The organism is Oribacterium sp. KHPX15 (assembly GCF_900107835.1).
Lineage (GTDB): Bacteria > Bacillota > Clostridia > Lachnospirales > Lachnospiraceae > Oribacterium.
Genome location: NZ_FNRG01000019.1, coordinates 1 through 57,671, shown reverse-complemented (window position 1 = coordinate 57,671; position 57,671 = coordinate 1). Strand labels below are relative to the sequence as shown.

The window sequence follows — 57,671 nt, the reverse complement described above, 5'->3', positions numbered from 1 at the left end:
GGCGGAGGAGAACTTCAGAAGCCGAGACTTCAGTACTTCGGCGTTGATGAGAAGGGTCGCCTTTTCGATACAAAGCTTGAGTGTGCTATCGGCGATGTTACAGGTATGCAGGAGCTTGCGCTCAATCCTGAGATGGAGAAGTTCAATGACAACCAGCTTCACTGGTATTCATACCTTCGCGGAGAGCTTACCGATGAAACAAGAATCGACTCACCTTATATCGCAATGCAGACAGCATTCCTTTCAGAAGGTGTTGTTCTTTCAAACGAGCTTGGCCGTTCTGTTACTGCCGATGAGATCAGGGCAATGTCTAAATCCATCGCTATCCGTGAGCAGGAGACACCTTTCGGAACAATCAAATATGATTTTGATGATTACAAGGCTTAATCAGGGTTACATCACACAGGCGGGGACGAAATTTCGTCCCCGCTTTTTGCGTGCTTAGGTTTAATATGTTATCATTTGATATACATTGATGATTACTTAGCCCAAGGAGAGCTTTCTTAAATATATGGAAACCAAAAATTTAAGCTATACCGTAAAAAGAGCTGTTAAGAACGAAACCTCAAGACAGGTGGAGATGACGATTCTTTTTCTGTTGGAAGGAAAAATGACCGTGCGCTACCGGGACGAAGATTTCAGAATGGCAGAAGGAGACATCATACTTATTAATCCCGGAACGGAATATGAGATTGTTGAGTGTTTTGATGCCCTTTACGGAATCGCCATTTATCCAATGCAGCTTATGACGGATATCCTGAAAAACAGCAGAATGATGTTTTATTGCAATTCTGTTGTTGATATGAGTCATTCGTACCGGGATCTAAGGGATATTTTCTACGAACTGACGGCAGAATATACCGAGGATGCTCATAAGAGTTCTGCTTATAATGCGAGTCTTCTTTTGAAGATGCTTGACTGTCTTGTTGAGAATTATCAGCTCCATGCTAATGATTTAAAGGATGAGGAAACTGAGGCTGATGCCCGCATGAGGGAGATGATGCAGTACATCCTCTCAAATCTTGACAGAGATATAAACTTAAATGAACTTGCGGACAGCATGTTTGTTTCGGCATCTACCCTTTCGAGAATTTTCAAGAAACATACGGGGGTATATTTTGCTGATTATGTTATGCAGCTCAGGGTACAGTCGTCGCTTCAGCTTCTAAGGTCAACTAAACAGACTGTTACCCAGATTGCACTTACCTGCGGTTTTGCAAATTCAGCCTCCTTTAACCGATCCTTCCGAAAAGTTATGGGAATCGCGCCTACCGACTACAGAAAGAAGTTCCAGGAAGACAGCCTTCCGGAGGAGGCGCCGGAGGAGAATACAGAAGAAGATATCCGAGAGGAACTTAAGGAGAAGGGATATAAGAAGGTAAGAGGAGAAAAGAGTTTTACCGCACTGACAGATCTTAAGGCCAAGCCCGGAGTAAAGTACGAAAAGACCTGGAACAAGGTAATGAATGTTGGCGCCATGAGCGACCTTACCAAGGCGAATATGCAGTACCATACTCTGTTTATAAACGAGCATCTTCACTTCAGGTATTTCCGTATCTGGAACGTATTCAGCAGAAAGATGATGCTTTTCGATGGAAAAAGTATCGGTGTTTATAATTATGACATGGTGGATCAGGTGCTGGACTTCTTTGTACAGCATCATCTGCAGCCCTTCCTGGAATTTGGCAGAAGACCTGAAGCGGCTCTGAGTTCCGAAACCAGGCCGGTTTACTATAATGAAGAATATATTGATTTTGTTTCAAGAGAAGCATGGGAGAGTCTTCTGGAGGATTTCCTGACACACATAGTTTCGAGATATGGGCTTGGGGTTGTTTCCACATGGATTTTTGAGCTCACCAGGGACAACTGGCATGAGTCCCGTCATCCTGAACAGGGGATTTACAAGGGAGAGTACGATTTCTTTAATGCCTTTAAGTTTTTCTATGAGACTATCCGTTCAAAGATTCCGGGCGCGGAGGTTGGAGGTATAGGAAGTGTCATCACCTATGATGAGTCATTTCTGAGGGACTTTTATGAAAAATGCCTGCAAAATAACATAAAGGCAGATTTTACTTCATTTCTTCTGTTTCCCTATGAGACCTCTTCGGAAAGCCTTTTGCCCCGGGACTCCGTAAAAAAGAGTCAGAATAACGTGGTAAATGAGGAAATCAGGAAGGAAAGATCCAGAGTTATTTCCGGAAACAGTAATTATGAGGAGGAGCAGGTCGATAAGATAAGAGCTCTCATGAAGGCTTTCGGCATGGAAGATGCAAAAATATATATAACAGAATGGAACAATTCCATATCCAACAGAAATGCACTGAATGACAGCTGTTTCAGAGCGGCTTACATGGTGCGTAAGCTCATCAATATTTATGACAAGGTAGATATCATCAGCGTGATGTGCGCCTCCGACTGGATAAGCAGCTATATGGATACTGTCGGTATCGCTAACGGAGGTATAGGACTTCTTACTAAGGATACTATACGTAAGCCTGCTTATTACGCAATAGACTTCATGAATCAGCTTGGTGAATATATCATGGACAAGACTGATAAATTCATAGTCAGCAGAAAGGAAAACGGAGACATTTACATCGTGTGTCATAACTTTTCCTGGTTCAGGGAGAATTATCTCATGCAGGATGAGGATGTGAACATACTCGAAAATCGTCCTATGATATTTGAGGATGAGAAGGAGCTGAACCTCCATATAAAGCTTAGAAATATTGGAGAGCCCGGAGATTATTGTATAAAGAGAAGGGTCCTTAATAACAGTAATGGAAGTATCCTGGGAGAATGGAGCAAATTCCAGTTCAATACCAGACTTACCAGACAGGATATCAAATATCTTGAGGCCATTTGTCTGCCTAACCTGAGCCAAAATGTTTCTTCGATTTCAGGGTATGGTGATGAGATTGAACTCGATTTAAGACTCGAACCTCACGAAATAAGCATTATACATATTTTCAGGACATAAAACTGATTTCAGGATGCAAAAAATCAATGACATCCGGGTGTATTTATACAAATTGATCATAGGTCAAAGCCGGAAAATAAAGGGCGATGCAACAGATGATATAATTCTGTTGCATCGCCCTTTAAATATGTGTGATTTTGTGCAAATCATAATATGTGATTGTAAATATATGAAAAGAATCGTTGTTAAAATCCTCCTAAAATACACTTATCTTAAGTAACTTTTTTGGTAATAAGTTTCTTACCGGACTAAAAAAAATCAGATAGGGGTATCAGTTATGGAGAAGAAAAGAAAAGCTTCACGCTTAGGCACGATTTGCTATGGTCTCGGAGACCTGGCATCACAATTTGTATGGACTTATGTAGGTTCATACCTGACAATCTACTACACGGATGTAGTTGGTCTCGCACCACTGGCGGTAACAGTGATCATGATGCTCGCCAGAATATGGGATGCGGTTAATGATCCTATGATGGGTGCCATCGCAGAAAGAACACGTTCAAAGTTCGGAAGGTTCAGACCGTACATCGCATTCGGCGCTCCTTTCCTTGCATTATTCAGCGTATTGACATTCGTTAATCCTTTCGGAGGAAAGAGTACAGCAGGTGTTATATGGGCAGCGGTAACCTACATTATCGCAGGTATGATCTACACACTTGTAAATATTCCTTACGGTGCACTTGCAGGTGTAATGACCGAGGATGCAGATCAGAGAAATGTTATCAACACATTCAGAAATATCGGTATGAACCTCGGTATGGTGATTGTAAACGGTTTGTCAGCAGGTCTTGCTCTTAAGTTCTCTGCAGCAGGCGCACAGGTTGCAGACGGACATGGTTACATGATGGTTGCAATCATTTACGGAATCATCTCTATTCCGATGTTTTTGATCGTTGCACTTACAGGTAAGGAAGTTGTACAGCCTGTAAATGAGGAAGTGAGAGGATTTTCCTTCAAGGAAACAATCGCAAATCTTGTAAATAACAAGTACCTTATGATCATCACACTTATCATGGTACTTCAGATGACTGCATTCATGGGCCGTATCGCAGTGACTGCTTATTATGTAATCTACTGCCTCGGTTCATTCACGATGATCGGTCTGATAATGACTATCCCTTCCATCGGAGGAATCATTGGTTCATTATTTGTTCCATTCTTTGCTAAGAGATTTGGAAAGAGAAATGTCCTTATGGGTGCCATGGCAATCCAGGCTGTCGGACTTTTCATTATGTATCTTGCACCATTTGACAATATGAACATGGTGCTTGCAGGAGACATTATCTTCGGTCTCTTCAATGTAGGTTTCCCTATGAGTCTTTCAATGGTTTCAGACTCTGTTGATTATATGGAGCTTAAGAGCGGAGTTCGTACAGACGGAACAGCTTATGCAACTTACGGTCTTGCAACAAAGGTTGGTAATGCCATCGGTGGTGCCTTCGGTATCATGATAATGAGTGCCTTCGGATATGTTGCAAATGCTGAGCAGACGGTGGAAGCCCTCAAGGGAATCAACGTTACAGTCAACCTTATTCCTGCAATTCTGTTTGTGGTTTCAGCTGCGGCATGTCTGCTCTGGGATATGACAGACGCACAGGCTGATGAGATCAGAAGAAAGCTTGCCGAGAGACACACCGGAATCAGCTACGAAGAAGAAATAAATGCAGATCTTGTTGGAGCAGCAAAGGCTGTCTGAATTTAAAAAAAAAGGAGAAAAACGATGTATAAGTATGATAGAAAAGGTCCAAAGAGAGGAGTCGCTTTATACAGCTACTCAGCAGAGTTCGGACTTTCAAAGACACTGGAAGACTGTTTTGAAGATTTACGTGATATGGGTGCACACGGAATAGAGATTCTTGCAAACACCCATATAGAGAACTATCCGTATCCCACAGACGAATGGGTAGAGAACTGGCACAGACTTTGCGATAAGTATGAGATTGTTCCTGTGGAGTACGGTAACTGGATTGACTCACATGTTCTCGGTGACAGAGATCTCACAACCGAAGAGGCTGTTGAGATGCTTAAGAGAGATATCCGTCTTGCCCACAGACTTGGTTTCACAGTTATGAGAACCAAGATGCCGGTTATCAACGATCTTCTTGAGCCGGTTCTTAACTGGAGAGAGATCATAAAAGGCGCTCTTCCTCTGGCAGAGGAGCTTGGCATACAGATGTGCCCTGAGATACACACACCATCTAACCTTAAGGGCAAGCTTGTTTCTGATTTCGTTGACTTCATTAAGGAGACAGGCACAAAGAATTTCGGCCTCAACATTGACTTCTCTGTATTCCGTACAGAATTCAAGGAAGGCGAGTGGGTTGACCCCAATTACACACCAAACAAGCCTGAAGACATTATTCCGCTGCTTCCATATATTTATTGCTGCCATGCAAAATTCATCAACATGAGCGATGATTTCCAGGAGACAACAATCCCATATCCTGAGATCATCAAGGTTATGCAGGATAACGGATATGAGGGCTATCTGTTAAGCGAGTATGAAGGTGCTGATAAGTATGATGACGGCTACGAAGTAGGACAGACTCTTCGTAAGCATCACATTCTTCTTAAGAATCTGCTTGGAGATTAAAAGATTTTTTAAAGGAGGTTAGATAATAAATGGAAAAACAGGTTATCCAGTCAGTTGGATTTAGAAATATTAAAGATGAAAAGGGTAATGTTACAGGCTTTCAGCTTAAAGTGAAGCTCCCGTATTACAGAGGGATTTTCCTTTCACAGCTTCGCCCGGGTACACTTTTCGTAGACGGTGAGAGATTTGATAAGGATCTCATCACATGGAATATCAACGGTGAAGATTTCACAAATGATGAAATGAAATCAGATTTTCAGACTCACTGGTCAACAACAAAGCCTGCAGTGCTTAAGGTAAAGAAGGAAGGCGGTCTTTCCCAGGGCTATCATGATCTGAAGTACGGCTTCTGCTGGACCTCATCATATATGCCGCCAATCATTCAGGACGGTCTCGATCCGGATAAGGAGCCCATGGTATACATGCCAGAGTTCGGACATCATGTAAATGAGAGAAGATTATTGATTGTATAAGTTATAAGGTCGGAAAACGATGAATGTTTTCCGACTTTTTTGTTGCATCCGTCCCCAGTGGATTACGGAGTGCAACAAATGAACAACATATATTGCAGAAGACATTAGCTAAATAAATCAAAAGCAAAATATGATGTTTATTTGGTTTTCGATGAAAAGAGGAAAAAAGTGCATTGAGATATCATTAGCATACAAACAAAACAGAACTTTCTAACACAGGAGGAAATATAGTTATGAAGAAAAGAATAATTTCAGGATTATTAACAGGAGTTATGGCTCTTTCACTTGCAGCCTGCGGCAGCAGCACAGACAATGCCGGAGCTGCAGTACCGGAAGCATCAGGCGCAGCAGATCAGAAAGCGGAGGCTACAGCCGCTGCAGGAGAGTCAGCTTCAACACACATTTATGTTCTGACAGCACCTGAGGATCATGGCTGGACCGGTTCGGTTGCAACATTTGCAAAAGAAAAGGTTGAGGAAGTCAACAGCGAAGGCAAGTACAGCGCAGAAGTTATCACCTGTGATGATGCATCATATCAGATCAATCAGATTGAGGACATCATCGCCAAGGGAGAGAAGGACATCGCAGTAGTTATCCAGCCTATCGATGATACAGTACAGTCTGCTATCCAGGAACTGGTAGACGCAGGTGTCCCATATGTTGCATTTGACAGAATCATCGACGGAGTTCAGGACAGTGCAGTTGCCAATGTTAAGGGCGATAATGAAGGCATCGGTGCAGGTTCTGCAGCATATTTCGTATCACTTGGTCTTAAGCCTGGCGATAAGGTTTACGTTTACGAAGGAGATACTTCATCAGTTACAACACTTCGTAATCAGGGCTTTACAGAGTACCTTACAGGTGAGCTTGAATTTGACGGTCAGAAGATTGCTGATGATGCAAAGTGGACAGAGGATCAGGTAAACAGCAGCATTACATATTCAGGTGCCATGAACTGGAGCCGTTCTGATACAAAGGCTTCTTTTGAAACACTTATGGGAGACAACTCAAATACTTCAATTAAGTGGATCTATGCAGAGGATGATGAGCTCGGAATGGGTATCCTTGAAGCATTAAACGGAGGCGGAATCGAGGATTCTGCGAAGGAAGCATTCCTTGGAAACAAGCCTGTTATCACCGGCTGCGGCGGACTTGACGAGTTTTACGGTGTATTAAGAGGTGAGTCTTACGGTGATATCTACGGTCAGCTCGGCGGATTAATGTCAGTAACCTACAGCCCAAGCATGATTCAGACTGCGATCGCAGATATGGTTGATTATCTTGACGGCAAGGAAGTTACCCAGGACCACGTTATCGAGTGTAAGAATGTAACTGCAGATAATGTTTCTGAATTCAAGGGATTCAACTAAAATTGTGAATCGAACTGATTGATATCTGTATGTCAGAAATAAATGAAAAGCCGATTGGAATGACATCTGTATGTCAAATATTACTGCTGATACAACAGTGTTAATAAATTTTTGGGGGAAAAGGCATGTCGCTTCTGGAAATGAAAAATATTAAAAAGTCCTTCAGCGGCGTACCGGTTTTGAAAGGCGTGGATCTTACTGTGGAAAAGGGCGAAATCCACGCCCTTCTCGGTGAAAACGGAGCCGGTAAGTCAACGCTGATGAATATCCTGACCGGAACTATAGATTCGGACGGGGGTTCGATTACTTTCGATGGTCAGGAATTAAAGAATATAACCATTAAAAAGAGTGAGGAAACCGGTATAGCATTTGTACACCAGGAACTCAATCTTTTTAATGATCTGAGAGTATTTGAAAATATATATATAAATAAAGAGCTTACCAATGCGTTCGGAAAACTGAGAAAAAAAGAAATGATCAGGAATTCCGAAAAGCTCTTTAAAGAGTTAGGGGTAAGCATTGACCCTGAGGAGCTTGTGGATAATCTGAAGATGGGTGAGAAACAGCTGCTGGAGATAAGCAAAGCGCTTTTCTTTGACGCGAAACTTCTGATCCTTGATGAACCCACAACTTCTCTCACCAATGAAGAAGTAGAGCATCTTTTCGGGATAGTAAAAGAGTTAAAAAAGAAGGGGATATCTTTTATATTTATTTCCCATAAGATGCCCGAAATCTTCGAGTACTGTGATTCATACACGGTTTTCAGAAACGGTGAATATGTTGGCAGCGGGAAGATTGCTGATACCACACCTCAGGAAGTAACAAAACTGATGGTGGGGCATGCTTCGGATAACGGAGACATTTACCGTAAAAGAGAGACCGGGGAGGAAGTGCTGAAGCTTGATAAGGTAAGCGGAAAAGGTTTCAGTAACATCTCCATGTCCGTGAAGAAGGGTGAGATCCTGGGACTTACGGGACTTCAGGGTTCAGGCAGCAGTGAACTTTTACAGAGTCTTTTCGGAGCCAACCCAATAAGTTCCGGAGAGGTTGAAGTATTTGGAAAGAAGTTTTCTGAAATAGATACACATAAAGCAATGAGAGCGGGAATCGGACTCCTCCCGGCAAATCGTAAGGAAAATTCCGTAATTCCTGACATGACGATCGCGGAAAACATGTATCTTGCCGAGCAGGTGCTTTCGGCAGTGCATTTCAACATAGATAAGAAAAAAGAGAAAGATAACTATCAAAATTATAAACAGCAGCTCAATATCAAGGCCGAGTCGGCGGATGACGGAATTCTTTCCCTGAGCGGAGGAAATCAGCAGAAGGTATTTATAGCAAGATGGCTGAATACCGGTGCCGACATTCTTCTTTTCGATAATCCTACACAGGGGATCGATGTGGGTGCGAAGGAAGAAATATATAAACTGATATTGAAGCTCTCAGAATCGGGGAAGACGATACTTGTAAACACCCTGGAAATTCCCGAGCTGCAAAAAGTGGCGGACAGAGTTTTGATCTTCTATAACGGTGAGATAATCAAGAGTCTTTCACATGATGAAATAGAAGAGCACACAGTCATGATGTATTCTACCAATTCTGTGGAGGCGTGAAAGAGATGGATATAGCAATGAACATAGCGATGGAAAAGAGCAAAAAAAAGAAAAATGTGCTGGGCAGTATATGGCACAATTACAGTTTCATATTTGTATTTTTTATTATCTTCATAGTATATGCGGTGAGCAGCAGTGTGATGACCTGGAGCGCCACCATGAATATCCTGAGGCATTCAGCGGTCATCGGTATAGTTTCACTGGGAATGGGAATGGTATGCCTCACCGGTGAGATAGACCTTTCGGCAGGTTCTACACTGGCACTTGTAAGCGGATTCTCGGTGGTAATCTTCAATGCCACATCAGGAAATCTGTTTTTAACGGCAATTTTCTCGGTTGCTTTCGGTGCGGCTCTCGGATTTATAAACGGTCTTCTTGTGGGAGTGGTTAAGATGCCATCCTTCATTGTGACTCTGGCTACAATGCTTATCTACAGATCATTCTCACAGTACTTCTGTCAGCACATTCCAAAAGCGCTTATAGGAGGAGGCTCTTCCGTTTACAGAATGTCCAATAAATTCAGCGGCTATGACATCATGTATGCCATCGGAAACAACAAGCTCGCTACCATACCTATCGTAGGAATTCTCCTTATAATCTTCACTGTTATCTTTGTATATATTCTTGAAGATACAAAATACGGCAAGAAGATTTATGCTACCGGTTCAAGTGAAAAGGGAGCTTTCATGACAGGTATCAACGTTAAGGCAGTCAAGATGTCTGTTTTCGTGATCATGGGTGCAATGGTAGGTATAGCAGCTTATCTCTGGATCTGCATGAATGCATCTTCAGATCCTGCAACAACAGGTTCAAGCTATGAGATGTACGCAATTGCAGCAGTAGTCCTCGGCGGTATAGCAATGAGCGGCGGACGCGGCAGAATGCTGGGAGTACTTTTCGGATCACTTTCCTATACTGTTATCGATAAGATAATCATTGCGTTAAAGATGGATTCACTTATCAACAATGCAATAAAGGGAATTATCCTTATAGTTGTAATTCTTATTCAGATTGCAGCACCTCAGATAAAAGAAAAACTGAAAAAATGAGTTGATTCTGGAGGGGATTGATAATGAAAAAAATCAGAGTTGGAATCATAGGCTGCGGGGCTATTTCTGTGAGGAGACATTTGCCTGAGTATGCAGCCCGTGAGGATGTTGAAATAGCCGCAATTTATAACAGGACCAGAAGTAAGGCAGAGGAAATTCAGAAGCAGTACGGCGGTGTGGTTTGTGACAGCGTTGAGCAGCTTGTGGCTATGGATCTGGATGCAGTCAGCGTATGTACTTCAAATGCACGCCATGCCCACGATGCAATACTTGCCCTTCAGGCAGGTAAGCATGTACTTTGTGAAAAGCCGATGGACGTTACGATCTATAAATGTATCGCCATGGTGGAAGAGGCAGAGAAAGCAGGAAAACTTCTTATGATCGCACAGAATCAGCGTTTTTCATCCGCTCATGTTAAGGCAAAAGAACTGATACAGGCAGGTGAGATAGGAAGAATAGTATCCTTCGAGACTAAATTCGGTCATTCGGGACCTGAGAGATGGACAGGCTCCGATGATACCTGGTTCTTTAAGAAGACAGATGCCGGAATGGGTGCTCTGGCAGACCTTGGTATCCATAAGACGGATCTTGTGCATTACCTTACAGGGGAGAATATTACAGAGGTTTATGCTCATACGGCAACGCTTGACAAGAAATACCCTAATGGATCTCTTATCGACGTTGAGGATAATGCCTGGTGTATCTACAAACTGGCAAACGGTGCAACAGGAACGATGCACGCAAGCTGGACAGATTACGGTCAGGAATATAATTCTATCGTCATTCATGGAACAGAAGGTTCAATAAGATGCTACGATGACAGAGAATACAGCCTTATCGTGGAGAAAAAGGATGGAAGACAGAATTTCCTTTCGACTGAAAAAATGATGACCAATGCCGATCAGACCATCGGAACCGGTGAAAGTTTGAATTCGGGTGTAATAGACGAATTTATAGAGTCAATTAAAGGTGAAAGGAAATGCAGATGTACCGGAGCAGATGCTCTCAAATCAATGAGAGTTATCTTTGCAGCCATGGCATCTTCCGACATCGGAAGAATGATCACTATTCCGGAAAACAGATAAATATAAAAAAGCCACCGGGGATGACGGTTCTCATGGTAGAGAGCTGTACCCGGTGGTACTGGATTCTCGCGGCTAATTTCTTCAAATGATTAGAAGCTTCCGTTCAAATTCTCAAATGTATCAATAACAACTACACAGTCCTCAGTTACTCTCTGCATCACAAGCTTCATGATATTTTCAGGAAGAGCAACACATCCGCCTGTATAAGGCTTCAAAGGTCCAAAACAGTGAAGGAATATAGCGGAGCCTCTTCCGGGAGTACCTTCTTCGTTGAAGCTGATATTAAGGCAGTACTGGTACTGATACTCATAATCTGTAATGTGCTCGCTGTTATCCTTAACAAGGTCAGGATAGTCCTTTATATCAACCATTTCATTATAATGCATACCCTCGCGGTCATCACCTGACCACCAGGTATCATCGGTTACCTTAACATATGGAATCTGGCATCCAGGGTCATCTGCAATACCGAAGGCCTTGTTGAAGTGATAGGTACCAATAGGAGTCTGTGCGCAGCCCTCCTTGTGATCTTCATCAGGGCAGAGACCGTTAAGGCCTACAAAACCCGGAGTTGAAAGAATCTGTACCCAGTTTCCATCCTTATCTCTCTCATGCATTGAAACAGTGGCTGTTGTCTTATCCATGCCCATTCCGGCAACAACAAAAAGCTGTTTTGTATTCTCGTCTTTTGCAGCAGGCAGGTTCGTTACCCATTCAGGAGAAGCCTGTTCTTTCTGGATGGATGCGTGGATTTCAACAGAGGTCTTTGCATCCAGAGCAACCGAAGCAGAGCTTCCATCTTCTACAGCAGTGGTCTTTTCATTGGTTTCTGCAGCAGTGGTTTCTGAAGTGCCTGCAGTCGGAATTTCACTGGCTCCGCAGCCCGCAAGAATCAGACACAGAGCAGATGCTAAAAGAATAGATTTTTTCATCATGATAATCCCCCTTATAAAACTAATGATTTTGTATTTCGTCATTCTTTCCGTGATGTGAACTCACACTGCCTCAGCACAAGCATAAATCATGATTTAATCACAGGATGAGATGCCCGATGTAAGTATTTTACCACATTTGATGCAGATACTATTGATTTATGTAATAAAACTATTTAAAAATCTTTCAATACTAAACGGAAACTTTAAGGTTTACGTACATATGTTATATATAGAGGCCATTAATCGATATAATCATTATCAACAGTTTGGAAGCTGTAATTATCAGCTATTTTGCCATCTGTGGGGTTCGTAAGCTGAGGGAGATTCATTGCCGGCCCTATAGTAACTGATGATTGACTAAGGAATAGTAAAAATGAATGACAATATAGTATTTATAGAATTAAATGTGCTGTGTGTAACCATATTGGCTCTTGTCCTTATGAAGGTCGTTTCCGGTCTCAGTAAGAGCAACAGGGTTAATGTTTCTTTCGCGAGGGTTATCATAGCGCATATTTTTATGACGATTTTTTACTGTGTAACGGGGCTCCTGAGTGATATGGGAGCCCATACTCTTAATGGGATCAATCTGATCCTTATTTCCAGGACCTTATGTGATATAGGGGTATATCTGTCTGTTTACAGTTGGATCTCATTTATAATGAAAACAGAGAAGCCATTCTTTGAGAAAGACAAGAAGGGAGTGCTTATCTGGGCAATGCCTTTTGCCGGGCTGACAGCATTATCCCTCTACTCGCCATTCACAAGGATGTTTTTTTACATCGATGGCAGCGGCATGCTTCATAACGGGGATCTGGCTTTGTTCCAAAAAGTAGTAGTATATATGACGGCTTTGCTGGCGTCATCTACATGTTTTACCAGTTCCAGAAAGTATGATGACAGCGATAAAAGAAAGCTGGTTGCAAGTATAGCGCTGTATCCGGTTCTTCCTTTTATAGCGGCTGTTGCTGAGCTTTATACGTCCGGATGTTTCGTACCTGCAGCGACAATGCTTATGCTCCTGATGATCTTTTTCAACAAGCAGGAAATGATGATCTATAAGGATCATCTTACCGGTCTTAACAACAGATCAAGGCTGCTCAGATACCTGGAAGATCGAATGAAAAACGGAAGAAACGGGCTTTATGCCATTATGATGGATGTAAACCATTTTAAGGAGATAAACGATCATTACGGTCATGTTGAAGGCGACAAGGTACTGGCTTATGTTGCAGATTCCTTAAAGGCTGTTCTGGACAAGGTTCCGAGGAAGACATTCCTGGCAAGATATGGTGGGGATGAGTTCATACTGATCATCAATATGGACTCGGAAGGAGACATTAAAAACCTGGTCAAGGCAATAAAGAGGAAGGTGGGAAATTTTGGACCCGGATTGAAGAAGATTCCCATATCCATTGCCTGCGGTTATGTAAAATACGATAAGAAATATTGCGATATAGACAGCTTTATAGAGGCTGCCGATGAGGCAATGTACAGGGATAAATATAAGAACAGAAATGACAATGCAAATATGATGCCGGAGCAGGCAATGTCGGGCTGAATGATTAATGAAGAGAGTTGTGGGGATCCATAACTCTCTTTTTTTGCATTGCAGGGCCGCTGATAGTAATGTGTCTGTTTCATAGACAGGGTGTCCTGCGTGCGGGCAGGAAAAACTTCGCTGCCTGATTCCTGAAAAGCAGAAAAAGAAACACCTGAGTCCAATAGGGGTGGACTCAGGTGTTCTTTTGATGGGACACTATTTAAATAGATGATCTAATAGTTTGCAGCACGTTTCATGGACTTCTGAACTCTGCGGTTCTTTTTTGAGCCTTTTACCATCGTGAAAGACTTTGAAGCCAGTCTTTTACGACGTACTCTTTCAACAGGGTCGGACTCGGGAACAAAAAGAGAAAGAACTGCATCAAGAATGTAATACCCTATTGATGCAATTGCAAAAAACAGAATAAGATTCATAAATAAATATTCCATATTGCCCTCCCTGCAAAAATATAATTTTCATATTATCTTCATCGCCAACTATAAAAAGAATATAAGTCATTTATGAAATATGTATAAATCTTGTATGAAAAAAGAAAGAATTGGAGCTTATAACACAATAGATAGTGGGGAGGCATTTTTTTGGGGAAATCAATGAATTAACCAACAGAATATTGTATACATAAAGCTGATTGTGAATGTTGCACAATTAATAATTCGAAAATTGTGCAAATTTAAAAACACGATTGACAGCAGATAATCGTGATGTTAGTATACGACACCGTTACAGGTCGTTCGAGACGACAGACAGTTAGTTATCAGAAAGGATTTGTTATGAAGACATTATTCCGTTTTTTAAATGATCTTTCAGATTGTGTACGTTTTGTTAATGAGTACAGATGGGAGAGATAATCCCCATCAGACAATAAAGATTTATTGCCGATCACAGACAATTTGTTTGACATCGCATAGGGAGTATGTGAATTATCGGATGATGATGAAAACGTACTTCGGCGGTGAGCAGGATGTGATTTAAGAGCTCATTTGTCATGCATACCGTATTGCCAGTATACGTTCCGAAATAAATAAATTCACCACTGCAGAAATGAGTACATGATCATATCTCCTCTGCCAGGGAGATAAAAACCTCCAAAGTATTACGTTTCTTTTCTACCCTTTCAATTATACTCTTTCCGTTTATACGTTTACCGGAAAGTTTTATTGCTTAAATCTATAGAGGTGAAAAAAGGAAATAGTTATGAATCCATATAACTATTGTATGTATGATGAGCTGTTAAAGCACTTCTGACAATTACTGTTTTTATAAAAAGAGGAGCTTATGTATCGAGGGATTTCAGTATCCTTTGATGCATAAGCTCCTCTTTGATTAAAATAATTATTTCGGGATATCACTTTTAAGGGTTCTTATCATGGTATAATTCAGTTGTTTGTTCAGTTTCTGTAGGAATGTTCTGAAGGTAAATAAAACTGAATTAAAACAAATGTGATTTAGGGAGGTATCGGAGTGTTGGAACGTAAAGCCTTAGATATAGGTACACTTATAAAATTTAATTCAGGTCGCATATACAAAGTGACCGGTGCCCCGATTGGTTATGGCGGAGGAGGAATCATATATCCGGTCATAGAAATGATTGAACAAGACGATGAATATGTAAGCAGAGAGTTTCAGTATGCTTTAAAAGAATGTTTTCCATATTCACCTCAGATTATACGTTCAGAAAGCGGTGAGATAACCTGTAATACAGAAGATGCTAAATCTAAAGAGTATCTTGAAACAGCGAAAAAGAATCTGCTTTCTGAAAATTCAAAATCTGCAGCAATTTATAAAACCTCCTCAAGAATTGTTCCGTCGATTGACGCATCTATGAGGGTTGATATATGTTTTTCCGACGGTGAATGGCACAGGATCAATAACTGCATGACGGTTATGGAATCATTGGATAACAAGGGCTATTCATTGGCAACATATCTGGAAGAATATAGGCGTATTGATCTTTTTAAGGCGCTTCATATTACTCAGCAGATATTATTTGCAATTAGAGAAATACATGATGCAGCGTACCTGCATCTCGACATACAGGCAGGAAATATTATTATACAGGGATCCATTGATGATGGATCTGATCTCATCAATATAATTGATTTTGGATCATCCTTAAAACTTGATGAGAATGAAAAAACAGTTTCTGTTGACAAAAAACACATCTTTTCAACTCCGGGGTTCCGGGCTCCGGAACTGTTTTTAACAGAAGGCGATAATTTAAAATTAACTACAGCAACCGATCTTTATTCTGTCGGTTGCTTATTGCTGTATATGTTGACCGGAAATATATATGACCAAACAGAATTGTTAAGTGTTAATGACGGCAAATATCTTACCAGCAGAAAATTAAGGCTTATAAAATGTCCCAAACACCTGCAGGATCAGCTGCAGTATATTATTGCGCGTTTTCTTGAAAAAGAACCAGATAAGAGATATCAAACAGCAGATGAAGCTCTTAAAGATATTACGGCTCTTAAGGAAGCGGTGGTTCCCAGAAATGCTGGTTTAAAAGCCGTATATTATGATGCATTTATCTGTTATAAACATAATGAAATAGACAGTGCTGCTGCAAAAAAGCTGCAGGAACAACTGGAGCATTTCGTTGCTTCTAAAGATGTATCAAAGGATAGAAGACCCTTTAAACGAGTCTTTATTGATGATGGCGAATTGTCAGCGGGTTCTTTGGAAGAAAACATTGATTATGCTCTGAAAAATTCCAAATATCTTATTGTTGTCTGCAGTAAAGAAACACCTAAAAGCATATGGGTGAACAAAGAAATAGATACATTCCTGGAAACCCATGACCGGGAACATATATTACCTGTTTTAATAGATGGAGAACCTGAGGAAGCTTTTCCTGTAAAGATACAGAAATATCATGATAAAAATACCGGAATAGAATATGATGAGCTTTATGCCCCGAATGCTAAAGGTGAAAGTCTCAATTCGATTCTAAAAATAATAAAAAAGGATACAGTCTATAGAATTGCTGCCCCTATGTTAAATACAACATATGATACATTAAAAAACAGACAGCAGCGATATATACAGAAACTGGTTATTAAAGCAAGTCTATTGGTTATTTGTGCACTTGCTCTATTTCTGTTTTATGCGTTTAAACAAAATACGGAAATAAAAAACGAAAGAATACAATCAGCTGTACATAATGATCAATATCTTTCTAAGCTTGCACAGGAACAGTATGAAGCGGGAGAGATAGATAAAGCAATTGAGACAGCACTGGAGGCACTTGATAAAGATGGTATAGAAAAACCTGATAATGCTTTAGCATTGAATATTTTGAGTAAATCATTGAATTTATATCAACAAAATGATTTGAATTATCAAGTGACAAAAACATATTCAGAAGAAGACCATATCTATGATTTTATAATTGATAATAAAAACGAATACTTATTTATAAATACGAATAGCGGAATAAACATTTGGAATTCCGAAAGTGGAGAAAAAGTAAATTCAGTTCCGTCAAGCGCGAATTCAAATATTATTCAATATGATGATGAACATATTATCTTTAATGAAATCAATAAGATATGTTTTTATAATTTTAAAACTTCCAAATATGATTGGACATACGAGGCATTTTCCTTATCGGATTTAAGTAATAAAAGTCTTTCGGCTGGCTTCTTAAAATATGCAATCAATTTGAATCATAATAGTGTTGTTTGTTTTACTGCCAATGAAGTTGTGGAGTTGGATATCGAAACAGGAAAAAAGGTTAATTCAATCCCGTATAAAATCGAAGAGGTATACATTTATGGAAATGATATTTCTATAAGTCCCGATGGTTCAGAAGCAGCTGTTAATCTTATTTTCCAAAACCAAGTCCCTGATTACGCTGCCTTTTCCAATGATGCAGATTACAATAAATATTTTTCTGAAACTGTAAATACAAGTATATTGTTAATTGATTTAAATGATGCAAATTACGATATAATAAATCCACAAATAGGAGTGTTATCATTTATTGGATTAGTTGATCAGAATAATGTGATATTATCTAAAACTAACGGTTCAGGTACTACGGCTGTTTCTAAGAATTATGTTGTCAATGAAAGTTCTGCGTATAGTAGTTATGAAGTATATGCATTTAATGTTGACTCAAATCAGATAATGTGGACCTGTTCTTTTTCAGATGCACAAATATCAGATGATCAACAACTTTTTAGTATTCTTTGTGATAATAATCTGTTACTGCTGTCTTCTGGAAATGAAATCAAGTTAATAAACTATAGCACAGGAGAAATCATTAATCAGTGGATGCTGACAGATAAGGTTATTTCTATGGTTCCAACCAATACCACAAACCAGTTCAGCGTTGTTACAGCTGATGGAAAAAGACATATGATGACATTATTTGAAACGGTGTCATATAATGTCGGGATTCTGCCGGATGGGATTAAAAAAATACGATATATTAACAATGTTTTTTATATTCTGGAAAATGATAATGATAAGAAGATAAAGAAGATTGAAAATTGCCATGACGAAATGTTTACTCCGATAAAAATGGAGGGCGTTGATAATACATATTCCCCGGAGCTTTGTAATGGATTGATCATTCAAAAAAGCTTTGAAAATAACGAAAGTATATATGTATATGATTTACATGATGAAAAACAATACTCTGTTGAAGCCACCAATGAATATATAGAATATCCCTATATAGGACATTCTGATGAAAATGATTTTCTATATAGCTTTGATGGATCTAAAGGAGCTGTATTTAAATATAATTTAAATAATGGAGAAAAAAATAGTATCGAAATAGATTCTGGAAGCACAAATCCCGTGAAACAGGTAGTTAATGTAAAGGGTAAGTATATATTTTCGATTGCGCATTACAAAAGCAATAAATATATTTATGATTTTTATATGTGGGATCCTGATATAGAAAAAATAATAATAATTAGTAGTTTAGAAACAGAAATAGACTGGGAAAACTATAAGGATGTATCATTTACTGTTGATAATAAGGGTGAAAATATGCTTATTATCAGTCGAGATGTAGAAAAAGGCCAGGAACAAAATAGTTATGACTTGTATCTTCTAAACCTTAATACATCAAAAATGAATCATATCTTAAATCTTGATGATGAAATTAATTTTTATAATAGTTTCAAGTGGAATGAAAAAGGAACTATGTTTTCTGTATTAAAAGATGGTACTATTGATATTTACTTAAATGACGGCCAAAAAAAGCAGTCGATAGATTTAAAGGATATTTATGATAAAATCATAGATTTTGATGTTAGTAATGATGATCGTTTTCTGATGGTTTTAACAACGGACAAAAACCTTTATAGATTTGATATAGAAACGGGATCGTATTCCGGAGCTCAGGATTTAAACGAATACCTAAATGGTAGTCTTAATGAGCTTAGTGAATGTAAGTGGACTCACCTAGATGATAATAATACCGTTTTGCAAATAGACCGGGATGCATTAATTTTTAATGTTCACGATTCTGATTGCGGAGTTATAGGTAAGATTGATTCATGTGTTGGGTATGATAAAACGAATGATGTATTTATTGTGAAAACCATTAATAATGAGTTAGGTGAATTTAAAAGATATTCTATTGACGATATAATAGAAAAAGCCAAAGAACGTATTAACAAATAAACCGGGTGTTGATTGGAAAGCAAAAGTTGATATGAGCTGTTTTTATGGAAAATCAATACCCGTGAGGCATACAGACTTGATCACTGAACACTGAAAGCAGCGAGTTTTAAATGAAATTGTCCCCCGGACTGTTTGTGTTAAACAGTCCGGGGGACATGTTGTTGGAAAAGTTATGAGCTCCTTTCTTAATTGTCTTTAAGACTATTACATATTACAGAATATGAAAAGCCTGGAGACTGAGTTCCATCTACATGAGCGCTGATAATAGATCTCATCATTACCTGCTCCATTGGATGAGGTGGATAAAAACCGGTTAAATATGATTTTTCCAGAACTACATTTGCGGTTTCCATTAAGGCGGCGATCGTTTCACAAATGTCTTCAGGATCTTTTAAAGACCATTCATTATCCCAGCATAAACAGAATCCGTTCCATAATAGAATAAGGATATCCTGTTTGTTGACGTGGGTTTTTCCCATTAGCAAAGATTCCAGTAGGGAACCTGTTCCTTTTCCATCAAGATGTACATCTTTCAGCTGAGCTCTGCCGGTAAAAGAAGCACCAACCCAGCGCCATGCCTGTTGCCTGTCGTCTGTATCTGTGAATATTTCTTTTATTGTTGTCATTGCTGCACCGGAAATATTTGCACATTTGTCCGGAGATATCTGACTTCCATCATACAATAAATCCCGCTGATCTTCTGATGGTTTGTAAGTACGGTTTGCAATTTTTATCATGTTATCAGCAAATTCATCTGAGGACGGAATATTATGTGTTGTAGTGCAAATGTTATAAATATATACAAAAATGTCTCTGTATATGGCTGTGGCTGTTCCGGAAGGCTTGTCTAAATATGCTGAATTGTCAACTAACCATTCGATAAAACAATCATCTATCTTCTCAGGTGAGTTTTTCTTCCAATAATCGATTTTCTCCTTTAAATCTGGTTCGATATGTTCAGTGAATCCATCAGGTTTATCGTCAGGAGTTGAATCAGTAATTGTATTTTTCTTAGATTGTTTATATCGCTCTTTTAATTCTATGGCCTTGCGGCAACTGTCATTATTGATGAAAACATAGGCATCTATAATATCATCAGACAATTTGAAATTAAAACTTTCATCTAAAACAAAAACTCTGTTTAAGAACCAGGACATTTCCAAAAGATCGAATCCGAGATAATGTCCCAGTCTCAAAGCCTCTTCTTTTGTGATCAATGTCAGGGAACGAGTCCTTTTTAATGCTATATCAATTAGTTTTGAACATGTTTCTTTATCTGATGAATCTAAAATACGATCAGATGCCACTTCGTTTAGATACTCGGCGAAATGACTCAGATTGAATCTGGTAAATGCTTCTGCCTGCTTCACTGTGGGCGCACATAATTCGTAGGTTTTACCTCCTGCTTTATAATTTACAACCTCACCGAGTTCTTCATTGCCAAGTAATCTGGCATAAAAAATACGCATTAAGGCAAATTTCGATGATATTGCATACTCGCTGGAAAAATCTTCGAGAAGTTTTTTCCAGGCTTCTGCACCGGCGTCAGGAGACATGTTTTCTATATCACGAGTGGTATCAATCATTTCTTCTACTTTTTTTGGAAATAAATAGGAATAAGTGATTCCTTCTGTATATAATCCCATGGTTATGATCTCCCCTTATTTTTATTGTAGTTTTATACGGTTTTTAAGACTTATATGGCTTTATTATACACTTCTTTTGAAACCGATACTATAGAGAATACAGATCATTGAGGAATGATTAAAAGGAAAGTACAGATTCCCGGAAAACCAGAAAAATGATGCATGCTACTATATGAACATAACAATTGTTATAGAACCGGTTTCCAAAATATATAAATATCATGATGCTTTAATGAATACGAATAGGAGGTGGTAAAAATCTTTAAAAGAAAATATATGGATCCTTCAAGCATTAATCTTACAAGTGAACAGCTGGAATGTACTGATGGCTATATAAAAAAGGCAATCGATATTTACGAGAAAACAGACCATCTCAAAACTGCGACTACAAAAGATTTCAATAACATTTACATTAATTTATCCAATGCTGTTTGCACAATACTAAAATCAAACCTGAAATTCGACTTAAAGGTAAGCGCAATTGAAAACATAAACAAAGTCAAGCAGTACTATTGATTAAAACTCACATTTAAGAATGGTTGTTTATCACTTTATGTTAATGCAACGTATAAAAACAGATTTCGCGAAAACTGTTACATAAATAATGAATATGCTGTTTTACAGTTATTTAAAACTATCAGTAAACAATAATATCAAGAAGAAATGGAGAAAAATGATATGAAAAAAGTTATAGCAAGAATTTTTTTGGTCCTTTCGATTGTGCTTAGCTGTTTCATCGGACCTGAAATGGTTGCGATGGCCGGGCAGAGTGGATGGGTGAAAAATGCAGATGGAGCCTGGACGTACATGAATAAGAACGGAAAACTTGCCAAGGGCTATTGTAGAAATGTTGAAGGAGATAATAAGTATTATTTCTTCTGGTGCCCGGGTTATCATGATGAAGACGGAAATACACATGAAACATATACGCTTGCATGGAATAAACTGATCATTAAGGATAGTACCGGAGAACCAATGTATTATGCTTCAGAAGAAGGTCCGTTACTCGAAAATTATGAAATAACATATAATGGCTATATATATAAGTCAAACAAGAAAGGTGTGCTTAAGAAGAAAGGCAAGGCATCTGACGGGAATGATTATGCAGAAGACAGATCCGGAAGTTCATCATCAAGTGTGCAGACAAACAGTAGTGGTACCGGAGACATTTCATCAATCTATCTTCATCAGGAAACCAATAATGACTGTACAGCGACTGCCGTTGCAATGATGCTGAGATCAAGAGCAATCCGCAGGGGTGAAGATCCTAATGGCATCACCCTTTCAGGACTTAAGAATAACTATTGGAGTTCGTACGGGATGGCATGGAGTGGAACGTATGGTAATATTTCATTCACTTCTGATGACGCTTCAATTAAGAACAATAGCGTAGGAAGTGGTGTCGGAAATATGCGTTATAATAATCTGGCAAGTACTCTTTCAGCGCATCCTGAAGGTGTAGTTTTATACCTTTATGACAGTTCAAATGGTAATAAATCTCACGCTGTATTTGTTACAAGAATCTCTAACGGAACAATATATTGCCTCGACCCCGCCGGACCCGGCTATGAAATTCCTATATCAGATTGCTCGACATACAATTACAACTTTGGTCTCAGCTCTCAGGATAGTATCCTTCGTTTAGACAATACTGGAGATGGAAGAAGTTTTCTCTGGTACTGCACAAGCTAAGCAATATACATGCAATCGGATGGAGATCTGATCTTCAAAATAGAATAATAACCATAATAGTGACAATTGTTCGGGCTGCGATCGAAGCAGCCCGAATATTTGATTGTAGGAATTTAATTAATAAAAAAAGATCTGACAGGATCAACAGGTAAAATAATATATATTTAGTGTTTTTTTGAATTAAAACGTTGGTGGACAGAAACTACAGATTCCAGTAAAACCGAAATGAAATAAAGGTGTATAATAAACATATCAAGTAAAAAACATTATTAATTCTACTCGGAGTTGATTATTAGGTCTATAATATAGATCATGTGGGTAGTAAAACTAAGGAGGGTAATTATGTTTAGAAAAACGGTTAAATCAATTGCAGCAGCAGTACTTATGGCAACAGCATTATCAACAACTTCATTTGCAGGCCAGTGGTTACAGTATGGTCAGAATTGGTGCTATCAGAAAAGCGATGGTTCATTTGCCAGAAATCAGTGGGTAGGGAATTATTACCTTGGCAGTGATGGAATAATGTACACCAATTCATGGACTCCCGACGGATATTATGTTGATGCTACAGGAAAATGGGATGGAAGATCGGCTTATGGCACAAGTACAACATATGAGCCGGTCAATGCTATAGGACAGCTGCTTTATAATAGTCCAAGGGTTAATGATATGATCAACTACGGTGAAACGACATTTAGTTATTATGGTGCTCCAGTAGAGATTATATCAAGTGCTGATAAAGTGATTTACGACAGGGGTACTTACTATGAAATCCCGAATGGTAGGTTGTATGGAGCATATTTTAATGAGTACGATGATCATGAATACTATGTTTTACAATCAAGTCCTTTATATGTCAGAAAGAATGCGGTTGCTCGCATAATTGACAATACCATGACAGCTGAACAGTTAGTACAGAATTATGGTTCACTCCATGTAGGGGGATATTTGGCCTTGGATACTGTAGCCAGTGGCACATCATTTGATTCAAATGGATATATAACAAGGTTTACCGCTCATTGCTTTGAATGATTTACGGGTGAAATACTTGACAGAATCTAAAAAAATTTAAGAACATACAATTAATGATTTGAATTTAAACGTCAAGAATGAGAAAGTGCATATTTCCCGAAAACTACAATTATACAAAAGTGTATATTAGGCTCATCAGGTAAATCAATTGATTTCAAACATAATATAAGTCATGTAATAGGTGAAACTAAGGAGGTTAGTTATGTTCGGAAAAACATTTAAAATAATTGCAGCTGCAGTACTTATAGCAACGGCATTATCAACAGTTTCATTTGCAGGCCAGTGGTTACAGTATGGCCAAAATTGGTGCTATCAGAAAAGTGATGGCTCATTTGCCAGAAATCAGTGGGTGGGAAACTATTACCTTGGCAGTGACGGAATAATGTACACAAATTCCTGGACTCCCGACGGATATTATGTTGATGCTACAGGTAAATGGGATGGAAGATCGGCTTATGGCACAAGTACAACATATGAGCCGGTCAATGCTATAGGACAGATTCATTATAACAGTCCGAGACTATACGGCACGATTTGGGGTGAAAATAAATTAAGTTATGCAGGAACCCCGGTAGAGATCATTAGATCTAATGATAATGTAATTATCGATAGAGGTACTTACTATGAATTGCCTAATTGCGTATGGGAAGCACCATGTTTTGATGAGTATGGAGATTTCTCCACATATGATTTTCTGACAGGTCCAATATATATCAGAAAGAATGCTTTAGCTGACACAAATAGTGGTACCATGACAGCAGAACAGTTAATACAGTATTATGGTTCACTTCATCAGGATAGTTATTACAACGGAGTATTTAGAACCGTCGGTGAAAAAACATACTTTGATTCAAATGGATATATAACAAGGTTTACTTCTTTTCCTTTTGGTTGATGAATAATATTTGAATATAAACGACTAGACCCAGAAAGTACAATTTTTGTGAAAACTGAAATGTAACAAAAGTGTATAGTAAACATATCAAGTAAAAAGAGTATATATTCTACTCTGAGTTGATTTATCAGATCTATATTCTGAATCATGTGGGTAGTAAAATCTAAGGAGGAAGTTATGAAGAAACACTTATTAATCGCTACATTGGCAATTTCTGTTCTGGCATCATTTGCTGCAAATGCAGGAACATGGAAAAAGAACAACACCGGGTGGTGGTATGATTACGGAAATGGAACTTATCCTGCTTCAACCTGGGACTGGATTGATGGAAACAACGACGGTGTGGCGGAATGTTATTATTTTAATAAAAAGGGTTATCTGCTTGTTGATACAGTATCACCTGATGGCTATGAAGTTAACAGTGACGGCGCCTGGGTTGATAATGGAAAAGTTCAAACAAAGAATGTTGCCCAAAAAACTAATACATATTCAAACACAACCAGAAGATTAACTGATGAGCAGGCAGAAAAAGCATTTTTGAATTATTTGTATGAATATATGCCTCAATTAAAAGAAGAATATTATCAAGATACAACTTGGTACTGGGATTTAGTAAAAAGTGATGAAAATGAGATCCTTATCAAGTTCAGATCTTATACAGCTGCTCAATCTTATTATTATATTGATCGTTATTCAGGATATACTTATGTGACAAGATTAGATGTTGTAGAAGGAACAGAAACACTAACAGATAGAAGTTTTAATCTTTGGGATTATTTATACTGATAATTAAGCAGGAGAAGCGTATGAAAAAATTATTATTCACAACATTTGTAATCTCTGTTTTGACAGCGTTTATGGCTAGTGCAGGAGTATGGAAGAAGGACAGCATAGGATGGTGGTATGATTACGGAAACGGAACCTATCCTGCTTCCTGCTGGCAGTGGATAGATTCTGATTCGGATTATATAGCAGAATGCTATTACTTTAATGATAAAGGATATCTGGTTACTAGCTCAGTAACTCCGGATGGATCTCTTGTTGATAGAAACGGTGCATGGATATCTGTTGTTAATACAAGTGTTCCAAATGACGGATATGTTCAGACTAAAGTTGTTGCTCCAAATGGCTTATACGGGAATTTACAGACAGGTACATACTATTTTGCTTCAGGTACAGAATACGTTGCTCTTTTGGGTCAACCATCTTATAAAGAAAGAATTATATATGGTTTTGATTTAATAAGAATTTCATATTATGGAGGTGGCTTGTTCTATGAACTATTCATGGACGGACATAAAGTCACTTGTGGTAATCTGATACAAGAATCATATGGAAAATACGGAATGTATTCAACATTCGTTGAGGATAGTTATTATCCTGATGGTCCGTGTCCAGTTGAAATAAATGCTATTTCTGATGGTAAAATAATTATTCATACATGTAACGATCCGGATGGTGTATGTGATGGTTACTATGTAATGGTAAAAAGGTAGCTAAAAATATCTCGTTATACAACATAGAGGAAGATTATTTCAGGTTAATGTAGTTTAAATCAGGCTGTCGTCAATCGGCAGCCTGATTTTTTTGTAGTTCGAGACATGGTATAATTCAGTTATTTGTTTACTTTCTTTTGGATGATTTGAGGGTATAATCTTCTATTTATCATTATTAAACCACTGTAAAGGAAAATAAATACATCCTCCGAAATATCTTGAATATAAGCGTCAGTAACCAGAAAGTACAGATTCCCGGAAAACTGTAGTGAAATAAAAGTGTATATTAAACTCATCAAGCAAATCAATTTATTTCATGCCGTAAAAATTAGCATTTGTTCTACTCTGACTGGATTATAAGGTCTATAATATGGATCATGTGGGTAGTAAAACTAAGGAGGAAGTTATGAAAAAACACTTATTAATCGCTACATTAGTTATTTCTGCGCTGGCATCATTTGCTGCAAATGCAGGAACATGGAAAAAGAACAACACCGGGTGGTGGTATGATTACGGAAACGGAACATATCCTGCTTCAACCTGGGATTGGATTGATGGAAATAACGACGGTGTGGCGGAATGTTACTATTTTAATAAAAAGGGTTATCTGCTTGTTGATACAGTATCACCGGATGGTTATGAAGTTAATAGTAACGGCGCCTGGGTTGATAATGGAAGAGTTCAAACTAAGAATGTTGCCCGTACAACAAATACAAATTCAACCACAACCAGAAGATTAACTGATTCTCAGGCACTTGATGCATTCGAGAACTATTTGGACGAAGAATGGCCTACGATAAAAGATTTAAGAGAAAACGGTAATTGCGCTTGTTGGGCATTAGCGTCAAGTGATGATAACCAGATTGTGATTGCATTCAGATCCTATACAGGTGCATCTGCTAGTTACTATATCGATCGTTATACTGGCGAAACCTTATATAGATTCGAACGACTTTTGGATGGAACTCCTGTTGAAAACCCATTCGAAAAGATGAATATTTGGGATTATGTTTACTGACAATTGAAAAAATAGTTGGAAATTATTCTTTGAAGTATAATGAGGGCGGTTCTCTACGGAGAACCGCCCTCAACAGCGTAATAATAAACTGAGTTTCCGCATAGACATATTCTTTTTGAATTTATCTCTCTATAAAAATAATACCGAAATATCAACTTTTAGCGCCTCTATCATGCTATAATTCAGTTATCGATTTCAATACAGCAAATCAACAATTCAAGTTCGCTGATCATCAGGGGGTTAACATTGGAACGAGAAAACAGTACATCTATAGTATGGAAATATATAGCCATAGTGCTCATCGCGGTAACGATAGCTCTGACAGTTGCCATGGTCACACTTATAAACAGCAAGCTTAAGTCCCGTACGGTGGCCGAAGAAACACCGGCAAATACAATAGAAGAAACAATGGCAGAAGTGGTGGAGACCATTGGTGAAACAGTTCCCGAAACAGAAGCACCGGTTGAGCTCTCTGCAGCAGAAATGGCGGTTGAAACCGGCAATAACATGCTTACTTACTGGACAGATTCAGCTCTGACAAAGCAGCAGCTTATATCCTATATGTCTGACATTACAGAAGAGAGCAGTCCGAATTTCATACCGGTAGATCGACGTATAGCGGTTTTTGACTTTGACGGAACATTATTCTGCGAGACAGATCCGAACTACTTTTGGTACAACCTGCTGGTTTATCGTGTTTTTGAGGACGACTGTTACAGGGCGAAAAAGTTTGAAAAAGCTACCGCCCAGAAGATAGTTGATCTTAACGAAAAAGGTAAAAAAGCAAATAACCTTCCTATGGACATTGCCAAGAGTATAGCTTCTTCATTTGCCGGCATGACCTTGGAAGAGTTTGATACTTATATTCAGAATTACAAGCAGCTCCCCATGCCGAGTTACAACGGGCTTCTCCGTGGAGACGCCTGGTATCTCCCCATGCTTCAGATAGTTGAGTATCTTCAGGCCAATGATTTCACCGTTTATGTTGTGAGCGGATCCGACAGATTTATAGTTCGAAGTATTGTGAAGAATTCTCCTCTTAATGTTCCCATGCGTCAGATAATCGGTACTGACGAAAGCGTTGTTGCCACCGGACAGGAGGATGAGGATGGTTTGAGCTATACATTTACCGGTAAGGACAAAATTGTTCTTGGAGGTCAATTCCTGAGAGGGAATGTTAACATGAACAAAACAACTGCCATCATTCAGGAGATAGGAGTGCAGCCGGTACTTTCTTTTGGCAATACCATGAGCGATGCCAGCATGGCTATGTACACCATTACCGAAAATCCGTACAAGAGCCTTGCCTTTATGCTTTGCTGTGATGATCTGGATCGCGAAAACGGTAACCTTGATAAGGCCAATGCCATGTACCAGAGCTGTGCCGAAAATAACTGGATTCCGGTTTCCATGAAGAATGACTGGACAACCATTTACGGCGACAGTGTTACAAAGAAAGTCGGGGTAGATGAAGCCCTGGCTCCTGCGGCATAAAAACGAGAGAGCGGGGATGAAACCGTCAAAAAGTTTCATCCTCGCTCTTTTTATATTGTTCATTTGGTAATCCGCTTCGTTCCCGGTGGATTACGAGTTATTCAAAGGCATGAACCGACAGCTTTGTGATATAGCCATTGGCATCGAAAGAAGTAGCACAACCAATGGTGCACAGTGAAATGTATCCACCTTCATAGAGTGAACCGTACTGCTGTACAACCTGCTCGGCGGTTATAGTGATTGTAGCGCCGGTATTATAGTCATATTTATTAACCGTAGCGTTCTTTCTTACGTAAATTGGGCCTGTAACCAGAGTGTAATAGCCATGCTCACCATACTCATCATAGTAAGCTCCCAATACATCACAGTTAGGTATCTCATAGTAGGTACCCCTGTCGTAAAAGGCCGTATCGTTGCTTTGGATGATCTGTACCGGGGTTCCGCCATAACTCCAGGTCATTTCGTCAGTGTTGATCATATCAGCTACCAGGGGACTGTTGTAAATATACTGTCCTATGGTATTCACGGGCTCTTGTGTGGTTCCGGTGTTTACAGAGGGTCTTCCGTCCCATTTACCACTGGCGTCAACATAGTATCCGTCGGGAGTCCAGGAACTCGTGTACATGATTCCGTCGCTTCCTAAATAGTAGTTCCCTACCCACTGGTTTTTTGCATTGGACCCGTCATCCTGCTGATAGTACCAGTCTGAGCCATACTGCAGCCATTGTCCGGCAAAAGAAGTTGCTGATAATGCAGCTGCCACAAGCGCAGTCGCGGCAATTGTTTTCATTATTTTTCTGAACATTAGATACCTCCCATCATATTCAAATATTTAGTTACTTCCCATTATAGTCAATCGGCAAAATACTGACAAATATTAAGGCAGATGCCTGAAATGTCCCTAAGAGAGAAAGATCTTGGATAGAAATCCTCTGCGGTGAACAGGACACGGATAAATGTATATATAATAAGATGTGAGATATGTGTTAAATACTGAGATTATGGTAGAATATTTCTTATAGATAACCGGTGTTTCATGTTTAAGGAAGGAACAATGTGGGATGAAACGAGTATGGATTATTTTAGTGGGGTTAATGATGTTATTTGGATTATTCGGATGCAGATCGGAGGCCATGGGTGGTGAAAAGACCAAGGGGGAAACAGGCACCTGTGGTGAGAATATAACCTGGACTTACGATAAATCAACCAAAACTCTGACTTTCTCGGGTACCGGAGAGATGGAAGCGGAGAAATTCATGTGGTCGGATTACAAGATCCAGAAGCTGGTTATCGGCGAGGGAATCACGTCCATTGTGAGAAATGCATTTTATTCGAACCAGAACCTTACCGGTGAACTTGTGCTACCAAGCACTCTGAAAACCATAGGCGAATTTGCATTTTATGGTTGTGAGGGATTGACCGGTGAGCTTATTCTTCCGGATTCGGTTGAGAAAGTGGGCGACTATGCATTTACGCGTTGCAAGGGCTTTACAGGTATCAAGCTGTCCAAGTCTTTGAAGGAGATCGGAGATGAAGCATTTGCAGACTTTGAAAATGCGGAAGGCACTCTGGAACTGCCGGACGGTCTCGAAAAGATCGGAAGATGTGCTTTTATCAGGGCTCGAAAACTGAGAGGAGATCTGATCATTCCGGATTCTGTGACTTCCATGGGAGACTGGGTTTTCAGCGAGTGCGGCTTTGACGGGAAACTGAAGCTGCCTGCAAATCTTGAAAAGATTGAGTACTCCTGCTTTAACCATTGTGAGAACTTCACAGGTGATCTTGTGATTCCGGACAGTGTTAAAGATATCGATTTCCACGCGTTCTGCGGATGCGGCTTTGATGGAACATTAACTCTGCCTAAGGGACTTGAGCATATAGGAAACGGTGGATTATCCTATATGAAAAGACTTAAAGGTTCGGTGGTGCTTCCAGACAGCCTGAAGCTTATGGAGAACAATGCCTTTGAAGGAGATGAGTGCATCACTTCGCTTAAGCTTCCGAAAAATCTGGAATACATCTGTTCCGGCTGCTTCAGGGGTTGCAATAGTCTTACCGGTGAGCTTGAGCTGCCCGAATCGCTGCTGGTTATCGGTGACCATGCTTTTGGTGGAACTGCTTTTACCGGTACTTTGAAGCTTCCTTCAGGACTTATTTCCATAGGTCAGGCTGCATTTTCAGGCTGCAATGGCTTTACTTCCATAGCAGGATTCCCTGAAACACTCACACATATCAAGGATAGCGCATTTTCCGTTTGTGAAGGATTAACGGGAGAACTGGTATTCCCGGACGGCCTTGCTTATGTTGGTAAGTATGCATTTACAGGATGTGCGGGCATCACAAAGGTTACCTTCGGAAACGGTATTAGCAGTGTAGGACCTGATGCCTTTGGAAAGTGCGAAGGGCTCAAGTCTGCTGAATTTACCGGTGCCATAGCTGATTACTACGGACAGGATGAGAAGCATCCGAGCTTCCCTGAGGGATGTGTGGTTAATGCTCCGGCATCTGCAGTGAAGCGTATGGACACCTGGAAGGAAAACGCGTCGAAGGCAGAGCCGGGTAAAGAGAGCAGCACCTCAGCCTCATCTGATTTTGGAGAGGAAAGAGAAGTGCCGTATTACTGGACTTCAGCGCTTACAGGCGATGAGTATGTCGGCGAAGGACGTCTTGCCGACGTTGTACTGCTTTTCGATGATAATATTTTAAGTGTAAAGATCAACGGACGCGAACTGCTTACCGTAAATTACGAAGCTGATATGAATGCGGATCCGGAGGACCGCATCGTGACCACGAAGGGTTTCTTCTGTCGTGATGGTTGGATAGAGAAGCTTTCATACGATACCGGATTTTACAGTGATGACATCCTGACCGGAACATTAACGAAGGCAGACGGTTCAACGGAGGAAGTTCATTTCCACACCGGATCGGAGGAGAGTCTGTATATCAGACTTGAAGCATAAGTTTACCAAGACTGAAAGCTCTTGAGTTTGAAGGGAGTTGAATTGATGATAAAAAAAAGAAAAGGCTCTGCGTACTATACAAAGATGAAAGGGGGCTGGATCAATGTAAGTGTGGTGCTTCTTTTATCTCTTGCATTTCTTTCAATCAATGTCAGTAGTATGGCTGCATCCTCTTCAGGTTCCAGGGTAGTGGGGCATGGATGGGAGCCGGAAACAAATGACTCGGGAACCGGTATGGAGTCTGCTGGGACTCCGGGTGGTTCCGGTGCGACAGTGTCGGGATCTGCCGGTACAGAGACAGCCAAGTCAGAAGGAAAACTGACACTGATCGCCGCAGGAGATAACCTGATCCACAAAACCATCGTGGACAAGGCCTGGCATCCTGAGCTTGGGATCCATGATTTTCATTCCCTGTACACACCGATTCTCGATACCATACAGTCCCGGGATCTGGCTGTGATCAACCAGGAGACCATATTCATCTCCGACAATTCACTGATCAGTGATTACCCCACCTTCGGAACCCCGCAGATCATGGGGGAGGCACTGGTGGATACCGGATTTGACATTGTTCTTTCTGCCACAAACCACACCTGGGATAAGGGTGTTCGCGGAGTGAATGATACGTTGAATTACTGGAAGACATTCCATCCGGAAATCAAGCTTTTGGGAATTCATGACTCGCCTGAGGCTTTCAATACTATTGATTACGTGGAGAAGAATGGCATACGTCTTGCGATGTTCAATTACACCTATGGGCTGAATGGCTTTAGCGTACCCAATTCCATGTACTATATGGTGAACCTGTTGGGACAGAAGGAAAAGTTCCTGAATGATGTAAGGATTGCAGAGAATGAAGCGGACATGACAGTTTGTTTCCTGCATATCGGGGAAGAATACGTACACCAGCCAACGGCCTTCCAGCAGTCTTATGTGCACTCCCTCATTGATGCCGGCGCGGACCTTGTCATCTGTGCGCATCCTCATGTAGTGGAACCGGCAGGGTACGTTACCACTGCTGCAGGAAACACGGGCCTGGTTTTCTGGTCCTGCGGAAATCTGATTTCGGCGCAGTCCAAAGTTCCGAGAATCCTCGGCGGTCTTGCTGATGTGACCATCGAAAAAGATGATAACGGTACCAGGATAAGTTCCTGGGATTTCATCCCTACAGTCACACATTTTTCCGGAATGGACGTGAGGGTATTTCTTCTGAAGGACTATAACGACTGGCTCGCAGCAAAGAATCACGCGAACTATAATGACGGACCTCTTACTACCGCGAGGCTGTGGAACCTGTGGACCGGTGTTACCGGACTGCCAAGAGTAGAAGAGCAGGAATCGGAGGCAAATTCTTGATATATAAAAATCTGAGAGTTTTTACGGAGAATGGTGTATTCCGTCCGGGTGCCATAGAAGTCCGCGATGATATCATTGCCAATGTTTATTTCGGAGATGATGTGTCGCCAACCGTATCCGGTGAAAACCTCGACTGTGAGGGCGCATATTGTTTCCCGGGTATGACAGACCTTCACTTTCACGGTGCCATGAATTGTGATGCAGGTGATGCCACAATAGAAGCTCTTCAGACCATGGCGAGATATGAAGCTTCAATCGGAGTAACCTCCATCTGCCCCGCAACCATGACAGAACCGGTGGCAACATTGGAACAGATACTGAGTAACGCTGCGGATTTTCGTGATGATCAGCTCCGACATCCTGAAAAGCACACAGGAGAGGCGGAGCTTTGCGGTATAAATATGGAGGGGCCTTTTATCAGCATCGAAAAAAAGGGTGCTCAGAATGAAGCGAATATCCTGCCCTGCGATGCAGAACTTTTCAGGAGATTTCAAAAGGCCGGCAGAGGTATAGTGAAATTCATCGGGCTCGCGCCGGAGATGAAGGATCCGATGGAGTTTATAGAGACTGTCAGGAGTGAGGTTAATGTAGCCATTGCCCACACAAATGCCGACTATGATACCGCTCTTAAAGCCATGAAAGCCGGTGCAAAACACCTTGTCCATATGTACAATGCCATGCCGGAAATGACCCACAGAAACCCCGGAGTAATCGGCGCAGCCTTTGACTGTAAAGATGTTAATGCTGAGCTTATATGCGATGGCATTCACATACACCCTTCGGTTATCCGTTCAACTTTCAAAATGTTTGGAAGGGACAGGATCATCTTGATTTCCGACAGCCTTAGAGCAACCGGAATGGGAGATGGCACCTATTTACTGGGTGGCCTTCAGTTAAAGGTGGAAGGCAAACATGCCCGGATGATGAGAGACGGCGCAATTGCGGGATCCGTAACACCGCTCCCTGATTGTGTCAGGATAATGGTGAAGGAGATGGGAATTCCGTTGGAAGATGCCATATATTGCGCAACCGTAACTCCTGCAAAGGAGCTTGGTATAGATGACAGGAAAGGATTTATCAAATCCGGGAGACAAGCGGATATCGTATTTTGGAACGAAGATCTTTCACAGAGATTTGTATTAAAGGATGGAAATTAAACTTCGTACTGACCCTTTTTCCAACTAACACTTTACAACTGATTCATCCTGTATCCGATTCCCACATGAGTCTGGATATAGACCGGGTCGGTTGTATTTTTTTCTATTTTTTTCCTGAGATTTCCCATGGACACGCGGAGGGAAGCCATACTGCTGCTCCAGTTGTTGCCCCAGATCTCAGTGGTGAGATAGCTGTGTGTAACGACCTTTCCGACATTTTTTGCGAGAATGTTTAGCAGCTTAAATTCTATGGGAGTAAGCATCTTTTCGACACCGTCAACCTCGATGGTGTTTGAGACATAATCTATCTTAAGTCCCCCGTTTATGAAGATACTGCTGCTGCCGGAGATGTCGGACTGTTTCTGCAGCCTCCTTTGAACCACACGGATACGGGCAAGGAGTTCATCAACAGAAAAAGGCTTGGTCAGGTAGTCGTCGGCCCCGGCGTCCAGGGCACTTATCTTGTCTGCCTCATCCTGCCGGGCACTGACAACGATGATAGGCATCTCGCTCCAGGTACGTATCTTTTTGATGAGGTCTACGCCGTCCATATCCGGAAGACCCAGGTCAAGAAGCATAACCTCCGGATTGTGGGAAGTTACCTGCAGTATGGCAGACTGCCCATTCTCTGCAGTCAGATAATTATAGTTATGAGCTTTTAAAGTGGTGGTAATGAGGTTTCTTACAGGTGCATCATCCTCAACTGCCAAAATAGTAAACTGATTCAAGATTTCCCCCTTAATTCAAACGATGTATGCCAACCATGCAAAGCTTCACAAAAGATTACGCTGAAGAATATATTGGCAAGTAATTATTATTCCGGATAAACCCTCAGTATTCCATCTCCAGATCTGCCATGGGCAGAGTGAACGTAAATACAGAACCCGTCGGTTTATTGTCTGAAACAGAAATGTGCCCCTCATGATATTCTACTATCATTTTGCAGAGATAAAGACCGAGTCCCAGGCTGCGGCTGGAATCCGCAACGGTTTTCTGACCGGTATAGAACATCTCGAAAATGCGGGCTTTATCGGAATCCGGTATTCCCGGACCGTTATCTGCTACGGAAACCGAGGCGGTGTTTTCTGTTGCGGTGAGACGTACTGTTATTTCAGATCCCACCGGAGTATATTTTATAGCATTATTAACGAGATTTGTAACTACCTGCTCTATGAGATGTATATCCACATTCACAAGAACCGTTGTATCCGCAGGGATAAACACTATACTGTGCTCCGACTGCTTTCTGTCAATGTGCCTCAGAGCTTCGTTGATGAGGTCCTCAAGCAACTCTGTTGATCTGTTGGCCGTGATGCTGCGGTTAATTCCGTTGTTGATACGTGTTATGGAAAGCAGGTTTTCCACAAGCTCCTTAAGCCACTCAGCATCATCATATATATCTGTATAAAGCTGTTTTTTTACATTTTCATCGTTAATGCTTCCGGACATAAGGTTGCTGGCATTCCCCGAAATAGAAGTGAGGGGAGTTCTGAGATCATGTGACAGGGATCTCAAAAGGTTGGCCTGAAGCTGCTCGTTTTCTGCCTTCAGCTTTGCGGCTTCCTTCTCCCGGCGGTTGGCATTGTTTTCAAGTGCCAGGGCACATTCGCCGAGAATGGAAAAAAGGACATTATCCGAAAAAATATCACTTTTACGATCCTCACCCGCTATTCCCACGACTGCGTAAACATTTTTATTTACCCTTGCTGCAAAATAGGTGCATTTGGACTCTGCGAACTCCTTTGTACCGAAACCTGCGGCATGGTTCTGATTCATGACGTATTCGGCAACAGATTTTTCAAAAACACTGTTGTATACGGTATCTGAGGTATTGTCCTTTGTGTGGTAGATACGGCAGGAACCAAGCGCGGGAATACCGTTATTCTTTTCTACGGGATAAACCACCACGTCAGAATCCAGAAGTTTGATTATCTGTTCTGCTGCAATCCTGAGGATTTCTTTTTCTTCCTCCGCTTTGTCCAGAAGCTGGCTCATATCCAGAAGGAGCCTGGTTCTGTATGCGGTGTCTTCATACTGTTTCGAAGTTTTACGGAGCCTCGATGCCAGGGAGCCGGCGAGGAAGGACGACAAAAACATTATAATGAAGGTGATGGTATAGCTTGAGTCATAGGCAAGCAATGTATATTTCGGTGCAGTGAAAAAGAAATTGAAAACCAGCACACCGAGAAAAGAGGACAGGAGACTATAGGCGAGGCTTGTGACAAAGGTTGCAAGTACCATGGTGGTCAATATGTATAAGGTTATGATATTTGCAACCGAAATGCCAAGATGCGTAAAAATGAGTCCGATGACGGTGGCTATGGTCAGGGCAAGGAGACATTTCCCAAGCTCCATAAGTGAATGCTTATATCCCGAATCCTGCTCATCCCGGAAGCTTTTATGAATCGCTCTGTTGTCCGGAATGATGTGAATCTCCATATCGGGGATCTCATCCACAAGCTTTTCAACGATGGTCTTTCCGAAAAAAACCTTATGCTGGTCGTTAGCCGGTTTTCCTATTACGATGGCGGTAACATTATTGAAACGGGCGAAATCTGAAATCTGATAAGCTATGTCGGTGCCCGTCACATCCACTTCCTTGGCTCCCAGGGATACGGCAAGAGATTTATTACGCTGAAGGGTTACTTTACTCTTTTCGGGAAGAGCGGCAAAACCCGGTGTCTCAACAAAAATTGCTGTAAAATCTGCCCGTTCGGCTCTGGCAAGATTTGCTGCAATGCGAATAACCCGTTCATTACTGGGGCTTGAGGATAAGCACACCAGTACGTGGCGGGGTATCAAGGTTTCTGCTTCGGTTGGATGATTAGTGATGTCCTGATACATGATTTACTTTTCTCAACAATCCTGAATGCCGGTCTTTTCGATACACGCAGAGGTCATTGGATGCGGCAATAAAACCGTTCTGGATGTTCTTAGGCCTGTCACAGATGGAAGCATTTTTGTATATCCTGATTTCTTCCCACTACCAGCATGGTCTCACCGGATTTAAAAACCATATCCGGTGTGGTTTCAAGATTGAATTCATTTCCGTGTTTGAAGCCTAAAATATTGATCTTATATTTTTTTCTTATGTCAAGCTTTCCGATAGACATACCTACCCAGGCGTCAGGGATTTTCAGTTCAAACAAAGAGTAGTCTTCATTAAGCTCGAAATAATCAGAGATCATGTCGGAACTGTAACGTATGGCAGTCCAGTCGGCAAGCTGTTTTTCGGGATAGACTACGTGGTCAGCTCCGTTTCTGAGGAGGAATTTGGCATGCACATCTCTTGAAGCTCTGGAAACAACCTCCTTTGCTCCCAGCTCCTTCAGAAGGCATGTGGTCTCCAGGGAGCTTTGAAAATCATCACCGATTGCGACTATGCATAAATCGTAATTGGAGATGCCGAGAGATCTTAAAAACTCCTCCCTTGTGCTGTCTCCTATTATACCACTTGTAACAAAGGGAAGAACTGCATTTACACAGTCTTCATTTTTATCCACTGCCATAACCTCATGCTTCAATTGGGTGAGATCCATACATATATGCCGGCCGAATCTTCCGAGACCTATAACAAGAACAGACTTCATTTTTACTACCTCCTTGGCTTAAAACTTAAAATGTCTGTGCTCCAAACAGACGCTGCATGGAGCACAGACCCGGTAATGCACATTCCCATTTTGAACCCGGCTTTGCCGGAATGGGGGTGCGGATGAGAAGCAAGGGCGCGCTACCCGTCTTCCCGTTTATTATCCTATCGTAATGTTTCCTTCAGGCACGCGTCCGCCGCCTGTGGAATTGTCTCTGGTAGCGGCGAAAATAACCGTGAGGCCACCAACCCGACCCAGAAACATTAACACTATGATGATGATTTTCGAAATAGATGAGAGCTTAGTGGTTATGCCCATAGTGAGACCTACTGTGCCGATTGCAGAGGCGGTTTCAAAGAGGCATTCACGAAGTGGAAGCTCATCAAATGCTGAGATAAGGACTGCTCCGCTCAGGAAGAGGATCAGGTACATCATAAGTATGGCTGAAGCCATCCTGATGGTTTTGTGGGGAATCCGTCTTCCGGAAAGAACCACGTCATCATATCGGAAAAAGGTTGCATGGGCAGCGGCCAAAATAACTCCAAAGGTTGTGATCTTGAAGCCTCCGGCAGTTGATCCGGAAGCACCGCCCGTAAGCATCAGCATGATGGTGAGGAGAATGTTTCCGTCTGAAAAAGTGCTGTAATCCGTAGTGTTGAAGCCTGCGGTTCTGGGTGTCACGCTTTGGAAAAGGGAGGTAAGAACACGCTCTCCAAGAGGAAGTGACTTATATTCAGTGAAAAAGAAGATGACTGCAGGCATAAGTATCAGAAACAGTGTCAGCTTAAGAATGGCTTTTGTCTGCATGGAATACATCTTTACATTGAGCTTATGTTTATATATATCCTGCCATGTGAAGAAACCTATGCCTCCGATTATGATGAGAGACATGATGGTGAAATTTACGAGAGGATCCGCTGCATAGGCAGTTAAGGAAGAGTAAGGTATCTCACGTCCCATGAGATCGAAACCTGCGTTGCAGAATGCGGAAATGGAGTGGAATAAGGCATACCAAATACCTTTTACGATGCCGAAATCCCTGATCATTACGGGTGCTAAAAGCAGGGTGCCGATAAACTCGAACAATATCATGCCTTTTATGATGAAACCGGTCATCTTGACGATGCCTCCGATGCATGGTGCTGATATGGATTCCTGCATCAGGCTACGCTGACGGAGACCGATCTTTTTTCCTGACATAACAAAGAGTGCTATGGCGACGGTAACTACACCCATGCCGCCCACCTGGATGAGAGATATTAGTATGAACTGTCCAAAAGGAGTCCAGGTTCTCACAGTGTCGGTAACCACAAGACCGGTAACACAGGTGGCCGAAGTAGCAGTGAAAAGAGCGTCCAAAAATGAGATATGTATCCCGTTGGAAGCACCGTAAGATGCGAAAGGAAGCATGAGAAACAGTGCGCCCATAAGGATCACCAGCATAAATCCGTAAAGAATAAGCTGGAATGATGTAAAGTGAAGCTTTTGCCGTATAAATCCAAGGATTCTTTCCCGGATAGAAACCGGAGCCATGCCTGATGAGAAGTCTGATGTGTATTGCCCGGCTGCACCAAAGATGTAAGCCTCTTTTGTACGATATCTGTTAAAATACGTCCCGTTTACTCCCGTTTCGGGATAATTGGCATAAGCTCTATATGAATCTTTCTCTATTTTATGTAACCAGTTGTCCCCGTACATGAGATCACCTTCTTGTAACTATGCGAGTCTTTTCTACACTTATATAGTCTCATTTTTCGTATAAGTTATGTGTAAATATGTACGAGCCGGGTATAAGTTTTGTATAAGGATTTTAAAGTGTCAGCTGCCAGAAGATCACTGCACTTGATGCTGCGACATTAAGGGAATCCACACCGTGGGACATTGGGATTTTGATGACATAGTCACTGGATTTAAGGGTTTCTTCCATCAGACCATCGCCCTCGTTTCCGAAAATGATGGCGAGCTTTGGCTCTTCAAGCAGTGGAGGATAGTTAATGTTTACGGACCGGTCCACAAGAGCCATAGCGGCAGTCTTGAATCCAAGTTCTTTAAGAAGATTCATTCCGGCATCCGGCCAGTCACCGGGGTTCCCTTTATCGGAAGGTATATAGGTCCAGGGAATCTGAAATACGGTTCCCATGCTGACTCTGGCGGCACGCCTGTACAAGGGATCGCTGCAGCCGGAAGTAAGCAATACGGCATCGACATTCAGCGCGGCAGCAGATCTGAAGATAGCCCCGACATTAGTCGGATTGACAACATTTTCCAGTATCGCTATGCGGCGCATATCCTTGCAGAGTTCCGTTACATCCGGAAGTACCCGTCTCTTCATAGCACAGAGGACTCCGCGGGTAAGTTTGAAGCCGGTAATCTGAGAAAGAAGATTCATTTCGCCGATATATACGGGGAGCTCATCTGAATTATCAGCAGTCAATGCTCTGAGCTTTTCCATGAGTTCGGAAGTCTCTTTTCCCTCAAGGGTTTTCCCTTCAACAAGCAGAGAAATCGGTTCATATCCGGCATCCAGAGCCCGGAAGATGACTTTGGGACTTTCGGCGATGAAAATCCCTAGATCCGGTTCATTGTAGTGGAGCAATTGTCCCTCGTTATATTGAGAAAAAATTGCGAGATTTTCATTATCAAGACCGGTAATTGTGATATATTTCAAGTTCATAATAATCTCCATTCCTTCGTATTTTGCAGGTGACATAAATAGTAATGAAAAGTATTTTCACACTATCAGTCCTTTGGCTTTGAAGTATTTTATTTAAGCAGCTGATATGATTCATCTGTTATTCCTTCACGGCTTCCAGAATAATATCTATGAGGTCTTTCATGGATTTGGACATGGCCAGATCAGAACGATAAACCAGCTGGATGTTTTCCTCTATTGGCTGTGCCTCTTTTATGGAAAGATAGCATAAATCCTTCCCAACGAAGTCGTAGGATAATGTAATGGCAATGCCAAATCCAACACGTACTGCATTGAAAAGACTGCGTATGTCACTGACCTCCATTGAAATATAGGCTTCGGGTAAATACTGATTCAATAATTTATCGGAGAAAGAACCTGAATGGGTTGTCGTATCTGTAGAAACAAAGGTTTCTTCTGCACAGTCCGAAAGGGAAACAACCGGGAAAGGGTATCCTTCGATATTTTCTGCTTTATTTATAAGAGAAGAATCCGTCGGGACCAAAAGTGAGAGGTAGCATGATTTTACAGGTATATACTTAAATCCCGGAGCAGGATCCAGATTTGTGACGAGTGCAAGATCCAGAAGTCCGTTCTCAAGATACATTTTAAGGTGACGACTTGAATCAGCATGATTTTTCAAGGTTATCCCGGGATGTTCTTTCAAGAACCTTGGAAATACTTTTGTGTACAGAAAATGTTCACGTCCCATTCCGAACCCAAACCGTACTTCCTTCTGGCGAAGATCAGCGTCCTGGTTTAATTTGTGCATGAGATCCTGATCAAGTTTCAGAATAACTCTTCCGGTTTCCACATATTCTCTTCCGGCATCTGTCAGAAGAAATTTGTGACCTGAACGAAGGAAAAGAGGAAGACCGATCTCGTCCTCTATTCGTTGAAGATATTTGGTTAATGCTGACTGCGTTATATATAATGCGGCAGCAGCCTTTGTTATGCTCTGATTTTCAGCTATCTTAATTACGTATTCATAGTCACGGACGTTCATAAGACTCTCCATTGTCGCATTTCAGTCGGGGGCGTAACCTGCAGTAAAAAATACAGGCACATTCCCTCTTATGATTAAATATTCCATTTTGGAATGTATACATGAAATATATGCGTTTGTGTAATATTCTTTGTTCATATATAGTATGCGACAGATGATAAAAAAGCAATGCATGCGACAGGATTTTTAAGAAATCCGGACGCGCGCAGTCAGTACAGATGAAAAACGCATCATATCTGACTGACATCAAGAAGGAGGGACCTTATGAGTCTGTTAACGATCTGTTTCATTATTTTCGTACTCACCATCATAGGCTATTGCAGTGGTAAGTACAGCCTTGCGGTCATAGCATTAACATCAATGATGCTTATGACCCTGACAGGATGCCTTGAGGCAAAAAAAGCACTTAGTTACTTCGCCAATTCCAATGTTATCATGGTTGGAGGCATGTGTGTTGTAGCTGCCGGTTTTAATAAAACCCAGTTCTGCATCAATCTTGCAAAGAGTATTTCAAATCTTTCCAAGGGAAGCATAACCAAAATGGTACTTGGTTATGTTGTGATCGGAGTTATCCTTTCCCAGTTCATTCAGAGCCCGGTTGTAGTATTTTCAATCGTTGCACCGATGCTTATGGCAACAGCAACCGAAATGGGAGTTCCTACAACAAAGGTACTTTTCCCTGTAGGTATAGCAATTATCTCAACCTGCTGTATTCTTCCCGTTGGTGCCGGAGCGACAGTTGCAGCTGAGCTTAACGGTTACCTTGAGTCTTATGGCTATACTGACTTTATGGTTAGCCTTGCAGATCCTATGAAGGCAAGACTTCCCATGCTCATTCTTTCCATCGTTTATTTCGGTATCTTCTGTATCAAGGGTCTTCCTTCAGAGTCACCTGTAGAGGTTCAGGATATGGCGCTTAAGAAGATGGGAGAGTCAACACTCACAAAGTTCCAGGAGTACGCATCGATTTTAATTTTCTTCGGTGATGCGCTTGCTCTTATGTTCAGTGATCAGCTTGGTCTCGACAGCTGGGCAATAACAGTTATCGGCGCACTTCTCATGATACTTACAAATGTACTTAATCCTAAGGAAGCCGGAAAGTCACTTCCACTTGGAATCCTTTTTCTTATCGTTGGTTCCAATGCAATCGCCGGAGCACTTTCAGCCACAGGCGCAGGTGAGTTCATCGGAAGCATTATCTCAGGATTTGTAGCCAGCCTCGGAAACAGCAATTACCTTTTAGGATTTATTTTCTTTGTACTTCCGTTTATTCTTACACAGTTTATGTCAAACAGAGGAACAATGCTTATATTCCACCCAATAGCCATCGCAACCTGTGCGGCCATGGGAGGAAATCCGGTAGGACTTATGATCCTTATTCAGGCAGCCTGCCTTACAGCATTTATGACACCGATGTCAACTTCAGCTACACCTTATATCATGGGACTCGGCGGATATGACATTCCGTATATGATAAAACATGGTGCATTATTTGCAGCTTTGGGATGTGTTATTTCGGTATTATGGACAATGACAGTGTTCCCTGTTATCTGATGATCAGATAAAAGCATTAACAGAGGAGAGAAACTAATGAGTGAGAATAACGATGCATTAAGCAAATTAAGAGAAGGAGCTCATGGTCTTGAACCGGACCGGGAACTTATTAAAGAGTTTCCTTTGAAAAGAACCTATGAAAAAATGATTCCCCGTGAAGGTGAAGAGGCTGTAAAGGTTTATATTTATGAACCCGAGGGCATGGAGTCCAAAGGACCTGTTCTCATAAGACTTCACGGAGGTGGTTTTGTAAAACCTTACCGCGGTCAGGACGTGAACTATTCACATGTTGTTGCTTACAACACAAAATGTCTGCTTATAGACGTGGATTACAAACCGGCTCCTGAGAAGGCATATCCTTATGCTGTTAATGAAGGTTATGCTGTAGTGAAGTATGTATACGAGCATGCTGAGGAGTTTGACATTGATCCTGAACGTATCATCCTGAGCGGTGCCAGCGCAGGAGCGAACATGGCAACCGTTATTACTCTTATGAATCATGAAAAAGAGTTAAAGGGAGAAAATCCTGATTTCAAGATCTGCCGCACCTGTCTGGCGTATCCCCCGCTTGACCTTGCTGCAGATCCTGTATCAAAGCTGGGACCTGATGCAACTCCGGAATCCATCGAACTTCAGAAGAGAGGTCTTCTTTATAATGAATGGTATGCCGGTGGAGAAGACAGAACTAACTGGAGGGTTTCACCTGTATATGCCAAGCAGGAACTGCTTGTAGGTCTTAACCCGTTCCTTGTCTGCACCGGAGGAACCGACAGTCTGGGACCTGAGGGAGAGAAGTTTGCGGCAATGCTTATTCAGGCAGGAGTATCTGTGACATGCAAGCGTCTTCTCGGCACAAGACACGGTTTCCTTACACGTCGTGTGGGTATCTTCGGAGAAGCCGAAAAGCTATATTTCGATATGGTAGAAGAAGTAAAACATCCTAAACACTGGAAGTATTAAACAAGATATTGATCTTCCGTTAAAAGAAATGACATTTAAGCAGGGAGGATTCTCGTCTGAAAGAATCCTCCCTGTTTTTGTATGCAACAGTGAAGTGGTCAGTGATATTTCTTCTTTTCCATGTACATGGCTTTATCAGCTTTTAATATCAGATCCTTCAGGCTGTCACCATTGTCTGAACATGCAGATCCGACGCTGACGGTAAGCTCAAAGGGCACACTCTTTTTTTTAGAGAACTCTTTGAGCTTTTCCTTTATTCTCTCCTTAAGATCTATAGTTTCATCGTTGTTATTTTCTGAGACAAGAATAACAAATTCATCTCCGCCGTATCTTGCAATGACAGTTCCCCTGTTTGCCCCTTTACAGGCAGCCTTTAGTGCTTCTGCAATGATCTTAAGTGCATTATCACCTTGTAAATGTCCATAAGTATCGTTGATCTGCTTGAAGTGATTGACATCTATGAGATAAAGTCTGATCTTATCTTGGTCTTCATGGCTCTTTGAAAGGTTATTAAACGTGTGCGTAAGCTGCTTACGGTTATTGAGCCCTGTCAGGGGATCAAGAGATATTAACTGGTCAACCCATGTGAGATATAAATATAGTGTAGTGATTGATATTGTCGCACATGCAATCGGTAGTCTTGGGTATATAAACTGTAGTACACCTGATATTCCCGGAAATAACGGAAAAAATGCCAGCCTAATAAGCAAATCTTTATTGGTTGCTTCTGTGTCTCTTTTCAGGTTTATCATGACTCTGATGAAAGCTATCAGGACGTAGGAATAAGAGAGTATGTATGTGAGGATAAAGAAAGGTCCTCTGCGATATACTCCGCTTTCATCTATATAGAATAGGGAATGGTTAAAAAGATTTGCCAGGAGTGCAATCACCATCAGCCAAAGTATTGAGGTAGAATATAAGACGTATCTTCTTCTTTTTACAAACCTCGTTTCCCTGAGATATTCGAAATAAATAAACCAGAAAAAGCACATAGCCGCAGTTGCAAGAAAATAAACCTCCTTGCATGCCATCATCACTGGTTTACCACCCGGAAGGACCCCTTCATTTACCAGCACAAACAGAGTATCCGAAACAAAGAATACCATTTCGGCAATTATGGACATGGCAAAATTACTCTGTGCCACCATTTGTGAAAGTCCCCTGGTCTTTAAAAGAATGATTCCAATGAGCACCAGTGAAAAGATGTTTATTTCCAAATATAGAATTGCATATTCGTTCATCATTATATCTTACCCGGCAAAGTATTAACGATTTTTAGGTTTGCTTATATAAAATTGTACGTTTAAAAATATCATTACTATTATATCAGAGTTTTGTATTCTGTGAAAAAAGAATAAACTGCTTTACAAGACCATCCATTATGACGATGATCTTCACATCCATATATGGGATTGTACATATACCTTGATCATTCTGGGTACTGTCTGATCTTACAAAGGAAGACATCGTTGCGTCAGCTTATGCAAAATGTTAAGATGGATATATAAATAAGCAGAGGAAACAAAGACGTTTCATCCTGTCGGGATGAGGCGTCTTTTTGTATATACGAAAGGAGAAACCATGGCTTCTTTTGACAGAGTAAAAAGCGGAATCCAGGAGATGGATCAGGCACTTGATAATATTCGTATGGGCGATAATGTGGTATGGCGGGTTTCTGAATTATCCCAGTTCAAACTGTTTATGGAGCCTTTTATAAAACAGGCGATAGAGGACAGGCGTAACATTATTTATTTCAGATTTGCGAGTCACGAGCCACTCCTGGAAGACAGACCGGAGATAAAAACCATAACGGTGCCCCTTTCCCACAGATTTGAAACCTTCACAGTGGACATACATAATTACATAAAGCAGGAAGGAAAGGATGCCTTCTATGTCTTTGACTGTCTTTCCGAACTTCAGGCTGCCTGGGCAACGGATCTTATGATGGGCAATTTTTTTAGGGTAACCTGTCCCTTCCTCTTTATCCTGGATACGGTGGCATTTTTTCCCATAATAAGAGGAAAGCACTCAGTTCAGGCCATCAACAAGATCCTCGATACCACCCAGCTTTTCTTTGATGTTTATTCGGACAGTAAAAACATATATGTCCGTCCCGAAAAGGTCTGGAACAGGAATTCGGAGACAATGTTTCTGCCTCACACCTATGACCCGGCCACAAGCGAATTCAGGCCTATACTTGACGGAGTGAAATCCAGCAGGTTTTATCATGCCCTGGGGCAGGCTCAGCGTTCTGCAGAAGAACAGTATTCAGATTCCTGGGACAGATTTTTTAATCTTGTTAAGCTGAAAAAAGAAAGCGGATCGGATGTTACAGAGGATTGCTCAAGGATGTGCAATATCATGATGACTCGCGATGAAAAAATGCGACTTATGGTCAAAAAGCATTTTTCTCCTGATGATTATTTTGCAGTAAGAGATCACATGATCGGTACCGGTATGATCGGTGGAAAAGCCTGTGGAATGCTGCTGGCCAGAGCCATTATAAAAAACAAGGAACCGGATATAAGTGATGTCCTGGAACCGCATGATTCCTTCTATGTGGGATCGGATGTGTACTATACCTACATAGTGGACAATAATCTCTGGGATCTGAGAGTGAATCAGCGTACGGAAGAAGGGTACTTCGAGCTTGCTCCGGAATTTGCGGACAAGATATTGAACGGAAGCTTTGCCGAAGTTATGCGGGAAAAATTTGTCCGTATCATCGAGTACTACGGTCAGGATCCCTACATTATCAGGTCCAGCAGTATCCTGGAGGATGGATTTGGTAATGCCTTCGCCGGGAAGTATGAATCGGTATTTTGTGTGAACAGAGGCAGTCTTGAAGAGCGCCTGGATGAATTCGAACATGCCATAAAGGTGGTGTACGCAAGCTCCATGAGGCTTTCGGCACTTGATTACCGTAAGCGCCGCGGACTTGACAAAAGGGATGAACAGATGGCACTTCTTATTCAGAGGGTATCGGGATCATATTACGGATCCTTCTATATGCCCTGTGCAGCAGGTGTGGGCTATTCCTTCAGCCCTTATCGTGTAATGAAGGATTCGGATCCCTCAGCCGGAATGCTCAGGCTTGTTATGGGTCTGGGAACCTCAGCAGTGGACAGGACAGAAGGCTCCTATCCAAGGATCGTGAATCTGGATATGCCGGAAAAGTCCAACTATTCATCATCGGCAGACAAGCATAAATTCTCACAGGGTAAGGCCGAAGTCATCGACATGTCGGAGAAAGCATTAAAAAAGCTTACTCTCTATGATATTCTGCCGGATATCCCGAAGTATCTTCATAAGATTCTTTTGGAGCATGATTATGACGCGGAACGAAGACTTAGGGAGATAGGAAAAGACCGGGATGTAGAATTTATTTCTTGTAAAGGACTTGTAGCAAACGAAACTCTGATGTCACAGATGAAGCGGATGCTTAGCAGTATTCAGGAGGAATATGATTATCCTGTGGATACGGAATTCACCATCAATATTTCTGAAAGCGGGGAGTATTCCATTGACCTTCTTCAATGCAGACCACTCCAGGTACAGAAGAGTGAAGCAGGAACCATAATCCCGCCGGGCATTCCGGAGGAGAACATCCTGCTTGAAAGCAAAGGTTCTTCCATGGGCATGTGTAAGGCAACCGAACTTGATCTGATAGTCTACGTCGACCCGGTTAAATATTACACCATGCCCTACAGCGAAAAGCATCTTGTGGCTAAGCTGATAAGAAAGATCAACTGGAATTACCGGGATCAGAATAAGCATATGATGCTGATAGTTCCGGGAAGAGTGGGTACATCCTCTCCAGAACTCGGAGTTCCCACGGCATTTTCCGATATAAGTGCCTATGAGATAATATGCGAAACAGAGGAATCAAAAGCAGGCTACAATCCTGAGCTTTCATACGGAAGTCATATCTTCCAGGATCTGGTGGAAGCCGAGATACTTTACACCGCCGTATTCCAGAATGAAAAGACTCTGCATTTTGTTCCGGAGAAACTCTCAAAGAATAAGGACTTGGTGAGGGAATTTGAGGAAAACGAAAAGCTTTGGGACATAGTCCATGTATATGAAATGCCGGAAGGCAGCTGTAAAGTTTACAATGATGTCGCCGGGGAACATTTGCTCATAACCTGTTATGTCTGAACGAAAACCACCGGGGACGGTTCTCGACGTCGAGAACCGTCCCCGGTGGTTTTCCGTTATCAAAATGTTCGACTACTAAGTATGGAGCATTTTGCCTAATTTCTTCCCTTATATTTGTCACAATGTTATAGAATTACACTTTCCTATTGACGAGAGAAAGCTAAAGCGGTAATATGCATTCAAGAGAAGTGGAAAGGTTTCCACATTATTTTTTGGAAATACATGGAAACCTTTCCACAAACAAAAAAGGAATCATTTAATTATGAGAAAAACGGAGGATAAAAAACATGAAGAGAAGACTTATGTCTGCAATTTTGGCTGTATCAATGACTGCATCTTTAGCTGCCTGCGGTTCGTCATCGACACCTGATGGCACCGCAGCAAGCCAGTCACCATCAACTTCCGGAGGTTCTTCTTCGGACGCAATACAGATCAAGATCTGGAGTCCTACTGATGAAGTGGGAGTTGAGAACTGGTGGACAGAAAAAATGGCTCAGTGGAACAGCGAGCATCCTGAAATCCAGGTATCAAGAGAGGCCATCGACAGAGCCGATTCCTATGCATATGAGAACAAGATCACAACAGCAACTACTTCAAATGATCTTCCGGATATCCTTTTCGTAGACGGACCGACAGTTTCTTATTATGCCGCTAACCAGACCATAATACCTATTGATGAGGTCTATACTGATGAGGATAAGAAGGATTTTATGCCGAGTTCCGTTCAGCAGAATACTTACGATAACCATATGTATGCTATAGGACCGACAGAGTCGTCGGTTGCGCTCTACTACAACAAAGATTATCTGGATGCTGCCGGAATCCCGTATCCTTCAGACAGCAACATTGAAGAAGCCTGGACCTGGACAGAGTTCTACGAGAATGCAAAGAAGCTTACAACTTCTGACTACGTTGGAACAAACATTATCATGGACAAGGGCGAAGGTCTGATTTATGCACTGGAGCCATTCTTCCTCGAGAACGGGGCTTCCTTCGTAAGTGATGACGGTTCAAAGGCTGAGGGTTATGTAAACAGCGAAGCAATGGTTGAGACCATGAATTATCTCAACAAATTTATAAAGGAAGGTATAGCTAATATTGACCCCGTTAAGGATGAGTTCTTAAACGGAAAAGCAGCTACAATGCTCGGAGGTTCATGGAATATAGCTGATCTCGAAAAGTCAGATCTTAACTGGGGTGTTTCCTACTATCCTGTATCCGATGACCATAAGGCAGCTTCACCAACCGGCGACTGGACAGCAGCAGTTACAAAGGACTGCAAAAATCCCGAGGCAGCAATGGAAGTTCTCAAATGGTTCTTTAACACTGAAAATGTAGCAGATTATGCATCAGCCATCGCAAAGCCTGCTTCAAGAACTTCTTCCTATGAGAAGATGGAAGGCTGGGACAACGGTGTAAGAGCATTGTTCCTCTGGCAGCTTCAGAACACAGGTGTTGCCCGTCCAAGTACTCCTTCCTACTCAGTACTTTCACAGGGATTCGCAACAGCAATCCTTAACGTATTCTCAGGAACAGATGCAAAGTCTGAACTTGATACGGTTGCTGCAGATTTCGAGGAAGACTATGAAACCTATTACGGAAACTAATGATAAACACTCTTTTTCTCCTTGCGGAAGGCTTTCATCAGAAAGCCTTCTGCGTAAAACCGGACAAAAGAAATTAAAGAGAGAGATTGGTATGAAAACGAATAAATCCTCTATTGCCGGTATCACAATGTCTGCTCCGGTAATCATTATGCTTACGGCTTTTTTGATCATTCCCATCATGGGGACAATTTACTTTTCCTTTTTTAAATATCAGGTAATGCGTCCTGATGCAAAAACCTTCAACGGGATAAATAATTACTTAAAGCTGCTTACAGATGAGAATTTTTATATAGCCCTTAAAAATACCGTTTATTTCTCTATTCTGGTTGTTCCTTTCCAGTGTACACTGGCTCTGGTATTAGCTTTGCTGGTACGTTCAAAGATGAAGGGTGTTGCCATATTCAGAACCATGTATTTCAGCCCTCAGGTTACATCAATGGTAGTCATTGCCATCCTTTGGGTTATTCTTTACAACTCCAATGCCAATACCGGTCTTATAAATGCCGCACTTTCCCGCATAGGTCTGGGACCGTTTGATTTCTTAAATAATCCGAAAATAGCAATGAACTCCATCGTCTTCATGTCAGCCTGGCAGGGTGCAGGATATCAGATGATGATCTTCCTTGCGGGACTCAATGCCATCCCATCGGAGCAGTATGAAGCAGCCTCAGTTGACGGGGCAAATCCCGTGGATCAGTTCCTTTACGTGACTCTTCCTGGACTTAAGAACACCATCAAATACGTTCTCATGATAACCATAATCCAGGCTATGAAGCTCTTCACTCAGCCATACATCATGACAAAGGGTGGTCCTCAGAACAAGACCAAGACTATGGTTTACTACATTTACGAACAAGGCTTTCAGAAGGGTAATTTCGGCTATGCCTGCTGCATTGCAGCTATATTCTTTTTCATAGTTGTAATTCTGTCACTGGTGGTTAAAAAGCTGACAAGAACCAAGTAAGGAGTTAAAGATGAAAAGTCAAAAGAACAACAGAATGCTGGCACGTTTTATGTTTTATGCCGGTAATGCCCTGGTAGGTTTAATATTTGTATCACCACTTTTGTGGATGATAGCAGCATCCTTTAAACCTGAGATTGAAATATTCGCGAACATCAACTCCATAACTACTTTTATTCCGCTTCATTTCACCTTGGGAAATTACGCCGAAGTTTTCAGCAGACTGAACATTCCTCAGATACTCGGAAATACCTTCGGATATATATTCATCGTGCTTCTGGGAGACCTTTTCTTCGGTTCCATGTGCGGCTATGCCCTTGCAAAATTAAAATTCAAGGGACGGGGACTTTTGCTCACCCTGGTGATTGCGCTAATGTCTATGCCCGTGGAAGCGATACTTCTGCCTTTATACATCGAAATGGCACATTTGGGATGGGTCAATACCATGGCAGGTCTGGCTCTTCCCTTTATGATAAACTGCTTCTCAATCTATATGTTTTACTCATATTTTCTGGATATCCCGGATGCCCTTATAGAAGCTGCGGCAATAGATGGATGCGGACACATCAGAACATATTTCCAGATTGTGATGCCTCTGGCGAAAACTGTTTTTGCAACGGTTTTTATCCTTGATTTTGTAGCAAGATGGAATGACTTCATGTGGCCTTTCCTTATCACAACCGGTGAAGCAAAAAGAACCGTTCAGCTTGCTGTACAGGCCTTCTTCGGAACACAGCCTATTCATTACGGAGCCATCATGGCAGCATTGACACTTGCATCATTACCCATGCTTTTAATATACATTTTCATGCAGAAGTATTATGTTGAAGGTATCGCCGGAACCGGAATTAAGGGATGATTAAAGGAAGGTCATACGTTATAATCTGATATAATTGTCATGAAGCACGAAAGGACGATTTATCGTCCCGGAAGTGTGGATTGTTAAAGAAAACAGAGTGTCGGAATATATGTTTATTATATCCCGGATGTAATTGATGCAGTTCATGACAACCACTTTGTTTTATGAAATGTTTTATGGAGTCAGTTTAATGGCAGGAATACAGGATGTTGCAAAAAAAGCGGGAGTCGGCATCGGAACCGTTTCCCGTGTATTAAATAAAAACGGCTATGTTTCGGAGGAAACCCGAAAGAAAGTCGAAAAAGCGATTGAAGATCTGAATTATACCCCTAATGAGATTGCCCGAAACCTTATACAGAACAGAACAAATATCATAGCCATAATAGTTCCCGATGTGGCATATCCCTATTTTGCGGAATTGACTTCAGAGATTGAGAAATGTCTCAGGGAGCATGGCTACAAGGCAATGATCTGTAACACCAGCGAAGAGAGATCCAATGAACAGGCGTATCTCGATATGCTGAGCCGCAATATGGTGGACGGCATACTTACAGCAACCCATTCGCTGAATATTGAGAACTATATAAAAACCCATAATCCTATAGTGTCCTTCGATACCATAGAAGTTGATGGGGAGATCCCGGTGATAACAGTGGATCACAAAAGGGGCGGAGAGCTGGCTGCACAGGAGCTTTTGAATGCGGGATGCCGGAAGATACTTCAGTTTCGTAACAGGGAAATGCCGGAGCATTTCACCTTCTTTGACCGTCATGAGGAATTTGAGAAAACTGTAAAAGAGGGCGGTTCTGAATGTATCAATGAATATGTAAACTGGAATGACTTTAACCTGAAGCATTGTGAGAGTGTTATCGAGGAATGCATTAGGAAATATCCTGATGTCGACGGATTTTTTTCAACGGACTCTGCGGTTCTCAGCTACATGAAAATAGCACAGCTTAAAGGTTATAAAATACCGCAGGATATAAAATTTGTGGCTTATGACGGTACCTCTATAGTTTATTCTGCATATCCTACCGTAACGGTTGTTGCTCAGCCCATAAAGGAGCTTGCGTGTTCAGGAGTTGAGCTTCTTCTGGATATAATCAACGGAAAGAAACCGGAAAAATACCGCATTACCCACAAGGTAAAACTTATAAAGGGAATGACTACATCATGAAAGGAATCAAACACCTTGGATACATTAGATAAAGCACGTGATTATGAAGAGAGACACAGTCGGGAAATAAGCCCTGAGGAGCGGCCTGTTTACCACCTGACTGCAAAGGTCGGATGGTTAAATGACCCCAACGGGTTTTCATATTACAAAGGAAAGTATCATCTTTTCTATCAATACAATCCCTACAGCACAAGTTGGGACAGCATGCATTGGGGTCATTGGACTTCCAAAGATCTTATTCACTGGGATTATGAGAAAGCGGCTCTTGCGCCGGATACGGATTATGAAACAGGCTGCTTCTCAGGCAGTGCCATCACGGATAAGGACGGACGGCATCTTCTGATCTATACAGCTCACAACGAGCATGGAAAAGGCGAAGAGCTTTTCCGGGAAGAAACACAGTGCCTTGCTTTCGGTGACGGTGAAAATTACGAAAAGTACGAAGCTAATCCGATACTGAAGCACAAGGATATGCCTGAGGGAGCATATAAGGCAGATTTCAGAGATCCTAAAATCTGGTTTGAAGATGGAAAGTATTATTGTGTCATTGCCGCAAGACTGAAAAACGGACTGGGTGCAGTTCTTAGATATGAATCCGAAGACATCCTTCATTGGAGATATAAGGATACGATTAAGGCCAATGACGGAAGCTGGGGAAGAATGTGGGAGTGCCCGGACTATTTCACCCTTGATGGGGAAAAAGTCCTTTCTATCTCTGTCATGAACATGAAAAAGACAGAGGACTGCTACAGAAACGGAAACTGTGTCATGGCTTTCGTAGGAGATTCCGAAAAAGCACAGCCTCTTGATGTCGGTCTCGATTACTATGCGCCACAAAGCATGGAGACAGCTGACGGAAGAAGAATAGTCATCGGCTGGATGCAGACTCCCGATTCCGGAAACTGCATCCCTGAATCACAAAAGTGGTTCGGTCAGATGAGCTTCCCGAGAGAGATGACCGTGAAAAACGGACACATCTTCCAGCAGCCCATAAGGGAGATAGAGACCCTGTATACAGGTACTGTTGAAAGATCGGTTACCGCACCTGATAATACAGTGATCGAAGGCATCTCCGGAAGATGTGTGGATATGACAGCAGGAGCAAAAGATGCATCATATTTCGAAATGAAATTCGTTGTAAAAGATGATATCAACGTAAGCCTCTCCTACGACAAAAAATCAGGATACCTGATCCTTGATCGCAGCAGCAGCGGACGTTCCGCCGCAATCTGCGATTATCGCAAAGTGAAGATAGGAACTTATGATGATTTCAAGCTCCGTCTCCTCCTGGACCGTTACTCCTTCGAAATCTTCATCAACGACGGAGAGCATGTTTTAAGCGGCACCCTCTATGAAACTCCACAGGATGCTAATGGTATAGTTTTCAGTTCCGACGGAAAAGTTGATGTTAAACTCAATACAATCAGTTAATGCTTAAAAAAGGCGATGGTGAAAACCATTGCTTTTTTTAAATTTCAAGGAAAATAATTCTTTTTTAAGATTCGTTCCACGTATACTAATGGTATAATTTAATTATTATGAGCGAAAAAATGGAAGAATCAGTAAGGTAAAAAGGGTTATCAGACCGATCGGCCGGTCTTGAAGCTTAAGGGAAACAGGAGGTTTTATGAGTAATTTGAAGAAATTGACATTATTGCATTCAAACGACATGCATGGTGATTTTCTTGCTGAGCATGTGGATGAGAATCTGGTTGGCGGAGTTTCCATGCTGTCAGGCTACGTCAGTAAGGTTCGTCAGGAAGAGGAAAATGTTCTCTACTGTATTTCCGGAGATATGTTCAGAGGTTCCATCATAGATTCGGAGTATCTGGGACTGTCCACCATACAGATCATGAATATGCTGGCTCCTGACATAGTAACCCTCGGAAATCATGAGGTTGATTACGGAATTGCCCATCTCTTATTTCTTGAAAAATGCGCAGAGTTCCCTATTATAAATGCAAATCTTCATGTCAAGACCAATAACACCAGGCTTTTTGATCCCTGCAAGGTGATCGAAGTGGGAGGCATGAAGGTGCTCTTTATAGGTATACTTACAGAGGCGGTATTAAACGATTGTAAGAAAGATGGTCTCATCGGTACCTTCATAACCGTAGAAGAAGCGGCTCAGGAGGTTGGAAGGATCTGCAATACTTACAATGCCCTGGATGTAGACTTTACTGTGCTGCTGACTCATATAGGATTTGAGGAAGACAAGAAGCTGGCAGAGATTCTGGATCCCACATGGGGTGTAGATGTTATCATAGGCGGACATTCCCATACTTTTTTGGATGAGCCTGCCGTGGTTAACGGAATACCTATAGTTCAGGCGGGCACAGGAACAGACCAGATCGGACGTTTTGATATCATGGTTGATACTGATGAAAATAAGATAGACAGCTTCACATGGAAGCCAGTTGCCATTAATTCTGATAATTGTCCGAGAGATGAAGCCCTGGAGGTTTTCATAAAAAACTATAAGGATCAGACTGACGCTAAATATGGTCGTGTACTGACAAAGTTAACAAGAGAGCTTACCAACCCGTCCCGTTATATGGAAACAGAAGTAGGAAACCTTTTTGCAGATATACTTCAGTCATCTCTTGGTGTAGACCTTTTCCTTATCGGATCCGGTTCTATACGTACTAAAAAGCTTGGACCTGTTGTAACTAAGGGAGACCTGATGGAAACCTTCCCTTATGATGACCAGGTGATACTTACCTACTGGACCGGAAAACAGCTTAAGCATGGTATCATGCGAATGCTGAGAGACGAAGCATTCTTTGGTGAGCACACAGAGTTTTATCAGGTTTCAAGGGATCTTTCCATAGAGTACGATATGGTGACTCACTCATTCTTAAAGTTTGACTATGAGGGAAAACCTGTTGAGGATGATCAGATATTCACCATAGGTTTACAGGAATATCACTTCAATAACCTTAAGGACTCCTTCGACCTGGAGATTTCGGAGATTGATGAAAATCACAGACATCGTTCTATCGCAACTTCCTGTGCCCAGGTTATAGAGGAGATCCTTCAGATGGGTCAGCACCAGGATGCAAAGGTTGAGGGAAGACTTAACATTCATTTAACAGAGGAAGCAAAACAGGCATTGATTGAAAAGGGAAGATAAAGAAAACGAAGTAAATGAGAGATATGTCATCAGCCCATATAATAATTTGTGGGCTGATGTTCTGAGTAAGGAAGGGAATTTATGAAGAATTTGAAGAAATTAACATTATTGCATTCAAACGACATGCATGGAGATTTCCTCGCAGAGCAAGTGGACGAGAACCTGGTTGGAGGAGTTTCCATGCTGTCAGGATATATCAGCAAGGTACGAAACGAGGAGGAGAATGTTCTCTACTGCATCGCAGGAGACATGTTCAGAGGTTCAGTCATTGACTCGGAGTATCACGGTTTGTCAACCATACAGATCATGAATATGCTTTCCCCTGATGTAGTAACCCTGGGAAATCATGAGGTAGACTACGGAGTTGCACACCTTCTTTTTCTGGAAAAATGTGCAGAATTTCCCATCATTAATGCAAACCTTCATATCAAGACTAATCATGCGAGACTCTTTGAGCCGTGCAAGGTACTGGAAGTTGGCGGTATGAAGATTCTGTTCATCGGAATACTTACTGAGGTTGCCCTCATGCAGTGTAAGTCGGATCAGCTCATCGGTACTTTTATCACCCTTGAGGATGCGGCAGAGGAAATCGGAAAAATCTGTGATTCTTACAATGCCATAGACATTGACTTTACAGTTCTGCTGACTCATATAGGTTTCGAGGAGGACAAAAAACTTGCAGAGATGCTGGATCCGGCATGGGGTGTAGACGTTATAATAGGCGGTCATTCTCATACTTTCCTTAAGGAACCGGCTATGGTCAATGGAATTCCTATCGTTCAGGCCGGAACAGGTACTGATCAAATCGGACGCTTTGACATCCTGGTTGATACCGATGAAAACAAGATTGACAGCTTCACATGGAGGCCAATCCCCATCAATGAAAAAACCTGCCCGAGAGATCCGGATATCGAAGGACTGATACTTAATTACAAGAATGCAACGGATGAAAAATATGGACGTATCCTTACAAAGTTTGTAAAGAAACTTACCCATCCATCGAGAATTCAGGAGACGGAGCTTGGGGATCTTTATTCGGATATTTTGAAGGATGCCCTGGGACTTGATATCTTCCTTCTGGGTTCCGGATCCATCCGTACCGAGGAATTGGGACCTGTTGTTACCAAGGGTGATTTTGATGAGAATTATCCATACAACAAGCCAATCCATGCTACCTACTGGACCGGAAAGCAGCTGAAGTATGGACTTCTAAGGATGCTGAGAGACGAGGCCCTTGAGGGAGAACATACCGAGTTTTATCAGCTTTCAAGAGGGCTTGAAGTCGAGTACGACCAGAAGACCCACTCATTCCTTAAATTCAATTTTGAAGGTGAGCCTATAGATGAGGAACGGATCTTTACTGTGGGACTTGAGGAATTCCATTTCAGAAACACTCTTGACGGCTTTGATTTAAGTATAGAAGATCTTGAGAAGAATCATGCTTCCAGAGAGGTTGCAACCGGAAGTGCAAAGATACTTGAAGAGTACCTGCAAAAAGGTCAGCACCAGAATGCAAAAGGCACCGGAAGACTGATAATACATTTAAATGACGGCACCACCACCGGAGCCGCTGAACAGGTAAGTGACTCAAACTTCCCACACCCAAAAGGTGTGATGCACCTTGAAAACTCTATACTTTAGACAAATAAAAAGGCATAGGTCGCTTTCAAATAAGGTATAATGAATTTACCACAAAACATTTACCAAGAAAGGACTTACGCCATATGCATATCTTACCACAAGGACAGCACTCAGAGGAAGAAATTAATTGCTCAGTTTCGGATTTTATTTCAACCTTTAAGGTAGGTAACTTACTCCGTAAATGCAATGCCGAAAAGCAAAAGGGAATCCCTGTAATAAATATCTTTCGGTATAAGTTTGTAAATGTTTTTTCAAGAAGCAGCATGTACATGCAGATGAAGA

The 57,671-nt window shown here is 41.4% G+C and carries 43 protein-coding genes and 1 pseudogene (1 of these 44 running past the window's edge); 33 read left to right on the top strand and 11 right to left on the bottom strand.

The genetic code is table 11. The annotated features are described in order from the left end of the window. The 9 genes from BLV86_RS11690 to BLV86_RS11650 form a co-directional block, all read left to right on the top strand. Window positions 1–387, top strand: the final stretch of a protein-coding gene (locus tag BLV86_RS11690; RefSeq protein ID WP_090817585.1) for a Gfo/Idh/MocA family protein. Its footprint begins 891 nt before the window's first position; only the last 387 of its 1,278 coding nucleotides appear in the window; the start codon falls outside the window, past its left edge; the stop codon is at window positions 385–387. 124 nt (window positions 388–511) lie between these two features. Next, window positions 512–2,980: a GH39 family glycosyl hydrolase gene (locus BLV86_RS11685; protein ID WP_090817513.1), complete on the top strand. Its 2,469-nt coding sequence runs from the start codon at window positions 512–514 to the stop codon at window positions 2,978–2,980. A gap of 277 nt (window positions 2,981–3,257) precedes the next feature. Continuing rightward, a complete protein-coding gene (locus BLV86_RS11680; RefSeq protein ID WP_090817510.1) occupies window positions 3,258–4,676 on the top strand; it encodes an MFS transporter in 1,419 nt (472 codons plus the stop codon). Window positions 4,677–4,700: 24 nt separating this feature from the next. Beyond that, window positions 4,701–5,573 (top strand): sugar phosphate isomerase/epimerase family protein, encoded by an 873-nt coding sequence (locus tag BLV86_RS11675; protein ID WP_090817507.1) that lies wholly within the window; start codon window positions 4,701–4,703, stop codon window positions 5,571–5,573. A gap of 29 nt (window positions 5,574–5,602) precedes the next feature. Then, a complete protein-coding gene (locus BLV86_RS11670) occupies window positions 5,603–6,046 on the top strand; it encodes a C-glycoside deglycosidase beta subunit domain-containing protein (RefSeq protein WP_090817504.1) in 444 nt (147 codons plus the stop codon). A 233-nt stretch (window positions 6,047–6,279) separates the two neighbouring features. Beyond that, the gene (locus BLV86_RS11665; protein WP_090817502.1) at window positions 6,280–7,416 is read left to right on the top strand and encodes a substrate-binding domain-containing protein; all 1,137 of its coding nucleotides are present in this window, start codon (window positions 6,280–6,282) and stop codon (window positions 7,414–7,416) included. Between the two features lie 125 nt (window positions 7,417–7,541). Next, window positions 7,542–9,029 (top strand): sugar ABC transporter ATP-binding protein, encoded by a 1,488-nt coding sequence (locus BLV86_RS11660; protein WP_090817499.1) that lies wholly within the window; start codon window positions 7,542–7,544, stop codon window positions 9,027–9,029. Window positions 9,030–9,034: 5 nt separating this feature from the next. Then, a complete protein-coding gene (locus tag BLV86_RS11655) occupies window positions 9,035–10,078 on the top strand; it encodes an ABC transporter permease (RefSeq protein WP_330386239.1) in 1,044 nt (347 codons plus the stop codon). A 23-nt stretch (window positions 10,079–10,101) separates the two neighbouring features. Beyond that, window positions 10,102–11,163 (top strand): Gfo/Idh/MocA family protein, encoded by a 1,062-nt coding sequence (locus tag BLV86_RS11650; RefSeq protein ID WP_090817497.1) that lies wholly within the window; start codon window positions 10,102–10,104, stop codon window positions 11,161–11,163. 89 nt (window positions 11,164–11,252) lie between these two features. Here the strand turns inward: BLV86_RS11650 and BLV86_RS11645 are convergent, their stop codons facing one another. Then, window positions 11,253–12,098, bottom strand: coding sequence for a hypothetical protein (locus BLV86_RS11645; protein WP_090817494.1), 846 nt, complete (start codon window positions 12,096–12,098; stop codon window positions 11,253–11,255). Window positions 12,099–12,471: 373 nt separating this feature from the next. Here BLV86_RS11645 and BLV86_RS11640 point away from each other — a divergent pair, with 373 nt between their 5' ends. Beyond that, a complete protein-coding gene (locus BLV86_RS11640; RefSeq protein WP_090817491.1) occupies window positions 12,472–13,656 on the top strand; it encodes a GGDEF domain-containing protein in 1,185 nt (394 codons plus the stop codon). A gap of 215 nt (window positions 13,657–13,871) precedes the next feature. On the opposite strand, the gene BLV86_RS11635 is transcribed toward BLV86_RS11640, so the two are convergent. Next, entirely contained in the window at window positions 13,872–14,087 is a 216-nt protein-coding gene (locus tag BLV86_RS11635; RefSeq protein WP_031547778.1) for a hypothetical protein, read from the bottom strand. A 273-nt stretch (window positions 14,088–14,360) separates the two neighbouring features. Between BLV86_RS11635 and BLV86_RS17875 the strand changes: the two genes are divergently transcribed. Next, window positions 14,361–14,507 (top strand): hypothetical protein, encoded by a 147-nt coding sequence (locus BLV86_RS17875; protein WP_175456530.1) that lies wholly within the window; start codon window positions 14,361–14,363, stop codon window positions 14,505–14,507. Between the two features lie 613 nt (window positions 14,508–15,120). Continuing rightward, entirely contained in the window at window positions 15,121–19,305 is a 4,185-nt protein-coding gene (locus BLV86_RS11630; protein WP_139297914.1) for a protein kinase domain-containing protein, read from the top strand. Between the two features lie 185 nt (window positions 19,306–19,490). Here the strand turns inward: BLV86_RS11630 and BLV86_RS11625 are convergent, their stop codons facing one another. Continuing rightward, window positions 19,491–20,951 carry a hypothetical protein gene (locus tag BLV86_RS11625; RefSeq protein WP_090817485.1) on the bottom strand — a complete coding sequence of 487 codons (1,461 nt, stop codon included), beginning with the start codon at window positions 20,949–20,951 and terminating at the stop codon, window positions 19,491–19,493. A gap of 678 nt (window positions 20,952–21,629) precedes the next feature. Here BLV86_RS11625 and BLV86_RS11615 point away from each other — a divergent pair. The 7 genes from BLV86_RS11615 (at window position 21,630) to BLV86_RS11585 (ending at window position 28,578) form a co-directional block, all read left to right on the top strand. Then, window positions 21,630–22,643, top strand: coding sequence for a hypothetical protein (locus BLV86_RS11615; RefSeq protein WP_090817479.1), 1,014 nt, complete (start codon window positions 21,630–21,632; stop codon window positions 22,641–22,643). A 342-nt stretch (window positions 22,644–22,985) separates the two neighbouring features. Continuing rightward, entirely contained in the window at window positions 22,986–23,675 is a 690-nt protein-coding gene (locus BLV86_RS18120; RefSeq protein WP_090817476.1) for a hypothetical protein, read from the top strand. Window positions 23,676–23,877: 202 nt separating this feature from the next. Then, window positions 23,878–24,570, top strand: a complete 693-nt coding sequence (locus BLV86_RS18115) for a hypothetical protein (RefSeq protein WP_090817473.1) — start codon at window positions 23,878–23,880, stop codon at window positions 24,568–24,570. Window positions 24,571–24,747: 177 nt separating this feature from the next. Then, window positions 24,748–25,356 carry a hypothetical protein gene (locus tag BLV86_RS18325; RefSeq protein WP_242873298.1) on the top strand — a complete coding sequence of 203 codons (609 nt, stop codon included), beginning with the start codon at window positions 24,748–24,750 and terminating at the stop codon, window positions 25,354–25,356. 20 nt (window positions 25,357–25,376) lie between these two features. Further along, window positions 25,377–26,066 (top strand): hypothetical protein, encoded by a 690-nt coding sequence (locus BLV86_RS11595; protein WP_090817471.1) that lies wholly within the window; start codon window positions 25,377–25,379, stop codon window positions 26,064–26,066. 406 nt (window positions 26,067–26,472) lie between these two features. Then, on the top strand, window positions 26,473–27,084 hold the full coding sequence (locus BLV86_RS18320; RefSeq protein ID WP_242873297.1) for a hypothetical protein: 612 nt from the start codon (window positions 26,473–26,475) through the stop codon (window positions 27,082–27,084). A gap of 246 nt (window positions 27,085–27,330) precedes the next feature. Further along, the gene (locus tag BLV86_RS11585; protein WP_090817468.1) at window positions 27,331–28,578 is read left to right on the top strand and encodes a haloacid dehalogenase-like hydrolase; all 1,248 of its coding nucleotides are present in this window, start codon (window positions 27,331–27,333) and stop codon (window positions 28,576–28,578) included. A gap of 97 nt (window positions 28,579–28,675) precedes the next feature. Here BLV86_RS11585 and BLV86_RS18315 read toward each other — a convergent pair whose 3' ends face one another. Next, window positions 28,676–29,383 carry a hypothetical protein gene (locus BLV86_RS18315; RefSeq protein WP_090817465.1) on the bottom strand — a complete coding sequence of 236 codons (708 nt, stop codon included), beginning with the start codon at window positions 29,381–29,383 and terminating at the stop codon, window positions 28,676–28,678. A gap of 256 nt (window positions 29,384–29,639) precedes the next feature. Here BLV86_RS18315 and BLV86_RS11575 point away from each other — a divergent pair, with 256 nt between their 5' ends. Genes BLV86_RS11575 through nagA form a run of 3 tightly spaced genes read left to right on the top strand, consistent with a single transcriptional unit; the run spans window position 29,640 to window position 34,051 of the window. After that, window positions 29,640–31,538: a leucine-rich repeat domain-containing protein gene (locus tag BLV86_RS11575; protein ID WP_090817462.1), complete on the top strand. Its 1,899-nt coding sequence runs from the start codon at window positions 29,640–29,642 to the stop codon at window positions 31,536–31,538. A gap of 45 nt (window positions 31,539–31,583) precedes the next feature. Next, on the top strand, window positions 31,584–32,894 hold the full coding sequence (locus tag BLV86_RS11570; RefSeq protein WP_090817459.1) for a CapA family protein: 1,311 nt from the start codon (window positions 31,584–31,586) through the stop codon (window positions 32,892–32,894). Further along, a complete protein-coding gene (nagA, locus tag BLV86_RS11565) occupies window positions 32,891–34,051 on the top strand; it encodes an N-acetylglucosamine-6-phosphate deacetylase (RefSeq protein ID WP_090817456.1) in 1,161 nt (386 codons plus the stop codon). The genes BLV86_RS11570 and nagA overlap by 4 nt, the downstream gene beginning before the upstream one ends. Before the next feature lie 32 nt (window positions 34,052–34,083). On the opposite strand, the gene BLV86_RS11560 is transcribed toward nagA, so the two are convergent. The 6 genes from BLV86_RS11560 to BLV86_RS11535 form a co-directional block, all read right to left on the bottom strand. After that, window positions 34,084–34,779, bottom strand: a complete 696-nt coding sequence (locus BLV86_RS11560) for a response regulator (RefSeq protein ID WP_090817453.1) — start codon at window positions 34,777–34,779, stop codon at window positions 34,084–34,086. A gap of 103 nt (window positions 34,780–34,882) precedes the next feature. Then, entirely contained in the window at window positions 34,883–36,895 is a 2,013-nt protein-coding gene (locus tag BLV86_RS11555; RefSeq protein WP_090817450.1) for an ATP-binding protein, read from the bottom strand. Window positions 36,896–36,993: 98 nt separating this feature from the next. After that, on the bottom strand, window positions 36,994–37,641 hold the full coding sequence (locus tag BLV86_RS11550; protein ID WP_090817447.1) for a potassium channel family protein: 648 nt from the start codon (window positions 37,639–37,641) through the stop codon (window positions 36,994–36,996). A 159-nt stretch (window positions 37,642–37,800) separates the two neighbouring features. Then, on the bottom strand, window positions 37,801–39,174 hold the full coding sequence (locus BLV86_RS11545) for a TrkH family potassium uptake protein (RefSeq protein ID WP_442950763.1): 1,374 nt from the start codon (window positions 39,172–39,174) through the stop codon (window positions 37,801–37,803). A gap of 277 nt (window positions 39,175–39,451) precedes the next feature. Next, the gene (locus tag BLV86_RS11540) at window positions 39,452–40,315 is read right to left on the bottom strand and encodes a TrmH family RNA methyltransferase (protein WP_044915736.1); all 864 of its coding nucleotides are present in this window, start codon (window positions 40,313–40,315) and stop codon (window positions 39,452–39,454) included. Window positions 40,316–40,433: 118 nt separating this feature from the next. After that, window positions 40,434–41,339, bottom strand: coding sequence for a LysR family transcriptional regulator (locus BLV86_RS11535; RefSeq protein WP_031547718.1), 906 nt, complete (start codon window positions 41,337–41,339; stop codon window positions 40,434–40,436). A gap of 264 nt (window positions 41,340–41,603) precedes the next feature. Between BLV86_RS11535 and BLV86_RS11530 the strand changes: the two genes are divergently transcribed. After that, window positions 41,604–42,893, top strand: a complete 1,290-nt coding sequence (locus BLV86_RS11530; protein WP_031547716.1) for an SLC13 family permease — start codon at window positions 41,604–41,606, stop codon at window positions 42,891–42,893. A gap of 36 nt (window positions 42,894–42,929) precedes the next feature. After that, window positions 42,930–43,853 (top strand): alpha/beta hydrolase, encoded by a 924-nt coding sequence (locus BLV86_RS11525; protein WP_044915734.1) that lies wholly within the window; start codon window positions 42,930–42,932, stop codon window positions 43,851–43,853. A gap of 98 nt (window positions 43,854–43,951) precedes the next feature. Here the strand turns inward: BLV86_RS11525 and BLV86_RS11520 are convergent, their stop codons facing one another. Then, entirely contained in the window at window positions 43,952–45,097 is a 1,146-nt protein-coding gene (locus BLV86_RS11520) for a GGDEF domain-containing protein (protein ID WP_090817444.1), read from the bottom strand. 337 nt (window positions 45,098–45,434) lie between these two features. Between BLV86_RS11520 and BLV86_RS11515 the strand changes: the two genes are divergently transcribed. From BLV86_RS11515 to BLV86_RS18110, 9 genes and pseudogenes are all read left to right on the top strand, one after another. Then, window positions 45,435–48,011, top strand: a complete 2,577-nt coding sequence (locus BLV86_RS11515; protein ID WP_090817442.1) for a PEP/pyruvate-binding domain-containing protein — start codon at window positions 45,435–45,437, stop codon at window positions 48,009–48,011. Between the two features lie 278 nt (window positions 48,012–48,289). Then, on the top strand, window positions 48,290–49,618 hold the full coding sequence (locus BLV86_RS11510) for a sugar ABC transporter substrate-binding protein (RefSeq protein ID WP_031547708.1): 1,329 nt from the start codon (window positions 48,290–48,292) through the stop codon (window positions 49,616–49,618). A 91-nt stretch (window positions 49,619–49,709) separates the two neighbouring features. After that, window positions 49,710–50,582 carry a carbohydrate ABC transporter permease gene (locus tag BLV86_RS11505; RefSeq protein WP_044915808.1) on the top strand — a complete coding sequence of 291 codons (873 nt, stop codon included), beginning with the start codon at window positions 49,710–49,712 and terminating at the stop codon, window positions 50,580–50,582. Between the two features lie 10 nt (window positions 50,583–50,592). Continuing rightward, complete coding sequence (locus BLV86_RS11500; protein ID WP_090817439.1) at window positions 50,593–51,438, top strand: carbohydrate ABC transporter permease; 846 nt, start codon at window positions 50,593–50,595, stop codon at window positions 51,436–51,438. 190 nt (window positions 51,439–51,628) lie between these two features. Next, window positions 51,629–52,615: a LacI family DNA-binding transcriptional regulator gene (locus BLV86_RS11495; protein WP_090817436.1), complete on the top strand. Its 987-nt coding sequence runs from the start codon at window positions 51,629–51,631 to the stop codon at window positions 52,613–52,615. A gap of 15 nt (window positions 52,616–52,630) precedes the next feature. Continuing rightward, window positions 52,631–54,046 carry a glycoside hydrolase family 32 protein gene (locus tag BLV86_RS11490; protein WP_090817433.1) on the top strand — a complete coding sequence of 472 codons (1,416 nt, stop codon included), beginning with the start codon at window positions 52,631–52,633 and terminating at the stop codon, window positions 54,044–54,046. Between the two features lie 196 nt (window positions 54,047–54,242). Further along, window positions 54,243–55,748: a bifunctional metallophosphatase/5'-nucleotidase gene (locus tag BLV86_RS11485; protein WP_090817430.1), complete on the top strand. Its 1,506-nt coding sequence runs from the start codon at window positions 54,243–54,245 to the stop codon at window positions 55,746–55,748. Window positions 55,749–55,829: 81 nt separating this feature from the next. Continuing rightward, window positions 55,830–57,389, top strand: coding sequence for a bifunctional metallophosphatase/5'-nucleotidase (locus tag BLV86_RS11480; protein WP_090817427.1), 1,560 nt, complete (start codon window positions 55,830–55,832; stop codon window positions 57,387–57,389). 83 nt (window positions 57,390–57,472) lie between these two features. Further along, window positions 57,473–57,671, top strand: a pseudogene (locus BLV86_RS18110) (IS4 family transposase); the annotation flags it as partial.

Coding starts and splice junctions, on each gene's coding strand:
- BLV86_RS11685 (WP_090817513.1), top strand. CDS start 512: ATGGAAACCAAAAATTTAAGCTATACCGTAAAAAGAGCTGTTAAGAAC.
- BLV86_RS11680 (WP_090817510.1), top strand. CDS start 3,258: ATGGAGAAGAAAAGAAAAGCTTCACGCTTAGGCACGATTTGCTATGGT.
- BLV86_RS11675 (WP_090817507.1), top strand. CDS start 4,701: ATGTATAAGTATGATAGAAAAGGTCCAAAGAGAGGAGTCGCTTTATAC.
- BLV86_RS11670 (WP_090817504.1), top strand. CDS start 5,603: ATGGAAAAACAGGTTATCCAGTCAGTTGGATTTAGAAATATTAAAGAT.
- BLV86_RS11665 (WP_090817502.1), top strand. CDS start 6,280: ATGAAGAAAAGAATAATTTCAGGATTATTAACAGGAGTTATGGCTCTT.
- BLV86_RS11660 (WP_090817499.1), top strand. CDS start 7,542: ATGTCGCTTCTGGAAATGAAAAATATTAAAAAGTCCTTCAGCGGCGTA.
- BLV86_RS11655 (WP_330386239.1), top strand. CDS start 9,035: ATGGATATAGCAATGAACATAGCGATGGAAAAGAGCAAAAAAAAGAAA.
- BLV86_RS11650 (WP_090817497.1), top strand. CDS start 10,102: ATGAAAAAAATCAGAGTTGGAATCATAGGCTGCGGGGCTATTTCTGTG.
- BLV86_RS11645 (WP_090817494.1), bottom strand. CDS start 12,098: ATGATGAAAAAATCTATTCTTTTAGCATCTGCTCTGTGTCTGATTCTT.
- BLV86_RS11640 (WP_090817491.1), top strand. CDS start 12,472: ATGAATGACAATATAGTATTTATAGAATTAAATGTGCTGTGTGTAACC.
- BLV86_RS11635 (WP_031547778.1), bottom strand. CDS start 14,087: ATGGAATATTTATTTATGAATCTTATTCTGTTTTTTGCAATTGCATCA.
- BLV86_RS17875 (WP_175456530.1), top strand. CDS start 14,361: ATGTTAGTATACGACACCGTTACAGGTCGTTCGAGACGACAGACAGTT.
- BLV86_RS11625 (WP_090817485.1), bottom strand. CDS start 20,951: ATGGGATTATATACAGAAGGAATCACTTATTCCTATTTATTTCCAAAA.
- BLV86_RS11615 (WP_090817479.1), top strand. CDS start 21,630: ATGAAAAAAGTTATAGCAAGAATTTTTTTGGTCCTTTCGATTGTGCTT.
- BLV86_RS18120 (WP_090817476.1), top strand. CDS start 22,986: ATGTTTAGAAAAACGGTTAAATCAATTGCAGCAGCAGTACTTATGGCA.
- BLV86_RS18115 (WP_090817473.1), top strand. CDS start 23,878: ATGTTCGGAAAAACATTTAAAATAATTGCAGCTGCAGTACTTATAGCA.
- BLV86_RS18325 (WP_242873298.1), top strand. CDS start 24,748: ATGAAGAAACACTTATTAATCGCTACATTGGCAATTTCTGTTCTGGCA.
- BLV86_RS11595 (WP_090817471.1), top strand. CDS start 25,377: ATGAAAAAATTATTATTCACAACATTTGTAATCTCTGTTTTGACAGCG.
- BLV86_RS18320 (WP_242873297.1), top strand. CDS start 26,473: ATGAAAAAACACTTATTAATCGCTACATTAGTTATTTCTGCGCTGGCA.
- BLV86_RS18315 (WP_090817465.1), bottom strand. CDS start 29,383: ATGTTCAGAAAAATAATGAAAACAATTGCCGCGACTGCGCTTGTGGCA.
- BLV86_RS11575 (WP_090817462.1), top strand. CDS start 29,640: ATGAAACGAGTATGGATTATTTTAGTGGGGTTAATGATGTTATTTGGA.
- BLV86_RS11570 (WP_090817459.1), top strand. CDS start 31,584: ATGATAAAAAAAAGAAAAGGCTCTGCGTACTATACAAAGATGAAAGGG.
- BLV86_RS11555 (WP_090817450.1), bottom strand. CDS start 36,895: ATGTATCAGGACATCACTAATCATCCAACCGAAGCAGAAACCTTGATA.
- BLV86_RS11550 (WP_090817447.1), bottom strand. CDS start 37,641: ATGAAGTCTGTTCTTGTTATAGGTCTCGGAAGATTCGGCCGGCATATA.
- BLV86_RS11545 (WP_442950763.1), bottom strand. CDS start 39,174: ATGGCTCCGGTTTCTATCCGGGAAAGAATCCTTGGATTTATACGGCAA.
- BLV86_RS11540 (WP_044915736.1), bottom strand. CDS start 40,315: ATGAACTTGAAATATATCACAATTACCGGTCTTGATAATGAAAATCTC.
- BLV86_RS11535 (WP_031547718.1), bottom strand. CDS start 41,339: ATGAACGTCCGTGACTATGAATACGTAATTAAGATAGCTGAAAATCAG.
- BLV86_RS11530 (WP_031547716.1), top strand. CDS start 41,604: ATGAGTCTGTTAACGATCTGTTTCATTATTTTCGTACTCACCATCATA.
- BLV86_RS11525 (WP_044915734.1), top strand. CDS start 42,930: ATGAGTGAGAATAACGATGCATTAAGCAAATTAAGAGAAGGAGCTCAT.
- BLV86_RS11520 (WP_090817444.1), bottom strand. CDS start 45,097: ATGATGAACGAATATGCAATTCTATATTTGGAAATAAACATCTTTTCA.
- BLV86_RS11515 (WP_090817442.1), top strand. CDS start 45,435: ATGGCTTCTTTTGACAGAGTAAAAAGCGGAATCCAGGAGATGGATCAG.
- BLV86_RS11505 (WP_044915808.1), top strand. CDS start 49,710: ATGAAAACGAATAAATCCTCTATTGCCGGTATCACAATGTCTGCTCCG.
- BLV86_RS11500 (WP_090817439.1), top strand. CDS start 50,593: ATGAAAAGTCAAAAGAACAACAGAATGCTGGCACGTTTTATGTTTTAT.
- BLV86_RS11495 (WP_090817436.1), top strand. CDS start 51,629: ATGGCAGGAATACAGGATGTTGCAAAAAAAGCGGGAGTCGGCATCGGA.
- BLV86_RS11485 (WP_090817430.1), top strand. CDS start 54,243: ATGAGTAATTTGAAGAAATTGACATTATTGCATTCAAACGACATGCAT.
- BLV86_RS11480 (WP_090817427.1), top strand. CDS start 55,830: ATGAAGAATTTGAAGAAATTAACATTATTGCATTCAAACGACATGCAT.